The 57,671-nt window shown below is 44.2% G+C and carries 44 protein-coding genes, 2 pseudogenes and 1 riboswitch (2 of these 47 running past the window's edge); of the genes and pseudogenes, 2 read left to right on the forward strand and 44 right to left on the reverse strand.

The genetic code is table 11. The features are described 5' to 3' along the window. The 30 genes from AC3Y23_RS21190 to AC3Y23_RS21335 all read right to left on the reverse strand — a co-directional run. Window positions 1-845 carry the 5' portion of a methyl-accepting chemotaxis protein gene (locus AC3Y23_RS21190; RefSeq protein WP_379202715.1) on the reverse strand. It extends 1,090 nt beyond the left edge of the window, so 845 of the gene's 1,935 nt are visible here — the first part of the coding sequence; it begins with the start codon at window positions 843-845; the stop codon falls past the left edge of the window. A gap of 259 nt (window positions 846-1,104) precedes the next feature. Next, window positions 1,105-1,251 (reverse strand): hypothetical protein, encoded by a 147-nt coding sequence (locus AC3Y23_RS21195; RefSeq protein WP_379202717.1) that lies wholly within the window; start codon window positions 1,249-1,251, stop codon window positions 1,105-1,107. 175 nt (window positions 1,252-1,426) lie between these two features. Next, entirely contained in the window at window positions 1,427-2,167 is a 741-nt protein-coding gene (locus tag AC3Y23_RS21200; RefSeq protein WP_379202719.1) for a 3D domain-containing protein, read from the reverse strand. Window positions 2,168-2,509: 342 nt separating this feature from the next. After that, a complete protein-coding gene (gene thrS / locus AC3Y23_RS21205; RefSeq protein WP_379202721.1) occupies window positions 2,510-4,450 on the reverse strand; it encodes a threonine--tRNA ligase in 1,941 nt (646 codons plus the stop codon). Window positions 4,451-4,949: 499 nt separating this feature from the next. Further along, window positions 4,950-5,120 carry a type II toxin-antitoxin system antitoxin gene (locus AC3Y23_RS21210; protein ID WP_066373934.1) on the reverse strand — a complete coding sequence of 57 codons (171 nt, stop codon included), beginning with the start codon at window positions 5,118-5,120 and terminating at the stop codon, window positions 4,950-4,952. Between the two features lie 12 nt (window positions 5,121-5,132). After that, a complete protein-coding gene (locus AC3Y23_RS21215) occupies window positions 5,133-5,975 on the reverse strand; it encodes an SPFH domain-containing protein (RefSeq protein ID WP_379202724.1) in 843 nt (280 codons plus the stop codon). 285 nt (window positions 5,976-6,260) lie between these two features. Beyond that, complete coding sequence (locus tag AC3Y23_RS21220) at window positions 6,261-6,938, reverse strand: stalk domain-containing protein (protein WP_066373928.1); 678 nt, start codon at window positions 6,936-6,938, stop codon at window positions 6,261-6,263. Between the two features lie 496 nt (window positions 6,939-7,434). Further along, window positions 7,435-8,571, reverse strand: coding sequence for a cyclic dehypoxanthinyl futalosine synthase (gene mqnC / locus AC3Y23_RS21225; protein WP_379202726.1), 1,137 nt, complete (start codon window positions 8,569-8,571; stop codon window positions 7,435-7,437). Between the two features lie 260 nt (window positions 8,572-8,831). Beyond that, on the reverse strand, window positions 8,832-10,010 hold the full coding sequence (locus AC3Y23_RS21230; RefSeq protein ID WP_379202728.1) for a trans-sulfuration enzyme family protein: 1,179 nt from the start codon (window positions 10,008-10,010) through the stop codon (window positions 8,832-8,834). Beyond that, a complete protein-coding gene (locus AC3Y23_RS21235; protein WP_379202730.1) occupies window positions 10,010-11,203 on the reverse strand; it encodes an aminotransferase class I/II-fold pyridoxal phosphate-dependent enzyme in 1,194 nt (397 codons plus the stop codon). Before AC3Y23_RS21235 ends, AC3Y23_RS21230 begins: the two co-directional genes overlap by 1 nt. Before the next feature lie 48 nt (window positions 11,204-11,251). Then, window positions 11,252-12,169 carry a homoserine O-acetyltransferase MetA gene (gene metA, locus AC3Y23_RS21240; RefSeq protein ID WP_379202732.1) on the reverse strand — a complete coding sequence of 306 codons (918 nt, stop codon included), beginning with the start codon at window positions 12,167-12,169 and terminating at the stop codon, window positions 11,252-11,254. A gap of 113 nt (window positions 12,170-12,282) precedes the next feature. Then, window positions 12,283-12,413: riboswitch (SAM riboswitch) on the reverse strand. Window positions 12,414-13,015: 602 nt separating this feature from the next. After that, on the reverse strand, window positions 13,016-13,876 hold the full coding sequence (locus AC3Y23_RS21245) for a peptidoglycan recognition protein family protein (protein ID WP_379202734.1): 861 nt from the start codon (window positions 13,874-13,876) through the stop codon (window positions 13,016-13,018). Between the two features lie 94 nt (window positions 13,877-13,970). Then, window positions 13,971-14,456, reverse strand: coding sequence for a phage holin family protein (locus tag AC3Y23_RS21250; RefSeq protein WP_379202736.1), 486 nt, complete (start codon window positions 14,454-14,456; stop codon window positions 13,971-13,973). A gap of 51 nt (window positions 14,457-14,507) precedes the next feature. Next, on the reverse strand, window positions 14,508-14,669 hold the full coding sequence (locus tag AC3Y23_RS21255) for a hypothetical protein (RefSeq protein ID WP_379202738.1): 162 nt from the start codon (window positions 14,667-14,669) through the stop codon (window positions 14,508-14,510). 91 nt (window positions 14,670-14,760) lie between these two features. Continuing rightward, window positions 14,761-16,047 carry a hypothetical protein gene (locus AC3Y23_RS21260; protein ID WP_379202740.1) on the reverse strand — a complete coding sequence of 429 codons (1,287 nt, stop codon included), beginning with the start codon at window positions 16,045-16,047 and terminating at the stop codon, window positions 14,761-14,763. A 386-nt stretch (window positions 16,048-16,433) separates the two neighbouring features. After that, window positions 16,434-16,562: a CD1375 family protein gene (locus AC3Y23_RS21265; RefSeq protein WP_379202742.1), complete on the reverse strand. Its 129-nt coding sequence runs from the start codon at window positions 16,560-16,562 to the stop codon at window positions 16,434-16,436. A gap of 56 nt (window positions 16,563-16,618) precedes the next feature. Next, complete coding sequence (locus AC3Y23_RS21270) at window positions 16,619-17,077, reverse strand: hypothetical protein (RefSeq protein ID WP_379202744.1); 459 nt, start codon at window positions 17,075-17,077, stop codon at window positions 16,619-16,621. A 22-nt stretch (window positions 17,078-17,099) separates the two neighbouring features. Next, window positions 17,100-18,788: a hypothetical protein gene (locus AC3Y23_RS21275; RefSeq protein ID WP_379202746.1), complete on the reverse strand. Its 1,689-nt coding sequence runs from the start codon at window positions 18,786-18,788 to the stop codon at window positions 17,100-17,102. 194 nt (window positions 18,789-18,982) lie between these two features. Then, window positions 18,983-20,221 (reverse strand): hypothetical protein, encoded by a 1,239-nt coding sequence (locus tag AC3Y23_RS21280; RefSeq protein WP_379202748.1) that lies wholly within the window; start codon window positions 20,219-20,221, stop codon window positions 18,983-18,985. Between the two features lie 22 nt (window positions 20,222-20,243). Continuing rightward, window positions 20,244-22,109 carry a hypothetical protein gene (locus AC3Y23_RS21285; protein WP_379202750.1) on the reverse strand — a complete coding sequence of 622 codons (1,866 nt, stop codon included), beginning with the start codon at window positions 22,107-22,109 and terminating at the stop codon, window positions 20,244-20,246. A gap of 542 nt (window positions 22,110-22,651) precedes the next feature. Next, a complete protein-coding gene (locus AC3Y23_RS21290; protein WP_379202752.1) occupies window positions 22,652-25,399 on the reverse strand; it encodes a phage tail spike protein in 2,748 nt (915 codons plus the stop codon). Window positions 25,400-25,410: 11 nt separating this feature from the next. Then, window positions 25,411-26,184 (reverse strand): phage tail domain-containing protein, encoded by a 774-nt coding sequence (locus tag AC3Y23_RS21295; RefSeq protein WP_379202754.1) that lies wholly within the window; start codon window positions 26,182-26,184, stop codon window positions 25,411-25,413. Between the two features lie 53 nt (window positions 26,185-26,237). After that, window positions 26,238-32,246, reverse strand: coding sequence for a phage tail tape measure protein (locus AC3Y23_RS21300; protein WP_379202756.1), 6,009 nt, complete (start codon window positions 32,244-32,246; stop codon window positions 26,238-26,240). Beyond that, window positions 32,243-32,449, reverse strand: a complete 207-nt coding sequence (locus AC3Y23_RS21305) for a hypothetical protein (protein ID WP_379202758.1) — start codon at window positions 32,447-32,449, stop codon at window positions 32,243-32,245. The genes AC3Y23_RS21300 and AC3Y23_RS21305 overlap by 4 nt, the downstream gene beginning before the upstream one ends. A gap of 15 nt (window positions 32,450-32,464) precedes the next feature. Beyond that, window positions 32,465-32,944 carry a hypothetical protein gene (locus tag AC3Y23_RS21310; RefSeq protein ID WP_379202760.1) on the reverse strand — a complete coding sequence of 160 codons (480 nt, stop codon included), beginning with the start codon at window positions 32,942-32,944 and terminating at the stop codon, window positions 32,465-32,467. Window positions 32,945-33,100: 156 nt separating this feature from the next. Then, the gene (locus tag AC3Y23_RS21315; protein WP_379202762.1) at window positions 33,101-33,898 is read right to left on the reverse strand and encodes a hypothetical protein; all 798 of its coding nucleotides are present in this window, start codon (window positions 33,896-33,898) and stop codon (window positions 33,101-33,103) included. A gap of 17 nt (window positions 33,899-33,915) precedes the next feature. Beyond that, the gene (locus AC3Y23_RS21320) at window positions 33,916-34,641 is read right to left on the reverse strand and encodes a hypothetical protein (protein WP_379202764.1); all 726 of its coding nucleotides are present in this window, start codon (window positions 34,639-34,641) and stop codon (window positions 33,916-33,918) included. Next, window positions 34,638-35,111 carry a hypothetical protein gene (locus AC3Y23_RS21325; protein ID WP_379202766.1) on the reverse strand — a complete coding sequence of 158 codons (474 nt, stop codon included), beginning with the start codon at window positions 35,109-35,111 and terminating at the stop codon, window positions 34,638-34,640. The genes AC3Y23_RS21320 and AC3Y23_RS21325 overlap by 4 nt, the downstream gene beginning before the upstream one ends. Window positions 35,112-36,026: 915 nt before the next feature. After that, entirely contained in the window at window positions 36,027-38,618 is a 2,592-nt protein-coding gene (locus AC3Y23_RS21330; RefSeq protein ID WP_379202768.1) for an RNA dependent RNA polymerase, read from the reverse strand. A gap of 590 nt (window positions 38,619-39,208) precedes the next feature. Further along, window positions 39,209-39,751 carry a hypothetical protein gene (locus tag AC3Y23_RS21335; RefSeq protein WP_379202770.1) on the reverse strand — a complete coding sequence of 181 codons (543 nt, stop codon included), beginning with the start codon at window positions 39,749-39,751 and terminating at the stop codon, window positions 39,209-39,211. A 303-nt stretch (window positions 39,752-40,054) separates the two neighbouring features. Here AC3Y23_RS21335 and AC3Y23_RS21340 point away from each other — a divergent pair. Further along, a pseudogene (locus AC3Y23_RS21340) lies at window positions 40,055-40,150 on the forward strand (hypothetical protein); the annotation flags it as partial. 1,033 nt (window positions 40,151-41,183) lie between these two features. Beyond that, window positions 41,184-42,119 (forward strand): magnesium/cobalt transporter CorA, encoded by a 936-nt coding sequence (corA, locus tag AC3Y23_RS21345; protein WP_379202820.1) that lies wholly within the window; start codon window positions 41,184-41,186, stop codon window positions 42,117-42,119. A gap of 83 nt (window positions 42,120-42,202) precedes the next feature. Here corA and AC3Y23_RS21350 read toward each other — a convergent pair whose 3' ends face one another. The 14 genes and pseudogenes from AC3Y23_RS21350 to cbiQ all read right to left on the reverse strand — a co-directional run. Beyond that, complete coding sequence (locus AC3Y23_RS21350) at window positions 42,203-43,228, reverse strand: HRDC domain-containing protein (protein WP_379202772.1); 1,026 nt, start codon at window positions 43,226-43,228, stop codon at window positions 42,203-42,205. 252 nt (window positions 43,229-43,480) lie between these two features. Further along, a complete protein-coding gene (locus AC3Y23_RS21355; RefSeq protein WP_379202774.1) occupies window positions 43,481-44,365 on the reverse strand; it encodes an ROK family protein in 885 nt (294 codons plus the stop codon). 200 nt (window positions 44,366-44,565) lie between these two features. After that, the gene (locus tag AC3Y23_RS21360) at window positions 44,566-46,269 is read right to left on the reverse strand and encodes a cobyrinic acid a,c-diamide synthase CobB (protein WP_379202822.1); all 1,704 of its coding nucleotides are present in this window, start codon (window positions 46,267-46,269) and stop codon (window positions 44,566-44,568) included. A gap of 199 nt (window positions 46,270-46,468) precedes the next feature. Then, window positions 46,469-47,611, reverse strand: a complete 1,143-nt coding sequence (locus AC3Y23_RS21365) for a cobalt-precorrin 5A hydrolase (RefSeq protein ID WP_379202776.1) — start codon at window positions 47,609-47,611, stop codon at window positions 46,469-46,471. Next, window positions 47,559-48,356, reverse strand: a complete 798-nt coding sequence (gene cobM / locus AC3Y23_RS21370) for a precorrin-4 C(11)-methyltransferase (RefSeq protein ID WP_379202778.1) — start codon at window positions 48,354-48,356, stop codon at window positions 47,559-47,561. Before cobM ends, AC3Y23_RS21365 begins: the two co-directional genes overlap by 53 nt. Next, window positions 48,353-49,060 (reverse strand): precorrin-2 C(20)-methyltransferase, encoded by a 708-nt coding sequence (gene cobI / locus AC3Y23_RS21375; RefSeq protein WP_379202824.1) that lies wholly within the window; start codon window positions 49,058-49,060, stop codon window positions 48,353-48,355. The genes cobM and cobI overlap by 4 nt, the downstream gene beginning before the upstream one ends. A 284-nt stretch (window positions 49,061-49,344) precedes the next feature. Then, entirely contained in the window at window positions 49,345-50,592 is a 1,248-nt protein-coding gene (gene cbiE, locus AC3Y23_RS21380) for a precorrin-6y C5,15-methyltransferase (decarboxylating) subunit CbiE (protein ID WP_379202780.1), read from the reverse strand. Continuing rightward, the gene (locus tag AC3Y23_RS21385) at window positions 50,585-51,682 is read right to left on the reverse strand and encodes a cobalt-precorrin-5B (C(1))-methyltransferase (protein WP_379202826.1); all 1,098 of its coding nucleotides are present in this window, start codon (window positions 51,680-51,682) and stop codon (window positions 50,585-50,587) included. Before AC3Y23_RS21385 ends, cbiE begins: the two co-directional genes overlap by 8 nt. A gap of 165 nt (window positions 51,683-51,847) precedes the next feature. Further along, window positions 51,848-52,513, reverse strand: a complete 666-nt coding sequence (locus tag AC3Y23_RS21390) for a precorrin-8X methylmutase (protein WP_379202782.1) — start codon at window positions 52,511-52,513, stop codon at window positions 51,848-51,850. A gap of 10 nt (window positions 52,514-52,523) precedes the next feature. Continuing rightward, the gene (cobK, locus tag AC3Y23_RS21395) at window positions 52,524-53,309 is read right to left on the reverse strand and encodes a precorrin-6A reductase (protein ID WP_379202784.1); all 786 of its coding nucleotides are present in this window, start codon (window positions 53,307-53,309) and stop codon (window positions 52,524-52,526) included. Next, a complete protein-coding gene (locus tag AC3Y23_RS21400; RefSeq protein WP_483874852.1) occupies window positions 53,309-55,246 on the reverse strand; it encodes a sirohydrochlorin chelatase in 1,938 nt (645 codons plus the stop codon). The genes cobK and AC3Y23_RS21400 overlap by 1 nt, the downstream gene beginning before the upstream one ends. Before the next feature lie 137 nt (window positions 55,247-55,383). Further along, window positions 55,384-56,215 (reverse strand): annotated as a pseudogene (gene cobJ, locus AC3Y23_RS21405) (precorrin-3B C(17)-methyltransferase); the annotation flags it as partial. A gap of 16 nt (window positions 56,216-56,231) precedes the next feature. After that, window positions 56,232-57,110 carry an energy-coupling factor ABC transporter ATP-binding protein gene (locus AC3Y23_RS21410; RefSeq protein ID WP_379202786.1) on the reverse strand — a complete coding sequence of 293 codons (879 nt, stop codon included), beginning with the start codon at window positions 57,108-57,110 and terminating at the stop codon, window positions 56,232-56,234. 44 nt (window positions 57,111-57,154) lie between these two features. Then, window positions 57,155-57,671: the 3' portion of a cobalt ECF transporter T component CbiQ gene (gene cbiQ / locus AC3Y23_RS21415; RefSeq protein WP_379202788.1), read on the reverse strand. 275 nt of this gene lie beyond the right edge of the window; only the last 517 of its 792 coding nucleotides appear in the window; the start codon falls outside the window, past its right edge; the stop codon is at window positions 57,155-57,157.

Below are 57,671 nucleotides of genomic sequence, written 5' to 3' on the forward strand. Positions count from 1 at the left end.
ACAATAAACAAGCTGGCAGTGATCGTAACAATTAGAATGATGGCAATCGTAATATTCACTGTATTTTTTATAGCCTCAGCACCCTCATTCATCTCGCTGACGTAGAGCGTCCCTCCTATTTTCCAGCCAGTTAGATCATTGGTCGTAAAGAACATTTCCTTCTCACGGTCATCCAGCAAATACTCAAAGTTTCCGCTCTTGCCAGCAAACATCTGCTCCGTATAGCTGCTTCCACCCGGTTCCGCCGGTTTAAGGTTAGGATGCACCACTATCTTCTTGTTACTGTCCAGCACAATAACATACCCTTGCTTGCCAATTGTAACGCTAGACTCCGTTCGGATCGCGTCAAGATTCAGGGATACACCTAACACGCCCGCTCCATTTGCAATCGCTTTCGACATAATGATCTCAGGGCTGCCCTTGGCATCCATCACAACAGGAGTAATGCTGATTTGACCCGGCGCTGCCAAGGCAGACCTGTACCAATCCTGTTCACGGGGGTCATTGTTCGAACGTTCTGTACCGCTACCCTGGATGGTTACACCTTCTGCAGTACCTATGTAGGCATTATTGATATCGGGGTTCAGTCCTAGATATTGTTCCAGCATGGGGATCAATTTCTGAGCATCCGGACCTTGCAGTGTAGAACTTGCCAGTGTGTTGGTGAGAAAATCTACATCACTTTTTTTGGACTCGATGCTGTAGCTGATAATTGAATTAACCGTCTCCACGCTTTGCTGGGCACTGCTTAGCATTTGCTGACGCATATGGTTTCGAGAGCTTTGCGCAGCCATCACACCAATGATCAGCGAGGGCACAATTACTACTACAATTAAAGAGACCACTAATTTTACTCTTACAGTTAATCTAAAATGCCTCTTCTTCATACAGACAAAACCCTCTCATCACATATTTTATGTACTCTATTGTATTTATCAGCAGAACATGGAAGAAAATATTCGTTTTATCAATATTAGCATTAAATTTGGTTAAAATATACTTTTTAGGTTGAAAATTATCATCTCATAATAAAAAGACTGCCCCCATCAGCTTGATGCTGATGAGAACAGCCTGATTCTTCAGCAGAGGTCTGCTGTAAGATGATTATTGTTGCGGTTTTTGAACCGGCTTCGCAACAGAAGTGTTGCTTTTGCTGTTTGCGCCATCATTTTCAACCGCAAACTCAGCATTGTATTTTTCATTCGGTGTTTTATAGTTTTCTTGAACTTTTGATTTCTTGGAGTTAGCCACGGAATTCACCTCCCTTTTTTTCCTCATGTCATGGTTGCACCAGGCCAGTGAGGTTGGTCCGGAAGAGGCAATGAATCATTGCCCCAGTCCGTATTATGGGAAGTGGCAGCATAGATTATGCATGACCAAGTGAATTATATTTCAATCCGTGTAACAGATGCTGCAGTTCTCACTGTTAGATGACTTCTTCCAAGAGATTTGGTGGAACGGAATTGTAGGTTTGGATCGCGTGGCTGAGATTCTTCAGCATGGCTTCTGTACATTTACCGTTACCCCGCTTGATCACGTGCACCACCACTGTTTTTTTGCCCCATTCCTTATAGACCTGCTTGGTAGTGGCAAAATAAAGATCAATCTTCCGTCCTTTAATCGCAGAACCTGTATCTGCTACCACCGCATAGCCATAGTCAGGAACATAAAGGATGCTGCCCAGCGGCAGTACTTTAGGGTCCGCTGCTATCGTTGAGATCGTATTCTTGTCCCGACGAACCTTGACACCAGAATACGTAATGCCGTATTCCGGATGCTTGGATGTTTTCCCGGTCGATTCATACCCTGCGGTATAGCCCGTTGCTGTGACCTTCATTGACGTGAGAATCTGTTCCCTTGCTGGTGCTGCTACCGGTACAGACGCCGGTGTTTTCGCCGGAGCCTGGCTTCCCTTCTTCTGCGTTACAGGCGGTGTTGAAGCTTTAGGAACTTGTACTGCATTCGACTGCACAGCTGATGCCGAGACTGGTGGTGTGTAGACTTCATTCGCATATATTGTCGCACGGGCGGTCTGGATTTCAGGACTCAGACCCTTTGCTTGCACCGTCTCTTGTTGTGATTCCGGGTATATTCCGGCTACACCCAGTAGAAGCGCTGCAGTAACGATTAAACACCAAAACCTCTGAAACATGCCCATTTTGTTCATAAGATAAACCTCCCCCTATTAGCGAAGGTTTCCCTATTCTCAAAATTTTATACGTGGAGAACAGTAAAACTGTCCCCCACAGGCATATAATCAGAGGTTTTATATAAGACGAACTTAATATCCTAACGTAAAGCTCGGTCGTCACTACGGTGAATGTTTGGACTTCCGGTCGCTGTTGTATCCAGATTTCTTCTTTATCAGCCGCTTTTAACGGTTGAAATCTGGATACAAAGGCGAGCGCTACGCTCCTACAGTTCCAAACCTTCCCCTTCGTTCCTTCTTGCTTTTGTTAATTTCTTATGTCCGTTTATACATTTGGTAGCATAAATCAGCTTGTTGATCTTAAGAGATCACACGATCAGCGATTTCCTGGGACAGCAGCTCAATGACTTCCTGAACCGGCTTGGCTCCAAGGTCGCCTTCACCACGCTTACGGACCGAGACGGTACCCGCATTCATCTCGTTCTCACCCACGATGAACATGTAAGGCAGCTTCTCCAGCTGTGCTTCACGAATCTTGTAGCCTAGCTTCTCGTTACGCAGGTCAGCAACCGCTGTGATTCCACGGCGACGAAGCTTATCAGTCACTTCGTTGGCATAGTCATCGAAAGCAGTGGAAACCGGAATAACCTTAACCTGCTCAGGCGATAGCCAGAGCGGCAGGGAACCCGCGAAATTCTCCAGCAAGAAGGCAACAAAACGCTCCATTGTACCCAGAATACCACGGTGCAATACAACCGGACGGTGCTTCTGACCATCATCACCAACATACTCCAGTTCAAAGCGTTCTGGCAGCAGGAAGTCAATTTGGACTGTGGACAATGTCTCTTCCTTACCAAGCACTGTCTTGATCTGCACGTCAAGTTTCGGACCATAGAAGGCCGCTTCGCCTTCAGCCTCGTAGAATGGGAGGCCCGCTTCCTCTACAACTTCACGCAGCATACGCTGAGCGGTTTCCCACATTTCATCATTGGCAAAATATTTCTCAGTGTCCTTCGGATCACGATAGGACAACCGGAAACGGTAATCGTTGATACCGAAATCTTTGTATACCTGCTGGATCAGCTCGATAACACGGATGAACTCACCTTTGATTTGATCCAGACGACAGAAAATATGCGAGTCATTCAGGGTCATTGAACGCACACGGTGAAGACCGGTCAGGGCACCAGACATCTCGTAACGGTGCTGAATGCCAAGCTCGGCAATACGGATCGGCAGATCACGGTAGCTGTGCATAGAGCTCTTATAGATCATCATATGGTGTGGACAGTTCATCGGACGAAGCACAAACTCCTCGTTGTCGATAGCCATTTTCGGGAACATGTCTTCCTGATAGTGTTCCCAGTGGCCCGAGGTCTTGTACAATTCTACGTTACCCAGTACCGGAGTGTATACATGCTGGTAGCCCAAGCTTGCTTCCAGATCGACAATATAACGTTCCAGAATGCTGCGCAGCTTGGCACCCTTAGGCAGCCAGATTGGCAGACCTTGACCAACGAGTTGATTGAACGTGAAAATCTCCAGTTCTTTTCCGAGCTTGCGGTGATCGCGTTTCTTCGCTTCCTCAAGCAAGCGCAGGTGTTCATCCAGTTGAGCTTTCTTGATCCAGGCTGTACCGTATACACGTTGCAGCATCTTGTTCTTGGCATCTCCACGCCAGTAAGCACCGGCTACGCTCATCAGCTTGAAGACTTTGATCTTGGACGTGGACGGTACGTGCGGACCACGGCACAGGTCGAAGAACTCGCCCTGTTCATAGATTGTAATAATACTGTCCTCAGGCAGCGCCTGAATCAGTTCCAGCTTGTAAGGGTCACCCAGTTCTCCGAAAATATCGAGCGCTTCCTTGCGGCTGACCTCTTTGCGTACGATAGGCAGATTCTCGTTAATAATCCGCTCCATTTCCTTCTCAATCTTGAGCAGATCCTCAGGATTAAGCGGATGCTCCAAATCCATATCATAATAGAAGCCATCTTCAATCACTGGACCAACGCCCAGCTTGACTTCCTTAGCTCCGAACAAGCGTTTTGCCGCTTGCGCCATCAAATGCGCGGTACTGTGGCGCATCACTTCAAGACCTTCTGGCGAATCCAAAGTCACGATCTCTACCAGCGCCCCTTCCTGAAGCGGGGTCGACAAGTCGACGACGATTCCGTTCAATTTACCTGCAGCGGCGTTCTTACGAAGTCCGCTACTAATGGAAGCCGCCACATCATCGATGGTGCTACCTTCCGCATATTCCCGGACTGAGCCGTCCGGTAACTTAATGCTTACTGCCATTATATTTCCTCCTCAAAAATCATTAGACCCGTAGGTCGTTTATTTGTACGGAACGAGATGTTCCATGCAACAAAAAACACCCGTCCCGCAAAGGGACGAGTGATTGCACCCGTGGTTCCACCCAAATTCGATTCCTTCTCCTATCGCCAATGAAGTGGCTTTCGAGCACAGAATCCTTAGTTAGCATGGAATAACGGCCATGAACCGGCGATTCTTACTGTCCCAAGTCTTGTCCACTAGATAGTTCCCGGGAGTTCATAACCGCAGCTACAAAGGGGTAAATCAAAAGCCGGATACCGGAGGAACTTGCAGCCATTGTTTCCTCTCTCTGAACGGTCCGAAGCGATTGTCCATTTCTTTGTCAAAGCTGTTCGCGTGAATTTACCAGTAAATTATAAATCGGACCTCCCCCGGCAGTCAAGCCAGAAGAAGTCCGATCCTTGTTATACATTGAAAATAACTATTGATGCTGCCAGTCGCCACACTTCCCGAAGCAGAATCATTCTTCGCGGCGTTTCTTCTGGGGCAAGCGACCAGCACGCTTCAACGACTCACGCAGCAGATACTCGATGTGTCCGTTAACGCTGCGGAACTCCTCCCCTGCCCAGCGCTCCAGCGCTTCATGCAGCTCTGGATCAATCCGCAGCGGAAAGCTTTTCTTGGCCGCCATAATTATACCGCCTTAGTACAACGAGCCAGCGTTAATGACCGGGCTAGCTCCACGCTCGGACACAATCGCCACCATCAGATTATTGATCATCGCCGCTTTGCGTTCTTCATCCAGTTCTACCACGCCGCTCTCTTTAAGCTGCTTAATCGCCATATCTACCATGCCCACAGCACCTTCTACAATGATCTGCCGTGCTGACAGAATGGCTGATGCCTGTTGACGCTGAAGCATCGTGCTGGCAATTTCAGTCGAATAAGCCAAATGCGTTAGCCTTGCCTCAATGACCTCGACACCAGAGATGGACAAGCGCTCCTGTAGTTCACTTGCCAGCTCCTTGGCAATTTCATCGGCATTCGCCCGCAAGGACATTCCGGCTTCATTGAAGTTGTCATAAGGATATTTACTCGCCACATGACGCAGCGCTGTCTCACTCTGTATCTCCACGAACTCCATATATTTATCTACATCGAAGAGTGCCTTCGCAGAGTTGATTACTTTAAATACAATAACTGCCGCAATTTCAATCGGGTTCCCCTCGACATCATTCACCTTCAACTTGGCGCTATTAAAGTTACGAACCCGTAGTGAGACCGTCTTACGGCCACTGAACGGAATAACCGCCCATAGCCCGCTTGTAGATATCGTTCCAACATATTGCCCGAAAAATGTCACCACAACCGATTTGTTCGGTTGAACTACTGTAATACTGGTCAGCAGTACGCCTGCTGCTACGAACAAGATGACAGGCACAATAACATATTCCTGAGCGGCGCCGTATATTCCACCAGCCAAACAAAGAACTAGCAATGCAATAACCCAGAAACCGCTAACAGGGCGAAGAATTTTTTCCGTCATATGGACCCCTCCAACTAGATATTCATTTGATATTTAAATGATATCACTTTTGGATATGGATGTAAATTATTATTTCAGCAGCCGTTCGCTAACCGCCATGCCAGTCTACAACTTTATTTTTCTTCTGACACTCCGACGACACATCCCCTGTAAGCCCGTCCACATATAACGGACGATGGATTTAAATCTCCTCATTGCAAAAGAACGAGAAAAAATCAAATGTAATCTCACGTGAAAATAAGCCCACTACGCCTATACGGGCATTGTGGGCTTCTCTGCTTAATCTTACTTGTAAATTGAAGTATCTAGCGGAATAATGAACCCGCCGTCAACAGCTTGTGTCACATTTATTGCGATGTTCTTTACTCCAGAGATATCTACCTCAATCGTCTGGAGATCACTATTAGGCGAAATCTTCTCTACTTTTTTAAGAAGCACATTCTTGTCATTATCCATAATTTCAAGAGACTCCACTTCCTTGCCGACCGCAGCGAATTGCAGAACAAGTTTCTGATATTTGCCGTTAGGGCTGAGCGCGGTATATTTAATATTGGAATTAGGTGCGCTGTACAGCACTTCCTTATAATTCTTGCCGCCGTATTTGGTCAGTGCAGGGTCCTTGGTATGCAGACTGGTGTTAAAATCCTCCTGCTTCACGGGAACGCCTGCCTGCTGTTCGCCAATAATCACCTCTTTGGCTGTCCCGTCATAATTCACTGGAACATCCAGCAGCTCAGAAACAGATCGTACCGGAAGATACGTAGTTCCTTTATAAGTAATGGGAAGCACCGCTTTGCCATTGCCATCTTTGAGAGGGGTAATCTCCCCGTTCACTCTGATCTTTAAATCTCCGTTTAACAACGCTTTAATTTCTTGGAGATGCGAGCTCGCGAAAGCACCTGTGCCCATGCCCACTAAAAGTATCATGGTACCGCATAAAGTCGTAACAACCTTCTTCTTCATTTCTGTTTTCCTCCTCTTGGGATATCATCAAATCCAGGAACACCAGAAACAACGGTTATTGAGAGATAATCTTTCTGAAAGATGACGCTACATGTAGGATAGTCTCTGCGTTTTTGGAGTTGAAGATTTTACCACATTATATCACAAAGCCCAATGCTTCATTTCTATTTCTTCCTTCTTCCAAGCTACGACTGTTCACTCTTGTATAGAAAGGTAGAAAATGAATTCAGGGTTTTCAAATCCAAGCTGAAGGAAACAAAATAGGGGCTTCTTCTGTGTATTATCATAACACGAAAAAAGTCACTCCAGGCAGTAGTCCATGAGTGCCTACTTCATATGCAATTATATATGGCCGGAACTTTCTTTCACGATGGTTACCTTCCGAGTCTAATACTTTATTTTCTTCTGACAAAAAGACCGTAGACACATTCGATTTTCCCGAATGAATCTACGGTCTATATTTAGCCTCAAAACTCTAGACTAGCAGCCTCTCTGCCTAGTTCTGCATCACAAAATCATTGTCAATCTTCGCATTGGCATCATCGAACACCCGCAGAATGTCGTAACGCGTGTTACGCTGTGCCGGGATTTTACCAGCTTCACGGATTAGTTGTGTAATGGACTCGATGTTGACTTTGTAGGTTGCGCCCGCGGAGGACACGACGTTCTCTTCAATCATCGTGCTACCGAAATCGTTGCAGCCATATTGCAGTGACAGCTTGCCGACTTCCGGCCCCATAGTTACCCAGGAAGATTGGAAGTTCTTGATGTTGTCCAGCACCAGACGGCTGATCGCTACGGTCTTCAAATACTCTTCCGGCGTTTGTCTGTCCAGCTTCAGATTGGTATTATCCGGCTGGAAGGTCCAGGAGATAAAGGCCAGGAAGCCTTCGGAGTCATACTTATTGGCAATGCACTCATCTTGAGCTTCGCGCACGCGGAGCAGGTGCAGTGCCCGCTCTTCCAAGGTCTCGCCAAGGCCAATAACCATAGTCGCGGTCGTGTTCATACCGACTTTATGCGCGGTCTGCATAACGTCCATCCAGTCGCGCCAAGAGCCTTTCAGACGACTGATTCTGCGGCGTGTACGGTCATCGAGAATTTCTGCACCACCGCCTGGAAGTGAATCCAGCCCGGCCGCATGAATCTCGCGGATGACCTCTTCCAGTGACAATCCGGAAACTTCCTTCATCTTCATGATTTCAGCAGGTGAGAAGGAGTGCATCGTAATTTCGGGGAAGCGTTGCTTGATCCCACGCAGCAAATCTGTGTAGTAATTGAAAGGCAGATTGGGGTTCACGCCCCCCTGCATTAGAATTTCAGTTCCGTTAACGGCAATCGTTTCGGAAATCTTTTGGAAAATAAGTTCATCCGGCAGTACGTACCCCTCGTCAGAGCCCGGTCTGCGGTAAAAGGCGCAAAAACGGCAGTACACATCACATACATTGGTATAGTTAACATTGCGGCCAATGACGAAGGTCGCCATCGGGTCCGGATGCCAACGTTTCATAATAATGTCGGCAGCAGCGCCCATTTTCTCAATTTCGTTACTCTCGAACAATCTTACGGTATCCTCCAGCCCAAGCCGGTCTCCCCGCAGCGCTTTATCCAAGATCAGGTCTATCGCACTCATCGTTCGCAGCCTCCTTTAAAACCCATATCTTTATGGTATTTTCATAAAATTTATAAGACAATTGAATATGTTCGTTCCTTCATCGTAACACAATCCGGACCGCTTGAGAAATTTTTTTCACAAAGTATAACGACCTTAACCATCTTTTGGAAAAGGCCTGCCTCCATGTAAAAAAAGATACCATCCCCGCTCATAGAACCGTTTCTGAATTCAAAAAGGACAGCTTCGTCCGAAAACGAAACTGTCCTTGCGAAGCTTAATTATTCGTCCGCAAGCGCCTGCTCCAGATCGACAATGAGATCCTCGATAGACTCAAGGCCGACCGAGAAGCGCAGCAGTCCATCCGTAATTCCGCGGGCCGCCCGAACCTCTGCCGGCATAGCCGCATGGGACATCATAGCCGGGTACGACAGGATACTCTCTACAGCGCCGAGGCTGACCGCAACAAGCGGCAGCGTCACCTTGTTCAACACACGCTTGGCCCGTTCACCGGAGCCAACATCGAACGAGACAACCGCGCCGTAGCCGCTGGATTGCGATTCATGGATCTCGCGTCCCGGATGATTTGCCAGTCCTGGGTAGAACACAGCCGTAATATCGCTGCGGGCGTCAAGCCAGGCTGCAAGTTTGGCTGCGCTGATCTCGCTGTGCGCCATCCGCGCCTCCAGCGTTTTCATTCCACGCATCAACAGCCAGCTTTCCTGCGGAGCCAGCACGGTGCCCAGACCGTTTTGCAGCATTTTAAGCTGCTTGCCGATTTCTGCGGTACGAGCTACAGCAAGTCCTGCCAGCACATCGCTATGACCGCCGAGGAACTTCGTCGCGCTGTGCAAAACGATATCTACACCTTGCTCGATTGGACGCTGATAATACGGCGTCATGAACGTATTATCCAGAATAGTCAGAAGCTCATGGCTCTTGGCCCATTCGCATACAGCGGCTACATCCGTGATTTTTAGCGTCGGATTCGACGGAGTTTCCATATATACGGCTTTCGTATTCGGCTGAAGGGCAGCTTTGATCTGCTCAAGATCCGTCATATCCACAAAGGTGCTTTCAATGTTCAGACGATTCAGGATGAGCGTCAATAGCCGGTATGTACCGCCATAGACATCCTCAGTCACGATCACATGATCGCCAGAGGACAGCATCAGGAACGTACTGGAGATCGCAGCCATGCCGGAGGCATAGGCGAAACCGCGCTCTCCGCCTTCCAACAGGGCAATATAATCTTCAAGCGCCTGACGGGTCGGATTGCCTGACCGGCTATAGTCATGCAGCGGCGGATTATTAATATCCTCATGATGGAAAGTCGAAGCCTGATAGATCGGCACACTGGAAGCGCCAGTAGCTTTGTCGATCTCGCTGCCAAAGTGCAGCAGACGGGTAGCGAATTTGAGGTTATTCTTCTTATCCTTGTTCACGTTGTTATCACTCATTATGCCTGGCCCCCTTGTGCATCTGCTGCTTCAATCTCAATACGTGCCTGTTCCAGTGCATTACCCAGATCTGCGATCAGGTCATCGATATGTTCAATACCAACCGAGAAGCGCAGCAACCGGTCATCAACACCCACCGCATCGCGGATTTCAACCGGAATATCGGCATGGGTCTGTATCGCCGGGTAAGTCATCAACGATTCTACACCACCAAGGCTTTCCGCGAAGGCGATTAGATGGATATGACGAAGTATCGGCTCCACATATCTCGCATCCTTCACTTTGAAGGAGAAAATACCAGTGTTCCCGGACGACTGGCGGTTCTGGATCTCAAAGCCCGGATGCTCCGGCAGACCCGGATGGAAAACTTCAGCGATGGCAGAATGTCCTTTGAGATAATGGGCCAGTTCCAGTGCGTTGCTCTCGTGGCGCTCCATGCGCAGTGCCAGCGTCTTCATCCCTCTCATCAACTGGTAGCTATCGGTTGGTCCCAGTACTGAACCGATGGAGTTGTGGAGAATCGCCATTTCAGCAGACAGTTCCGCACCTTTAGTCACAATCAGACCTGCCAGCACGTCGTTATGACCGCCCAAGTATTTGGTGGCACTGTGGATAATGATATCGGCTCCCAGTTCCAGCGGACGCTGGAAGAACGGAGTTAGCAGCGTATTGTCTACAATAGTAAGGAGTTCATGCGACTTGGCCCATGTACAGACAGCCTCGACATCTGTAATCATCATCAACGGATTGGTTGGTGTCTCAATAAGTACCGCCTTGGTCTCCGGACGACGAACGGCTTCCAGTGCCTCCAAATCATTGGTATCCACATAAGAAGTCGTCACGCCAAATTTGGACATGATCCGCTCCAACAAGCGATAAGTTCCGCCGTAGAGATCCAGCGATACGATCAGATGATCTCCTTGTCGGAAAAGGCTGAAGATCGTTTGCAAAGCGGCCATACCGGAACTACAGGCAAATGCTGCATCTCCGGATTCCAATTGCGCTGCTGCCGTTTCCAGTACAGAACGGGTCGGGCTTTTGGTGCGGCTATAGTCAAAGCCTGTACTTTGCCCCAGCTTCGGATGACGAAACGCCGTTGCATTATAGATAGGGAAGTTTACCGCTCCAGTGGCCGGGTCCTCCTGCGATCCTATTTGGGCAAGTCTGCTTTCAATCCTCAGTTTGTCGTCCATTCCATATAACCTCCTAAGTAAGTGTACTGCTGCATTCTCATCTATAACTTAAATGATGGGTCCAATATCATAGGGTGTTTCTTGGTATACATAGTAATTGAGCCAATTAGAGAACAATAAGTTAGCATGGGCGCGCCAAGTTGATGGCGGAGTACGCTTTGGATCATCTTTTGGAAAATAGTTCTTCGGCAGTGCCATTTCCATACCCTTGGCGACATCACGATCATACTCCCACTTCAGGGAAAGCGGATCGTACTCAGAGTGGCCGGTGACAAAGATTTGTCGGCCATCCTTTGTAGCCACCAGATAGATGCCCGCTTCCTCTGATTCGGCCAGGATTTGCAGATCCGGATTACGCTCGATATCTTCGCGGGACACATCCGTGTGCCGGGAGTGCGGAACATAGAACAGTTCATCGAACCCGCGCAGCAGCTTTACATTATTATGGTTCAGTGTGTGAGGGAATACGCCAAAACATTTCTCAGACAATGCTTCCTTACGCACACCGAAGTGATGGTACAAACCGGCTTGTGCAGCCCAACAGATATGCATAGTGGAGGTAACATTATCTTTACTCCATTCAAAAATCTCTTTCAGCTCTTCCCAGTATGTTACATCTTCAAAATCCATCTGCTCCACAGGAGCGCCAGTCACGATAAGTCCGTCAAATCGACGGTGGCTAATCTTATCGAAGGTCGTATAGAAGCTGTTCAGATGCTCAGCCGACGTGTTCTTCGAAGTATGGGAACGGGGACGCAGCAGCACAATGTCCACCTGAAGCGGTGAGTTACCGATCAAACGGAGCAACTGAGTTTCCGTAGTTTCTTTGGTAGGCATTAAATTTAGAATGGCAAGGCGCAAGGGACGTATATCCTGATGAAACGCCTCGCTCTCGTCCATGATGAAAATATTTTCTCCCGACAATATCTCTTTCGCCGGCAGACTGTCTGGAATCTTAATTGGCATTTCTCGTCTTCACTCCTTGATAATAGAATGCCGCTTGGCGGCTGTTAACATTGGGTAAACAAAAAAGACCTCACTCTGAACGAGAAAGGTCATATTTATTCACATATGCGCCTCTCTCATCTGCCAGAAATCTTCACCGGGCATCTGCCCGCTTCAAAGTTTCCTGCAAGAATTAGCACCGTGCGTTTTCACGCCGGTTGCCGGGTTTCATCGGGCTAGTCCCTCCACCTGCTCTTGATAAGAAATTGCTTGTTAATTGATCTCATTAAATGTTAATAAACCTTGTAATATCACCTTATAAGATCAATTATTCGTATTCAGTTTTAATTTTTCATCCCCAATTTAGTTGTGACACCATCAGAGATAAAAAAAGCATATTCTCAATGGATTATCATCAAGTAATATGCTATGTATTATACATCATTTATTCATTTTGACAAGATAAAAAATTAGTTCGGCTTTAGCGATTCTTAAATTTTTATCTAAGCTAGAAATAATTTAAACGTGCCTGACTATATCAGCTTATATATGTTTGTTTCGCCTAATTGCAGAATGGGTTGAAAATCATATGTATTTTTACTTTTATTAACCTCTATGTCCTCTTTATTACCATCAATATTCCGTTCTGCTTCCCAACGATCTAATCACATTATCCGCTGCCCTCACTTGTAATTTCATTGTCATAATTAAATTTAATTAACATCAATTTGAAGGTAGCGAATCCCCTCTCCACAAATAAAAAAATAACCCCATTATGACATACAATAAATCAATATTGTAGTTATAATGGGGTTATTTTATGAATTCAATTCTATTTTTAAAAATATATTCATTTTCCTTTTTTATTCAATTTTGAATTTGAATTGGTGGACTATAATACAATTTTTTATTTACATTGTCCCATGCCACTTTAAATCCATTCTCTTTCAATACACTAGATGGAACATAACTAATACCATCCTTAAGTAGCCCATTCACAATGCTATTATCTTTTGTAGATATTGCTTTAATTGCATCCACTTTTTTATCATCCTTTATTGATTGTGTAGGTTGAGGATTGACTACTGGCTCTAATTTAATATTTAGCTTTACTAGTTCTGCTTTAATAGAAGGAATAAAACCCTTATTAGCTGCCGCAATTGTATTACCGTCACCAAAAAATGCTGTTCCAGGACATGTCTTACTCGATTTTCCTGGAGTGTAGTCGCTAAGCCGTTCGCCTGTGGCTGTAAACCAAGCATGATACACGATGTTGTCAGTGTTGATAGAAATTTTAAACTTATCAGCCAGACATGCATAAACATGAACAATTGCATCACGTTGTGCAGTAGTCATAATGTCTGCACCTTTATCAAAATAGCCAATGCTCTCGATACAGATCATACCTGTGTTGGCGCCTTTAATTCCAGCTGGTGTAATATTTAAGTCGCGGTCTAGACTTAATGCGATTTTACCATCTTCAAAAATAGTTAGATGTTGACCGGCAGCAGACCATCCATTATCTTTTATATGTGATGTTCTCATTCCCTCAAGACATACAAAATGGTCTTGTTGAGCTACACCATTAATCATTTTTCTAGTAGTATAATTTGGGGATGCAGTGTGATGTACTTGAAGTTTCTTTATGCTACGAGTTACCACTTGTTTATCTACCCAGTCTTTAAACTCCGATTTCTCCATTAGGAGAAAATTCCCTTGTTGTTTCATTTGTGATATCTTCCTTTCTAGTAAATCAATGCTACACTGTCTAGGAGACGATATTGTTGATGCTTAAGCAGAGTATTACACTGAATTGTCTCTTTTATTGTTTTAAATCCTCATTTTCGCCGACAGTTTCACTTTTAGATCGCAACACAGAAATTACACTTCTCATTTGTTTAGGCATTGGTAGATCGAGTCGCCCATAATTTTCGGCCAAACTAAACAATTCATTTCCAATGTAAAAGGAAGTAGCACCTACCATAAAACCCAGTGTCCCTGTAAGTTCTAGCATAAGATCTACACGATAAAGGATAGCAATCACACTAAACATCATGAATTTCTTGAAAATCCCCCAAAATCCTCGATTAGAATTGATACCCTTGGTTGGATCATCAGGGAACTTATATCCTTCATATGCTGCTGCAGCAATACCTAACATGTAATCCAAAACACATAAGAAGGCAAGGAGAGCAAGTGCATCACTCCACCCGCCAAAAAAGTACGTAACTACCGATGCAGATGCACCGATAATAATTTTATACAGATTTTCCATTTCATTATCCCCATAAATCAAAATAACCCCCACCGCTTAGATGAGGGCAAAATAAAAACGCCTTTTGGGGCGCTTATGTAATCTCTATTTCTTTTCCAATAGATTCTCAACATCTTTACGGCTAATCTCTGGAACCTGTTCCATCGCCACGAACAAGGAGTTTACCAACCATACCAATTGCAGCCATTCTTTTCTCTCACTTCTTGGTACGTAGTATTCCTCGTTTTGGACTATTCGTTTACTCATTCAATATACAGAAGAACGGTGGAAATATCCACAGTAAAAATACGTCTTATACATCACTGCAATTTATGCAATTTTGCTGGTGATTCTCAACTTATGTGATTATAAAATCACCCTTCACGAAAACCATAGAATCCCCTCTCACTTCTGCAATTAGAGTCCCTGGTTGTTTTCCTGACCAGTTAATTAACTTCCATCTCCAGTCATATCCCTGAATGAATAATCCCTCTTGCTCTGCTTTTATTGCATAGATATCGTTATTCCCTTGATCAAGTGGGACTTCATTCCATCGACCCGAACCGTCCTGCCATCTAATAATGAAGTCTTCGGTTTGACCGTTTATTCTACCAGTGAATCCAAAGTCCATTGCGTTTATCGAGCTGACAACTTCGTCGTCTCGGTATAAGTCATCCACTCGCCATACTCTCGGCCTTGTTAGAGGAGCAACATACGTACCTCTAACCCCGGCAATGATTACACCATCTTTGATATTGCTTGCCAACAAAGTTGGTATGCTAACTTCGAACATTGTGTTTAGGTCAACGACTCCCTTAGTATTTCCACCAATGCTGCTAGGTCTCACTCGAATGAACTTTTCTTGTGAGTTCGTATTTACTCCGGGTAAAGTCAATCCCGAACCATCCGCTAAGGCTCCTACATTAAGAGTCGGAGATTCAGCACTTTGGAAGGTCTTACCGATTAAAACATCCTCAGCTTTAGCGGTTCCTTCATTCTCACCCCCTTCACCCTGTAATATAAAAGACGTTCCACTATAAATAACTGTGTACACTCCAAGAGCAGAGAGTTTTCCAGCGGAACCATTTGGCTTCAAAATGGACTTCGCACCTAAACCATTTGGGTTAATCGTTGGGTTGCTACCGCTTGCTGTGTGCGCTACAAAACTGAAACGTAATCCAGCAACTAAAGCTGTTGGTGCAGGAGATAAGGCAAGAGTATATGCAGTTGGAGTTCCAGTAGTAGTACCAAAACCAGTATTGTTAGCTAAAGCTACTTTATCAGCAGAACTCATTAAACCGTTTGCTCCAGTTGTCGCAACAGCAGTCGACGCTTTAGAATTCCAAGTTGTTTTTTCTGCATCAGTAACAAAACGGTTGGATGTATCTTGAGAAATTATAGATGCTGGATGGGTTGCTGGATGGGTATAGTTGTTTGCACCAGCGGCAATGCCATCGAGTTTTGATTTATCCGAAGCTAACATTAGCCCATTTTTAGATGTTGTAACTCCACCTTCAATTTGTTTGAATTTATCCTCAACACTACCTCCGCTTGTGAGGACAACGTTGTTTCCTTTTGTTACAGGATAAATGTTATCCCAATCCAATCCATTATGTTTTTTTATCAATACATTTTTCTCAGCCATTAATTAACATCCCTTTCGAATTCACTTTTGCTATTATACTTCTTGAAACCACACATCAGCGTCTGTTGGTGAAACCGTCCGAACATGACTTAAAGGAGTAGCATCTGTGATACCATATCGAGCCAAAGTAACTGGTGTACTAGTTAAGCACCTCCACCACCGACTAGTAGCGATGTACCAGATGCATTGTCGAGGTAGATCTCACCAGTGTCAACAGTTATATACTTAGCTGCTACTGTATCAACTTTTGAAGCTAATTGAGTAGCAATGATTTAGTTTTTGGAAATAATTCATCCCAATCAGATCCGTTATTCAATAGCCCCCGGAGATCCGAGGGCAACATAAAAGTCAGACCTTTTTGTGGTGCTAAACAACCGGAGTTGCTTTCAGCGGCTTGCCGTTAGTACCATACCGATTTTTCCTAATTCTTCTTTCACAGCAGCTTTCAAGCTAGCCGGAACTTGCTCGTAGGTTTTATATTCCTTAATAATCAAAGATACGTATACTGTAACCATTATCGCACCCCCTTTCAGGGCATAAAAAAAGAACCTCCATAGGAATGTGGCTCCGTTTACGCTTTTATCTCTAACAGTTGCTCATACACGTCAACGAGCGCGAGCTGTAGGCTCGTGGTCTCCGTCCGAGATGATAGCAACTCCTCGTATGCTTCCGCAAGCGCAACCTGAGTCATTGCTAGATCTAGTGACAAATCAGCCACTTGTACGCTTAGCGGTTTTTCATATACTGGCTCCTGCGGCTGCTCTGTCTCGTTAGGATCAGGATAGCTGAACTCAATCTCCAATGTCTTTAAATTGAATCGGTATCCGTTACTCCTTGCAAAGTCCTCGCGGTACTCACCATATTCTAGCTCTAGCACTCCTACCGTTTCCGGGGTTCTCTCTGCTAGTGCCCTGTAAGCTGCAAAATCCTGTTCTTGTGTTGTCTCTACAACATCACCGGATCTCTCTCCGGTGTCTTGAATGATGTTACCTGTTGCCAACTCATAATATAATCTGCGTCCTATTTGCATTGCCCTTCTCCCTTCTCTCTTCTTATCCCCAAGCTTCCCACGTATACGTTCCTGCACCAAATTGACTGTAATAACTAGTGGCTGAAAATCCGTTATCATGAAGATAATGTTCAGCTGCATACCCACCACCCATAGCCGTTCCATTACCTGAAAATGGATATTCGCGTCCACAAGCAAAATAAAAAATAAAATAGTGACTCAAAGGAGGTTCCATATACAAGACAAAACCGAACGGACGGAACCCAATACCATAAACACCGAGATCTTTTTGTGAAACATACGTTGTTCCCTTTGCGTAGTATTTAGGCTGTAAGCTCCCACCTACACCCAATATGTTATAACCAGCTCGGATATTTTCAGTTCTAAGATGTGGTGTTGCTGCAACAACCCAACTCTCCCCACTGTAGTACCCCCGTGGAGGCTGAAAGAAGGTTGTATCTCCCGGCCACACTGTATATTGTTGCGCTGGCATGTGATGGTTTTCCGCACTTCTATTCGGGATCCCTCCGACTACTCCGAAAATAGAAGCGCCCCCTAAGATGTTGTTTGGATGTATTGATGGCTGCAATCCCTGTAATTGGGCTGTAGATACTTTTATTTCTCCCGCACCCATGCCTCCCTTCCGATAGCCTTTCCTTGGGTATACAGCCAAGCCACCATCAGGCCATATCCCAATACCTTCGGGAGAATCTGCCGCAGAGGTTATCTCTGGCATTGTTCCAGCGACGTTAACTCCATTAACATAGGCTGATCTCCCCGTTAGCATATCGGAGGCTGTGGCTGTCGCGTCTGCTGTCGCTGTCCCTTTCATGCCCAATACAGTTTTACCACTCATGATGTTAGCAGCTTGAAAGTTAGCATCAGCGTGAGTGATTAACGCACCCGCGATCTGTCCACCTCTAGTCTGGTATGCACCTAGAGGGATCATAGCAGAAAGCTGTCCAGCTGTTGCCGACACCGTTAGTGCCGCCGTGCTTCCTGCCATGTTCTTCATGGTTCCTTTAGTTCCGGCAATTGTTGTATCTTCTAGCACCTTATCAGCTGGGACAGTTACCGCCTCAACAGCAATCGCTGTATCATATATCCCGGCTGGCTTGACAACCGCTGTGGCCCCCGGAGTAACCGTACCTCCCGTTTGAACCGGGAGTGTACCTGTGATATCTCCCGCATCAGTAGCCGCTGTTCTCCCCGCGCGAATATCCCCGGCTACTGCATTACCGGAGCCACCCGCGCTATCTGCCAAAAAATCCGTACCCACACGTCGGAAAGTATAAGGCTTGCCAACAAGTAATTTACCCGCTGCATAAGCTACGCCTTTTTGATCTTTAAGAGGCACTGCTGCAAGGCCGTTAACACTTAGGGTAGGGTTAGCTCCATTGGCTACGTGCGGAACAATAGTAATACCGAATCCATCCGGTATTGAAGTTGGCGCTGGAGTTAGAGCCGCGTTATAAGCTATAGCTGTACCACTAGTGGCTGCATATCCCGGCTGCCGGATATAGTCAGCTTTTACTGCTGTAACCGCTGCGTTCGCTTTTTCCTGTGCGCCAGCCGGAGTCTCTTTAGCGTTCCAAGTTGATTTTTCTGTGTCAGTGACAAATCTATTTGAAGCATCCTGTGTGATGATAGATGCTGGATGTGTTGCCGGATGGACATAGTTGTTTGCTCCAGCGGCAATCCCATCAAGTTTAGATTTATCTGAAGCTAGCATTAACCCATTTTTAGATGTTGTAACTACACCTTCAATTTGTTTGATTTTATCCTCAACACTACCTCCGCTTGTGAGGACAACGTTGTTTCCCTTCGTTACAGGATAAATGTTATCCCAATCCAATCCATTATGTTTTTTTATCAATATATTTTTTTCTGTCATTAATTAATACCCCTTTGAATTCACTATTCCCATTATACTTCTTGAAACCACACATCAGCGTCTGTTGGTGAAACCGTACCAACCGTTACTTTCGATTTACCGCCCCAAATACTCTTCTCTGCATCAGTAGTAAATCGTTTAGTTGAACTTTCGACTACATCAGTTGCGTTATGAGTATGCGCAGATGGAGCAAATGTAGTTGGCTTACCCGTTACTTCAGAATAATCAACATTACCCCAAGCTGCACTTCCTGCCGTAGCACCAGATTTCAGGACTTTTGCATTGCTTGATGTCCCTGTCGCTGGTACATGCAAGTTACCGTCACCAGATGGATGAACATAGTTGTTTGCACTTGTGGCTATACCATCAAGTTTCGTCTTGTCTGCGGCAGACATAAATCCTGCTGTTGTAGTTGTTACAGTAGCATGTGTTGCTCCTCCCGTACCAACGTGACTTAAAGGAGTAGCATCTGTGATACCATATCCAGCCAAAGTAACTGGTGTACCAGTTAAGCTAGACCAATTTACAGTACCACCACCACCGACTAGCAGCCACGTACCAGATGCATTGTCGAGGTAGATCTTACCAGTGTCAACAGCTATATACATAGCTTTACTTCCCGTAGCAGTTGGTTTAGATGCATCATTACCACTGGTTGTCTTCGTAGGTATAAACCCTAAAGCTGCATTTACATCAGTTGTACTTAATTCAGCACGAATTGTAGCCGAACTTTTATTCTCTACATTGCCAAGTCCCACATCAGCTTTTGTTGTTCCGTGAGGGTTCGTTCCAATAGGATGAATATAAACATCCACATCGGCACCATTTATTTTTATTTTACCATTAGTACTTGATTGAACTTTCGTTGCCCCATCAGTGATACCATCTAATTTTGTTTTTAGAGTATTTGTAAAATCATTAGCCGATAAATCTTTCCCTGCTACTTTATCAACTTTTGATGCTAATTGAGTAGCAATAGTAGCTGCAAAATTGGGGTCTTTGCCCAATGCAATTGCGATTTCTTCTAATGTATCCAGGACAGCTGGAGCAGCACCCACTAGTTTTTTAATAGCACTATCAATATCAGCTTGTGTAACTTTTGCGTTCCACGATAGTCTTTCTGCAGCTGTAATATGAGAAATGGTATCCATCACATGATCTTCGATAGTTTTCCCACTGTTCAATGTAACTAATGTCGATTTCGTTTTTGGAAATAATTCATCCCAATCAGATCCGTTATTGTATTTCATTTGTATATTTTTTTGTGTCATTCAATAGCCCCCAAGATACTTATTATTTTTGTTCATCTTCTTCAAAATATATTTCTGCTTCACCCTTTTTCGTAGAAGCATTGGCAATAATTAATCCGATATATTGTAAAGCACTATCAGACAAGTCTTCCAACCAAAAAAAAGGATTAGCTACATTAGGCTCATCCTTCGACAATATGAACTGATCTTCTGTTAATGTCCCAAAACCATTTCCATCTTGTCCTTTTTTAGCGAGAAGTCTCCAAAATCCAGTGTTAGTAGGTATCTTATTCAACGCTTGGACAGTACACATATAACTCGATCCACCATAAGCCACAATGTTATTTGGATAATATGTTATTGTTGTACTATAGTCCCCCATGAATGTAGTTCTACTTGCTACACTGTTTGCATTAGTAATAGCAGCATTTACGTTAGTAGTTGCAGCATCTGCGTTGGTCGCAGCTATATTAGCTTTATCTCTTGCTGCATTTGCACTTCCAGTAGCAATATTTGCATTGTCTCTTGCGGTATCCGCATTAGTAGCCGCTAGATTTGCCTTATCTCTTGCTGTGTTCGCATTAGTAGCTGCTGTATTAGCATTAGTTGCTGCGTTAGTTGCGTTAGTTGTTGCTGTGTTAGCATTTGAAATAGACTCAGACACATCCACAATCAGATTCCAATTTGCAGCTGTTGTAATTGGAATATTTAATGTCCCATCTTTAACACACATAAATAGCTTTTGGTTGGAAGAATCAACAACAAAATCACCATATTGATACGTAGTGGCAATTGAGTAGATTCCTTTCCAGTTAAATGCTACAATTTTTCTCCAGTAAGTTGTGTTGGTTGGAACAGTTCCCGCGGTAGTATTTAATACACACATATATGTAGAACCGCTATAGTAAACTAGATTTCTAACAAAATAAGCTGTAGATGCACTATAATCTCCCTTATGAACTAAAGAATCCCCTGCACTCTTAGCATAATCCCCCTGTTGTGTAGCATATAGCGCTTTTGTATCTGCATTAGTAGCCGCTAGATTTGCCTTATCTCTTGCTGTATTGGCATTAGTAGCTGCTGTATCTGCATTGGTTTTAGCAGTGTTTGCATTAGTAGCTGCCAAATTAGCAGCATCTCTTGCCGTGTTCGCACCACGAGTAGCGGTATCTGCATTAGTCTTAGCCTCGTTAGCCGCGTCTCTTGCTGCATTAGCTTGCGCTGTTGCTGTATTGGCTGTATTTGCTGCTAATATAGCACCTGCCGCAGCATTATCGGCATTTGCCTTCGCAATATTAGCAGCAGTAGCAGCAGTATTTGCAAGATCAGCTTTTGTGTTAGCATTAGTAGCAGCGTTGTTAGCCGCATCTCTTGCTGCGTTTGCTTGGGCTGTAGCAGTATTTGCTGCTGTAGCTGCATTGTTCGCCAAGTTTGCCTTATCATTGGCATTAGTTGCAGCAGCATTAGCTTTATCCGTAGCAATTTTAGATTCAGCAATTTTTCCATCAATTTCAATTATTTTTTCATTACTTTTATCTACAAAATCTTTTAGTGTTTGCTTTACATTTCCATCTTGCTCTACAGTCCATACTCTTGCAGAACTAACATAATGATTTCCTCTGCCTTTATAAATCGCAGTTAACGACTTACCTTCAGCGGAAGAATGGAAATATACTAAACCTTCGTTATAATCAACACGATATTCATTAACGGCTAGATTGTTGTTCTCAGAAGTAGGTACTTCAAAATAACCAGATATTCTAACTTTGTTTAAAGCAACTGGGATTTCATTAAGCTGCAACACTCCATTGAAGACTTTCTTAGACTCTGTTATATCTATATATGGGTCAGAACTTGTTCCCACGCGATATTTTGTTATGGTGCTATTTTGATAATCGAATGCCGACATTTATTCACTCCTTATTTTAATTTTTTTCATACAATGGTGAGAACGGAGTGGGGGAACAAAAAAACCATTTATACAAATGGCCTAATTTCACATGGTAAGCATGGATATGAAAAAACACGCCAATGAAAACGTGGTTTATTTTTATATCCAAGAATTCCATTCAGTTCTCTCGTCATCATCTAGTATTCTTCCAATAAACCTCTAATAACAAACCCATGGCTTGTAGGCCTGAGTGCTGGAACTACTGGCAGAGTTGAACGTCTTACGTATCAAAACATCGTCAGTAGTGACAGTGTCTTCATTTTCCTCACCCCCTTCACCCTTTAAGATAAAAGCCGTTCCATTGTAGACTAAGGTGCATACCGAATCCTTTTCACGGTAAAAACACAAAATTAAACGCTCAACCAATCACTTATCACAATTTAAACTATTTACCTCGAGGTGAAATTGGTCGAGCATTGAATATGGATCTTAGCTTATCTACTAAACCTAAATTCTACTCAGTCCTAGTCCCAGTAGGAACTTGGGAACTGTAGTGTTTTCTAGAAGCCAACAAAAGTCTTCAGGTATAGTCCCGCATTAATTCTTCCTAATTGTGTAGATGTTAACTCAATCGTATGCCACCCTTTAGTGGTGATCCATTGGGTTACATCCACACTATTTTCCGACCCGTAGTATGCACCGCTCCGATGAACCCCATCAATAAAGATATTTACACCTGATGCGAAGCTACTCTCATAAATGCCGTAATTAATGTCATGGCTATGAGCTGGAATACTTATTGTATGAGTATGATCAATAAAATGAGAGTGACTTAAAACATCGTGACTGTGAGGAGGGATGGTTGTCTGATGGCTGTGGCTACCATCTGAAGATATTGGGGGCGCATAATTTAAATTAGCTGAGTTTCCATGATTATGACTACCTGCGGAGCCACCATGATTATGACTGCCTTCACTACTTGTATAATATGTACCTCCCCCAGAAGGCTGAGCCATCCCAGATACAGAAAATCCGCTAACTATCATTCCCCCAGCAACCAAATGCCCATTCTGAACGATAGCTCCATTTCCATCTATAGAGTACCCATTACCATTCTGAGTTGTAGTAATGGAACCTCCTCCAGCAGAAGCACCCTTACTATACGCTCTAAATCTCTCCAGACTAAAGTTAAGTACGACCTTTCTAATGCTAATCATTCCATCATCAATATAGAATTTAAGTTTTAATCCATGTGTACTATCAACATTATCTGCTAATTGTATGGAGTCTGTTTGTACAATACCATCCTCATTAAGTACAATATCCCCTTGTCTACTAACAATCTTCAAACCATACATACCAGGATTATACCCACCCAACTGCACCCGAATGTTTCCTGCTGGATCTTTAATCGTTAATAGATTCCCTTCTACAGTAAATGTGCCAGCGTCATCACTTATAGACAACTTATTCCCCATAATCAGACGACCTGCAATACGCTCAGCAACAATTCGATCTGGTAGAATGGCCGTACTCCAAGTATTTCCGTTATCCTGAGATAATGCTATTTGCCCATGTTGCATAACCAACAGTTTTTGGGGGTCGTTTGGATCTCTAATAATGATACCTTTACGTGATATTTCTACTGATTCGTTTACTCCCGCCACAATATCATGCTTTACTGCATCCCATGTTTCATTCAGTAACTTTGTAGTTTCATCTGCGGTTGCTTTGGCTCGATCCCAGCTCTTACTTTTGATATCGACAGTGTTTGAGCTACTTATAGACTTATAATAGTTCTTCATGAATCTTTGTTCGTCGGTCAATAAATCTCTCGCATTTGAAACAGTGACATCAATTGTGCTGTTCTCATAATCAAAATCAATCTGAGACACATTTGCCTGAATGCCAATACCCAGACGTTCATGTTTAACCGTCACAATGTCCGCAATATTAAGTTTCTCCCAGTTATGACTCTCCGTCATAATCTCATAAAAATTAACTAAAGATACTTTTGCAACAATCTTTGGTTCTCTAATTTTATCAAATTCAATTTTCCCATCTGCTAGTAGCGTTTTAGCATCAGAATAGTTATCATCGCTAAATTCCTTTTCAATAATGAAAGGATTCAATTCGGTGAGCTGTTTGTCTGTAAGGTTATTTTCCATTTTCAATGAATTTGACAAAATATCCATACTAGATTGAATAGAGATAATCTGAGCTTTAGTAGCACTAATTTCATTATCCTTATTTTTAATTTGTGTCTCCATATTTGTTTTATTAATTTTAATTTGCGTTGTGTCACCACCTGTGGCGTTGGCTGTTGCTAAATTATCATCAATAATATAAAGCTGCGTCTTTAATTGACTAAGTTCAGTTTCTTTGGTATCAAGAATAGCGCGACTACTTGTCATCTGATTTAGGAGACCTGTGTACTCATTCTGTTTCGCAGCATAAAGAGTACTATAATTGATTAATGCTTCACATAAATCATCACTCATATAGTCACTATGCTTAATAAGCTTACCCGAATTATCTTTTTGATATGGATAAATAAAATAGGAAAAATCCTGGATGAAGTTTGTTCCCAAAGGGTTTACCGATTGAATAGAGATTCCCTCTTTACCAAATAGCTTAAGCCTAGTGCAAAATTCATCAAAGTTTAATTCATGATTTAGACTCTGCATCAACATTCCAAATTTAGTTGTGAATCCTTTGTTTTTTCCGTAGTTATTTGGATTATAGAAATGTATTTTTTGATTAATGGTGTCCCAAACAATTAAAGCGTTAAATTTGTCGGCGGCTTGTTGAATGCCTTCAAGAACATTACCTGTAAAACTAATGGCTCTATATTTCAAATCAAACGAAGCATCTACATAACCAATTTTCCATACGGTTTGCTTTAGCAGATCAGAAAGTATTTGACTTAAAGTATAGGATTCCACATTATAATTTTTTATCAATTTGGAAGCTAGACTATAGCCATAACTGAGGCATTCAACAGTTACGCTGTCATCTTCATTGGACGCTTTCGGAATTTTATCAATCACATAATATTCTTTATAATTTCCTTTTTCAAATCTTATAAGATAATGTTCTTTCAAAAGATCAATATGTTTATTTTTAACTAAACCATCTAACTCAGTTAACATTAGCGGTATTTTAAAGCTCAATTCATTTAATGATCCATTGTAGATTTTTTGAGTAATGTTATTATGTACTTCGGGAAGTCTTGCAATAGTCTTCTTATCTGGTCTGCACAAAAAGAGTTTTGGTTTAATAATCTCTGTATTTATTTGTTCGATCAAATCTTCAGCCCCTAATTTACAAACTGGTATCTCCATTGAATCTTACATTTTCCATATATCCTTAAATAGTTATATCCAGTCACAAACGAAGGGAACGCTCCATAAGTGTCGTCAAAATGATAATTTAACGAAATATCTGAAACTATATCTTCTTTCTCACAGTCAATGTCAATAGTTTCATTATTAACTAGATTGACAACTCGGAATGTCTTCCCTCTGTTTGACTCATTAACAATACTAATTTCTCCATCGCCTATTTTCTGGATCTTAATCTGAGGTTTACAAATCAATCCACCTTTATTCTCCACCACAAATTCCATACCATTTGCATTATTTGATGAGCAGTCTAACCATTCAGGTTGATATACCGGAGAATAGGTATAAGGACTAATACTTCTCATTTCGATAGTCACATATCCTTCTTTAAGAGAGTTGTGCAAGAGTCTCGGCTCCCCAGTATATAAAAGGTAATACACTTTATTCCAATCATTCGACAAAACCATAGGTTTATAATACGTTTGCTTTCCAAGCCACCGATAGACTTCTTCTAATTTCCCTTCATCAAAGTTATCAACAAATGCAAATGTTAGATTAACTTTAAATGGGGTTTTCTTTTGTTCAATAAAATATGGAGTATCATTTCCTCTAATCGTCGTTTCATTAATTGTTTGTTCAGGCAGAAAATTCTCTTCCAACATTCCTGTTTCCATATTGACATTAACGATACCCATATCCAAACTTTCAATTCCATCGTATATAAAATATAAGCTATCCCTTATTGGCAATTCTTCACCACCTAAAAATATAAAAAGGTGAGATATGAAATCTCACCTTTCATTTATTTAATTCCTCGTTTTAAATTTTGCTGAACGATGTCAAAGAATTTCTTCGCACCTGTCTCATCGCCAACCATTTTTTCAATCGTCACATTAACATTTATTCCTCCCGAAGAAACAACAGCGCTTGGCGCGGGAGAAAATGGTCTAATTATTGAAGACAGTAAATTGCTTAGATTAACTTTAGATCCTGCAAAAATATCTCTAACAACATTGACAGTATCCAATAATCTGGATGTGTCAGACTCATTCAAGACAAGTTCCTTTTCGTGAGCCAAAAGAAATTTACCTTCTGTGGGCATACTTGCAGGGGTCATCCCACCTGTTTCGGCAGAGAACACCTTTTTCTTTAATTGATCAGAAGTACCATCCTGAAATCCATATCTGTCACGATATTCTTGATTTTTATCATTTAATTCTTGTAATTCCTTTTGCTTTGCACTGTATTCAGATGAATTCTTCCCAAGCCCTTTCATTTCTCCAAGTAATTTTTCTGCTTTTACTTTGTTTTCCAGATACTCAGCCCAGGCAGCATTCCGATTTCTCATTGATTCTAAAGGTGTGTTGGTCTCAGGTTGTACAACTACATTGCCTGTTTCACCAGAAGAACTTGGTTTATTGTCTATTGGAAAACTTTCCGAGTACTTACTGTCTAGATCGATAGAGTATTTTAAGTTTGCTTTCATCTTCTCAGCATAGCCTGCAGAGTTTTGTTCTAATTCTTTAAAGAATTGATCGTAAGCAAGTTTAATCTTATCCAATTCACCCTGAATCAGGATCGTATCTTCGCTCATGAGATTCTGCTTCATTTTGAAAAAATTCTCTTCATCATTCAATAAACCGTCATAATACTCATCATTCTGTTTTTTTAAATATTCCAAATTCTTAATAATGTTTGTATTCTTATCGTTTTCAATTTCTTTTTCGGTATCTACAGTTTTCCTCTTGTCTTCCAACTGCTTTTGTAGATTGTCTTTACGAAGAGTTCTTTCGCGTTCAAGTTTAAAACGTTCAATTTCTTCTGTTTGAGTTGCAATTTGTTCTTGTAATTCTTTAGTATTAGCCCGACCCTCTATAGAGTCATCTTTGGAAAGCTCGTCTAACCTAGTTTGCAGTTTAGCACGAGATGCTATTTTCTTATTTAACTCTTCGTTAAAATCATCCGTAGTGTCTTGAGTGTCCATCAACTTGATTTGAGCATTGATAACTTCCTCAAATCTAGACATTTCCTTATCTAAATTCTCAATCCGTGTTTTATGTCTAGCATCTTCAGCTTCTTTTTCTTTGTCAAAAGCAGCATTTCTAAGCTTTTGCTGCTCTTGAAGCACCCTCTTGTACTTTTCAATTACATTATCTGCATATTTTTCTCTGATAGACTTCAGCTTGTCTTCTTGGTCTATTCCCTGCTTAACCATGTCTTCTGCTTTTTTACGATATTCTTCTCGATCAGTAGGGAGTAGTTCTTGGTTATTTGCTTGAGAAGAATAATATTCAAATAACTTTTTGATTTCTTCTTTGGATTGCTTAATAATAGCAATCTGATTTTTCATCTCTGCATTATACTCAGCAGTTCCTTCTCTCATCGCGTTCAACTTTGTAGATGAAATATCATATTGATAATTCAAGTTGTCGAGTCGATCCTCAAGTGGTTTAGCTTTAGACTTTATCAGCTCTGCATTTAAATTTTTGACATCTCCCGTATAATCTTTAAGATTTAAATCATCAAGAATTGCTTTAAGATTCTTTTTAGTTGCCGCGTCTAAGTTTTCACTTTTCATCAGATTTTCAATAGAAACTATTAGATCATCATTTTCTTTCTTTTGTTTCTTCTTGAGTTCAATCTGATAATTCAGTTCTTTATTATACTCGGGTGTCCCTTCAGCATATTGAGCCATTTTTTTTTGAGATTGTTGAATTAGTTTGTCCATCTCATCAATATGTTCTTTGGTTGCATCAATATCAATATTAAGATTATCAACAAGTGTCTTGTACTTTTCGGATTGAATGTCTGAGCGTTCAGTCTGAAGTTGTTTAATTAACTTTTGCCAATCATCTGATTTAACTCCATAGCGTTTAATTTCTTTGTCTAAATCTAATGCTTCTTGATTTTTAATTTTTTGAATACCACTTTGGATATTAACCTGATATTTATTTTCTTTTTTAAATTCTTCACTAGTAGGATCCAGCTTTTCTTGCCTTTTTTTAGAAGCAGTGATTAAACGTTCTAGTTCTTCGACTGCGATGTCAGCGTTGTACTGTATGGATCTTAATAAATCCTCTACGCTATCAAAACCCTCATTCTTAAGTCGCTCAATATCTTTCTCTTTTTGTTCAGCAGATTTCTTATATTCTTCTGGTGTTAGGGCTTCTATTTTACCATTATTATCAGTTGTTTTTCCGTTAGAATTACTTGAAGAAGTGGGGGTTGATGTGGATTGCACATCATCACTCAGAACACGTTTGCCCGAAGTGAAGCTTTTAGACCAATAAGGATTATTAATATCCTGTTCGCTCAATCCAGTTTTTTGGCCAACATGTTCAAATTTACCATTACCTTTATAAATACCAACATGTCCATTAGCTTTATTAGGATTGGTATCAAAGAAAACCAAGTCACCAGGCTGTAAATCTTCTATTTTATTTATCGTTTTTCCTTTTTTAAATTGAGCAGATGTATCTCTGCCTAAGTCAATCCCCATAAATTGCTTGAACATTTGTTGCACAAATAGAGAACAGTCCGAAATAGCATCTTTAACAAACTCTCCATACGTTCCACCAGACTTATCTTGACTATATTTAAATTTACCTTCTAGTCCAGAAAAAGCAGAAAACATTTTATTTAATGAAGCGTTAGATGTACTGGTTCCAGCTTGATTCCCTGTTGAGGCTGATGAATTAGAAGTAGTATCCGAATTATTGACGGTTCTCGTAACCTTTTTTGCAACTAACTCTGACGGATCAGCATTCTCTACTAATTTTAATTCTTCTTGTTTTAGTCTTATGCTCTCTCGAATTGAATCTTGGTATTCTTTGGAGCTTTTTTGCATCCTTTTGCGACGACTTTCTTCTATATCTTGCTGTTTTTGGAGTTCTTTTAGTTTCTCTTGAACTTGGGTTAGAACTTCAACAGTTTCAGTGTAAGAATCATTAAGCTTATCATTAGAATCCTTAAGTTTATCATTAGAGCTTTTAAGTTTATCATTAGCATCTGTCGTTTTCCCCGCTGATGTTAGCATTGCGTAGTATAAATTTTTTAATTTATCATTCTGCGCTTTAGCTTTTTCAATCATTTGCAAAGTATTTTGAGCTGCTATGATACCCGCCTTATCATGCTGTTTTTCAGCTAAATAGCTTCTAGTTTCGTCCGTGGCCTCAGGATCTCGCATAACAGTACGAATATCTCTATCTACTTCTTCTCTTTTACTTGCGAGGGCTTCCATTGCTTGCGCTACGTTTTTAATTCCTTCGATCTGTATACCATAATTTTTAAGATCCTTAATTGTTTCCTTTTCAAGTCCTGCAACTTGACTTTCTTTTGCTTTGAGAATATCTTTAAAACTTTGTATATGACCATCTCTGAGTTTTATTACAGCCGCTTCATTGACCTTTAAAACTCCATTTTCATTTGATACTGCCTCGCTAAAGCCATCCACTTTTTGCATAAGATTCGCAATTTCATCGGCTGTTAAACTTTTTCCTTGCTTGAGTTTTTGGATGGCAGCATTAAGTGGACTCACATTATCTACTGCCTGTGTAAAACCATTTGACAAATCGGCCATTGCTTGTTCAACATCTTTAGAGCGATCGACGATTGGCTCTAATACACTAGCTTGTTGCTTCAAAGCTTCTTTCGCGTCAAGTATGGATGCAATAAATAGATTAATTCGATTATCTGTTAACCCGAGTTCAGTACCTAATACTTTTATTTCATCTTTTGTTCGCTCAATAACCGATTCATCAGTGCTAATCTGGAGACCATTTAGTTTAGTAGCTAAGCTAGCGATGACAGTAGCCTTATCATTTATCTCTTTGGGGGACAATCCTTCGAGACTCAGATTTGATGTAATCTTATCAATTTGTTTTGTGAGACCATCATCCATCTTGACTTTATTGAGAGAAAGCATATTCTGAACTATTGAGCCCAAATCTGCTCTTAGAGCGTTAGAAGCGGTTGCCACCTTCTGCTGTAATGTCAACATCTTTGTTTCCATCTGATTCAACTGAGACTCGTTAAATAGATTAAACGTTGTGCCCATTACATTACCGCCGAGTGCCATCTTACCTTGCAAATCTGATATTTGTTTTTCGTATTTCTCAACTTCATCTATCTTTTCCTTAAACGTACTTTCGGCATCAAGGACTTTTTGATTTTGATTAAGCTTCGCTAATTCTTCTGCGTATATTAACTCTTCTTTGATGGCGTCAGCATTTTTTAGATGTTTATTCCCTTTATCATCAATAGATTCTACAAGGTTAGGCATAAGTGTCGCTAATTCTTCAACAATTTGGCGATAATTATTTTCTTGCTCAACATCTGCAAATACCATACCATTTTGTGTGAGTTGGTTTAACCTTTCATACTCGCCAACCAGTGCGTTTATCTTAGCAGACTGGGTAGACCAAGAGTTCGCAATGTGTTGTTGCTGCTCAGCGAAAGCTTTCTGCTCTTCTTTGGCTTGTTGATGGGCAGCAATTAATTTGGAGATTGCCACCGTTGCTAATGTAATTACGGCAACGAAGCCCACGCTAAGTACCGTTTGCAGACCTAAAGTTGCCAATTTTGCAGAAGTGGCAGATCTAGTGTACAATTCAGAAAATATTGTTAATGATCTCATCTCTAAACCGGCAGTAGCCAGACTTTCGAATAATTTGTCAACTTTAGTAGCAAGAGTAGCCCGTTTAAAAAATAAAAAAGCAGTAGTTGCTACGCCAACACTTGTTTGCAATCCACCAAAGGTATTGGCCACTTGATTAAGAGTATTAACTAAACCTGTCATTAGATCAATTACGTTGCGAATATCTTCAGATTTAAACATACTGCTCCACAATCCCTCAAGTGCAGCCTTCATTGTGTTTATATGAGCTTCTGTTCCTTGCTGATATAGTCCGAACTTCTCTGTTGATATACCAGCACTATCTAGTGAACCTTTGTAAAGATCGACGGATTGACCATAATTCTGCATCAAACTTGCGAATTGTGCACTTTGATTGGAACCTGCTAATGTGGTTGCAATATAAGCCTGTTGCTTTGAGCTAATAGAATCCCATCTAAGGCCAATTTCATCAAGTATTGTACCAAAATTCCGAACATTCCCCCCTTCGTTTTCGAATGCAACCCCAATTTCTGCTAACGCCTTTGCTACATCGTTTATTGTTGTGCCGTCTGTCGAATTAAGGCCAGTTTCTTTGAAAGATTGCATTCGTTCGAGGATATTCTTGATCGAGTTACCAACAGCATCTGCAGATTCTTGTGTGTTTGACGATAATGTAGCTACCCATGAGGATACCTTTTCAAATTCAATGCCGACTGCTCGTGCTGTCCCCCCAACACTCTGCATGGCCTTCCCAATGTCATCTGCTCCTGCAGCTGTAGCATCGCCTAGATAACTAAATACGTCCGCTGCCCGATCAAGATCTACATTCATTGAACTGACAGTATCATTAAGAGTCTGTGCGCTTGTACTAAATTCAAGATTATTGATTGCAGCAAATTTCGCTGCCGATTCCAATCGGCTAAACATCTGCTCTTCATTGAAGCCTTGATTTGCTAATTCGACTGCTCCTTTTGCAATTTCACTGGTTGTGATGCCCATCACCATACCTAGATTGCTAAATTTAGAGGCGTACTGTTGGATTTCACTTTGCCCTTTCATATAAACTGTAGACAATTTTGTAAGGGACTTATTTAGCTCATTAACATATGTAATTCCTTCTTTTAATTGCTTAGCAATAAAATCTTCCTTAATATCCACACCAACAAAATTAAGTAAACTCTTAATTGGGATACTCAATATCTCTCCTCCCTTCTATCACTCACTGCACTTTTTAATTCATTATTCAGTAAATTAATTAGCGTCTGATTGATATTTATCTTATTTATTTTTTTCAAAGAAGGATATTCACTTAATGCTATTATCACTTCATTTATAGCTTTCGAACTGGCGTTTAAGTCTAAGCTCTCCTGTATTTTTAATGCTAATCGCCCATCTGCCATTACATTCACATCCTCTTATGAAAGCTCCTCATTCTTCGCATCGTCCAATGTTGCTCGGATTGCCATTTCACCTATAAGCTCTCCAGCACGCTTGCTGACCTTCTCAAGCTTCTCATGCACTTTCTTGACTTGTGCCGGATCAAATTGTTCCATAACTGCATCCATTATGCCGGTGTTATATAGAACATATGTGATATCTATAAGTTTCTGGATCTCAACTACCTTCTTTGAAATCGTCGGAACATCAGAAAATTCTCTAAGAATAAGCAAATTCAAAACAGCTATCGTTCCGCGAATTATTTCATCAGTCAACTCGGAACTTTTACTTACTTCCTCTAAAATAGAGATATAATCCAATACCAATTTATCCACTACTGCATCTTTAAAAGTGACACTAATGTTGACTTCGTCATTATCTTCAAGGATGTAAATCTTCCGCTTCTTATCAAGTTCTTTGTTGATTTTATTAATTTTCGCAGTCGTAAGTTTAGCCATTTTTTATATCTCCTTTTTTAACTTCATATTTTAAAAGTGTCTCTAAGACACTGGTTACAGTCCTCTTTCCACATAAATCAAGAAAGCTCTAGCTAATGTCTTAAAAAAAGGGAAAGATAGCTCACTGGCTACCTCTCCCTTAAAGCTTCCTATTTATTAAATCAATGTCGAATCATTGTAAATAACCATTGTGTACATTTCTCTACTCTTTGCAGGTTCCAAAATTTCAAGTGGAATATCAAATACCGAAGGATCACCCTCAGCACTAGTATCAATCTTCCAGTTATCTTCCATTTTAGCTTTATTAATAACAATCTGTGCAGCATAATCTTCCTCATTCACAGTATCACGTACGAGGCAATCCAAGACGACCTTGTATGAACCGGCAAATTTATCAGAAGATACGGTAATGGTTTTAGCTGTAGCATCCGTAGCAACCTTATAGTACGCTACAATTTCAGTTCCGTCTGCTAGATCTCCTGTGAAGAATGTAAGTACTTTTTCAGCCAATGTATATTTACTTGCTACCAAGGTAGCTGTAGTATGTACAAGCTCTTCACCATGGGTTCCATCCGGATTCAGTTTATATACACTGATCAGTCCAGCCGTAGCTTGTACCGGTGTATGGGCAAGAGTTGCTTTATTACCGGAAACCACAAGCTCTTCTCTCTGAATGACTTTTGTTGCAGCATTTTTGATATCATTACCTGTCATCATTGCAATAACTTCATTTGTAAATACGCAATCTTGTAGAGTCACTTTTCCTCCACGAGTACTCGAAAAAGCAACAATTTTAGAATTCCCACGTCCGCCGACAGCGTATTTTGTTTCTCCGGTATTCTCAATACCCGCAGTTTTCAAGTTTTGAAGTTGAACTTTTGCTTTCCCGGTTTTCAAATCATAAAATGTAGCAAGTGCAACCTCTTTAATAGCCCAAATGTTAGGTGTTGTCATGTATAAATTCCTCCAAATTAATTATCAATTTTGTTAGCCCAATGGATATCAGGCAATTTAATATTTTTACTTTCTATGGTTCCGGCATAAATACCAGAAATTGTGTGTTCATAGTTATCAATGTTGTTTGTGGAAAAGAATCCATTGTAGATTTGATAAATGGATAAGTCGAAGACTTCTCGTATAGAAATCCCATTAGACTTCCAGCCTAGCCCTGTTGCCATACTCATCAAATCGATCTTCTCTTTTTTAGGAGGCTGTTTTGTTCTATTCCTAAAAATCATATCAATCATTTCTTGAGCCTTCGAGTTTGCGGCTTTAAATTCAGGTTTATTCTCATTTTTAATATGATGGGCAAGTTTCAATATATATTGAATATCATCAAAATTATTTCTGTTGATAAACCCAGTTGAGAATTTAATAGAAACATCTGTTTCACCTTCATGTAATGTTGGCTCTTCTAAGAAGAACAAATGTAGTCCGTCGAATGCCAACTCTCTGAACTCTAAACTATGGTAGCAATTAGAAAAGAACACATCGAAATTAGTGATGCGATCGTCGTCAAACTCCTTGTTAAATATATCTTTATTAATCAATAGAACGGATAAATACTGGTAATATTTAGATAAATCCCTTTCAGCTACAGTCCTAAAGGACGGAAGAACTAGGTCGGGGGCTCCCTCTATACTTATTGGAACATTTGCAATAAGTTTAAGCTCGATATCTTCTTTATTTAAAGTCAATTAAATTCACATACCTTATAAACAACATCCATTCCCATATACTTCTCATTCACATAATACTCATCCATTTTATTGAATTCCAGTTTACCAAAACCAAGCCCCCGAATATTATTCAGGGTTTTATCGATCTCAGATATCATCAAATTATATCTAAGACCATGATCTGTTCTTATTTTATCCACATGGCAAAAAGCATGAATGTAGATTAAACCTGACTTGAATAATGGGTTGCTTGTTTTACGGTAATCTTTGAACTCAATCGTAACAAAAGCATTTTGGGTATCTTCAATGGACGGGACTTTAGGATAAGGATACAGTTTTTCATAAAATAATTCGGATGTGTCCTCAATGTCTGGCATATCCAGAAAATTATCATTAGAATACTTTAAAGCTTTACAAAGATTCTGAGAGGTTGCTAGTTTTTGCATTATCGTCTCTTTATCTTTACTTAGATTCTCAAATTTGTTCAACAGCTCACACCCTAAATTGCAGATTGAAGTTGTATAGCCAATGCTCTTCAAGGATATTCAATTCACAATTTGTCCTTTTCGATAATAATTCTCCTCTTTTGTCCAAGAAAATCAGACTCATTCAATTTCTTCAAATCAAGCTGGTATACTTGTATTGCTTTCTAACCCCCAATATAATCACCTCCTTTCAGGTAGTTTAAATTTTTACTTTGCCCTATTTTTAATTGATCAGAATAGGAGAAGCCAATACCTTTTTAATTGGCAATGCTGCTCAAAAAATTATTTTTCCATCATTTTAATGTTGTTGTCATTAAGTTTTCGTTTTTGGTTCCTGGCACTTTTTTCAATCTTCTCGTCTTCGGAAGCTAGAACTTCCATCGCTTCATCCCAATACTCAGATGTGCTATAAGATAGATATTTATTTAGTATCTGTTTCGAATCATTTGTACAACAGTTTGCATTCTCTCCCTTAAACACCATTATCCTTTTTTGAATAAAGACTTATATATCAAGGATATTTTCGTTTTTCCACCTGAAAGACTATATCTTAAATCCATAAAAAACCTTGATACATAAGGGATACAAAGATTCCAAAGAACGTTACTCAATATATAATTCTTATTTTTATTTATATAGTTCTAACTCTTTCTTTTTTCTTTCTCGTTTATTTCTTTCCGCACAAGCTTTGCAATATCTTGTGCGGTTACTTGTTTCTACCTCAAATTTAGAAGAAAGACGATTTCTTTTGATTTGTACAACAGTTTGCATCCTCTCCCTTAAACACCATTATCCTTTTTTGAACAAAGCCTTATGTACCAAGGTTTTTTTCGTTTTTCCGCCTGTAATAACATATCTCAAACTCTTAAAACCCCTTGATACATAAGGAAAACAGAAACACCAAAGAACGTTACTATATTATATATAATTATTTTTACTTCTATAATTCCGAACTCTTTCTTTCGTTCTTTCTCGTTTATTTCTTTCTGCACAAGCTTTGCAATATCTCATGCGGTTACCTGTTATTACAACTCTTTCTCCGCAACTTTCACATTGCATTGTGCCATCCCTAAGATTACTATTGATATTCTTTATGATCATGTCACCAAAACTCGACCATAAAGTAGCCTTATACTTACTCTTTTTCTGATCATAAAGATAATCCACCAAAATATCTACTATATATGATAAGTCATCAGTAATTTTCAAATGCTCGTCACGGATTACTTTATATGGATAAAGATTGTCGCCCGTCATATCATCTTCAATTGGCTTAAACTCTATAAATCGCTTGTTTTTATCATTTTTAATATATGTTTCAATTATTTTCTCTTTTAACTCTGAATGATCTTCATGCGACTTTCCACTCATTAATACTCTATAATCAAAATGACCTACATTGGCTGCTTTAAAATTCAAGCGTTTCTTAGGAATAATTCTTCCAATTCTGTTTACAACAGAATTATTTATCTTCTCTACCTCATCATCATCTTTGTCCTTAGCATAAATAAAAAAGAATGGCACTTTCTTACTTGTATACTTCTTAATGTTCTCAGAAACTTCTTTAGGTCTTTTAGGTTTATACAGTGTCTTGGCAAAGTCGATAGTGAAGTTATTTTCCATGCAAAGCTTCTTGATCACATCTAACTCGAACTCTTCACTGTTCCAGACCTTAGAAATGTTATTGCTTATTGTTCCAATATTCCCACCCATATAAGCTGAATTTAAACCATTATAGATAGACTCAGTAGTTAGTATCTCAGGATCTGCTTTTTTCATTTCATAATAAAGAGGAACAATTCCCTTCATATTTCTTGCCGCAACTTCGACCAGCGTTTCGTCCTGGCATACTAGAGCTTTATCACCATCACAGTCGAATTGAAGGAGTTTGCTAATAGGATCATGACAGCTTGTATAAAGACTCTTCGTTACAAACCATCTCTTCTTTTCTTCATTCACTGTATTTCTTCTTAAAGCATGCTCACGATAGAGATGGGGGCTTCTAAGACAGTCAAGCAATACGTTGTCTTTATACAAAGAACAATAAACTTCGTTATTGTTAAGCAATCCTATAGGGTTCTCTGATTTCAGAATCAATTTCTCACAGAAGGCATATAAATCGGGTGATATAAAGGTATATTTACCGTCAATCCTTAGTTTTCCAGACTTGGCGTTTTTGATCATTTTTCTCCTTGTTTCTTTTAGAACTTCTTTACTATACTCATCTTTTAGTAACTCAGGATAAATTTCTAGTGCCTGTTGGAAGTAATTCTTCTTCGTGTTAAATTCCGTAACGCCAAGTATCTCCAGCATAGTTTTTTTATCTGACCCAGCTTTCTCAATCATCGAGATTGATGGGATACACAATTTTAATAGCTCCTCATCTGATGTATCAACAAGACTCTGAAGCATTTGATAGTTTATCTTTGCTTTTTTTATTCTCTCTTCCTCTTCGTTACATTTTCCGGCTTGACAGTTATGTTGTATGAATAGATCTTGATACTCTTTCCATGAAGCAAAAAACTTCCACATCTTAAATTGACTTTTAGTGAATATTACTTCAATCTTATCCTTCAAAATATCATGTGTAATTCCATAAATATCTTCGACAATACCATACTTAGAATACTTTGCTACTTTATTATGTTCCCTTATGAATTTGTCGAAAGGAAATGGCATCAGTAAGCCTTTGATCCATGGGCCTCGGACCATAAAAGGTTTTTTACTTTTGCGCGGAAGAATCATGCCACAACCATCGGTATGCTCGATTGGAATGTCCATAATTTTTCGCTCAACCTCATATGTCAAATCGCTTATAAAATCAACCTCAGAATTGACTAAACTGTTGAAATCCTCTACAACAATACATTTTTTAATGTCGAAGTCTTTCCATTGTTCTGTGGCACTATTACAGAGTGCAAGATATGCCAAATACTTATTCACATTGATGCCACCATGCTCATTGATTCTATCTACGCTAAGACCACACATCAAAGTATTGCAATACCTCTGGAAAATTGTTTCCTTAATGAATACAGTTTTCTTTGTTCTGATTTGACCAGCACTCGCTGTAAAACATATGTATTTTTCACCGTGAAGCATGAATCCGTCTTTTATCAGATCCTCTAAAATACTAAAAAAATATGCTTGAACAATAATAATATCAGTTGTGATGGTATTCGGATTAATCTTCAACACTCTTGTTAATACAGAATCGAAAACAGAGACTATATTTTTATCAGCAATGTAACTCTCACGAAGGTTTCTGATTGATTCATTAAAATTAAATTCATATTTGATACGTTCCTTTAGCTGATTGTTTCTTTTGTTGTAATGCTTTATTTTTAGTGTAAGTTCGGTATATATTTCTAAATATAGATCATTTTTTTTGTCCAGCTTTTTTCTCTTTTCGACTAGAAGGTTCTTTTTTAGTTGTCCACGATTCATTAAATCCTGGATGCGTTTTTCCTTATCATTATAAAAAGCACTAGTGTCTACACTGTAGATCATAACTTGTTTATCTAGACTAATGAGAATATACCTCCCGAAGTTAATATGCTAAATCTCTTGCAAAAAGAAATACAACTGATGTACTTTCCTTCAACCCCCTCCTAAACAATAAAATATAATAATAAACTTATTTTCTTTTTAATAAAATAAACACATTCATTTCGGCCTATCTATGTATAGCTAATCTATAAAGTACCTCCTTATGTTATATTACACAATACAACCATCATTTTTTTGTATATACTTATTTTCACTTTATTATTTCACAATTCATTTTGACTCAGCGGCAGGATCAAATCACAGCGAAATCTCTATAGAAGATTTTGTTCTGCGAAAAGAAACCATGATTACACCTGTGTTTTTGCCGAAATGTTCTCCCGGTTTAAATCGATTGTATACTTCAGTCACGAAAATCCTTAAAGTATTTCCCTAATCTTGGTTAGAAAAAACACCTCCTTTCTATTAGTAGAACTATTTTTTCTCCACAATCTCTTGTCAGACACTCTGTTAAATCCACCTTGTAAATACGTAATTTGGTCTGTATCTTTATAACTTTAATCTCATTACTTTTTTATAGTTGTTATAAGAACTTAATAATATTCAATCATACCCAAGCTGTTGATACTAAAGGTACCCTCGGCAGCACTGGATAATATAGCAGTGTATATTGTTTGTCCGTTATGATTGCCACAGGACATATTAAGCAGCTTTGCCCCTTCATTGTAATTAACGTTCAAGTATTCCTCCACACGTTTGCTGAACGCTTCTGGGGCGCCGTAAGCACGATACATGCAGTCACTGAGAATCATCTCACCAGTGATATCCTCTTCATACTCTTCGTGCCAAATGAAGCGTCCTTGAGGTGTGTTAATAATCGTACCCTGTAGATGATAATCGCTATATGTTGCAAGAGAGTTGATATCCTCCCAAGTAGCAATCCGATAAGCATGTCCAGATGCAGTTGCATCCTGTAGAGTTGTGAATATATATTCTGTAATAATAGGATTTTCATCTGTAATAACAGCAGCATAATACAGTGTGATTTCGGATGGTGATGACGAATTGTAGCTCATAAAAACTTTTGTTGAATCAATCTGATTAATCGACTTAGCTGCTATGGATGATAATGTCATGTTGTTCCCTCCTATGTAGCCTTTTGGCTCTACCAATATAGTTATTTATTCCTATTTAAACCATTTATTTTTTCCTTATTTACATTTAATTCAAATATTCACTAAATTGAAACAATGTCGAACTGCGATGTAATTATTGTCGAATTCTAGCTCTTTTTGATGAATTTTCTACGTGTCACGTAATTATCGTTGTTAAGCGAATATGTGTGATATTGATATCATAATAGTGAGATTCTTATAGCCGAATATCATAGGTGTATGTTGCGGTTTTATTTCCTGAAAATTCTCTAGGATGATGTCTCTGTTACAAGAACTTCTAGATCAAGTCAAATAGGTGGTGCTTTGGCAGGTGGCATTCTTGCTGGCGGTGTTAGAGCTGTCATAGGTCCACTACATTAAATGCCAAAGAGTTTGTTTTCCTTATTATACGATCTTTTACAAAGGACGAAGATTTTTTCAAGTCTGAAAATTGGATGATTTAGAGCTTTTTTTGGCATTTAACTTTCATGGGTAAAATAGAAACATAAACCAGTTAACTAAATTGGTACCTGACACAATGACATCTTAAACGATCAAATTCTATATCAAACTAAAGAGACGCATAAGTGAAAATTCACTAAGCGTCTTTTTGTTTTTTAACTCTGCGCAAATATTTATTTTCAATATGTTAAGGATATATAGAGTGCGCACATCAATTTTTTTACAAGTGAGGAAGAAAAGAAACAACTGGGGGAACAATAAATTTACAACGGTTTATTATATTTTACTAAGTATTAGGCATGTCCTTCGAATTGGTTTTCATGGATTGAGGACATACAGCAGTACCATTAATGCTTAACTTTAGAGTACCATAGTTGATCTTTTAGAGCATTCAAGCGTATAAATATCATCTGGTACTTATTCATATTTATTGAAAGTTTATATTCTGTGACTTTCAACTGGTTCAACAGTATGATGTACTGGAAAGCCCTTGCCCTTGCTACACAAGGATATTTCAAACTTATATAGATCAAAATAAACTTGCTTTTTATTGATAAAATTTAGCTGTTTTCAGTTGGATTTTCTTAAAATCCACGTTAAATCATGAACCCACTTCTCGTCAAATCCATACAATGCTGAAGAGCCTTGAAAATGACAAGAATTTTCCTTGAAAGAGGCATACCCCGGCGTTATACTAGACAAGGGTTTTAAACTGGACGACAAGATGAGGTGAGAGGATTATGGAGGGCGACCCGAGTTCGCAGCTCAGTGTACAAAACGAACAACCACACAGGATTAACATCAGCTTGCCGGCGGCGGGAGCAGTTCTTCTTCATGCCCTCGAAACGTCATTTGCCGCTTCACCCTGACATGACCCCGGCCAAGCTGATTTTTTCTCTGTGCTTTCATTAGCATGTCCCTGAAGAAGACAGGGATCGAAGGAGTGAATCAGATGAAAATCCGGCTGGTAAACGCAGGGGTTTTTACACCTATTGATGATATTAATGAAACATTGTCTCCCCCTGCTGAGGGATTCTATTGGATCGATGCCGATGTGGAGGACCTGGAACTCATTCAGCCCATGTTCAATCTGCATGATCTCGCCGTTGAGGATTGTCTCAGCGAAGAGGACCAACGTCCAAAAATTGAAATTTACGAAAATCACTACTTTATTGTAGTGAATAGCATCCGGTTCGATGATGAGGAGATTTTCCTCCGCGCACTTAACGTCTTCCTGGGAAGACATTTTATCATCACCGTGACGAAGCAGAAGATCAATGAGCTGCGTGTCCTGAAACCAATGCTGTGGGAGCAGGAAGTAAGCGAGCCTGATAAGTTCCTGTATCTGCTCATTGACCTTGTAGTGGATAACTATTTTTCCGTCGGCGATCGGATTGAAGTCCGGATTGAGAAGCTGGAGGAAGATATCCTCATGCATACGAAGAAATCACATCTTAGTGAAATCATCGGTCTGCGCAGTGAAATTTTGTGGCTCAAGAAAATGCTCGGTCCGCAAAAAGAAGTCATCAATACGCTGAACAAAAAGGATCTCCGGCTGATCGATGACCAGCTTCAGAAGTATTTCAGCGACATTTATGAGAATGCCGTCAAAATTTCTGAGACCTTTGAGACGTACCGCGATCTGATGGGCAACTTACGAGAAGCTTATCAGTCTAGTATCGCGAACCGTGCCAATGAAATCATGAGAGTTTTTACCGCCATTACAACGATATTCATGCCTCTGACAGTCATAACCGGTATCTACGGTATGAACTTTGACCATATGCCCGAGCTGCACAGCAGATATGGCTACTACACCGTAATTGGTCTGATGCTGACCCTCGGCTGCGGAATGCTTTATATTTTCCGTAAAAAAGACTGGCTATGAAGGATTAATAACGAAAGCACAAGACGAAGGAGTTCACACCCTATGGGTATGGTTCCTTCGTCTTTTTGGTATGTAACGTGATGCTAAAAGCTCGTTGCTGAATCAAGGCTTCCGCTCTGCTCCCGCCGGAACCGGATGCGGATCAGCCGCAGGCGTTCATAATGTACTTCCAGGCCGCCCGCAGCAGCTGGAGGTGCATCGCCATAGACCTTGTACAATACTGGCTTCAGGAACAGGTCACCATACTCTTCATAGGCCTTCCAGACTGCCTGTTGCTCTTCATACGCCATGCTTTCAAGCTCAAGCTCAATCAGTTTCTCTACAGAGTATCCGTCTTTCTCCAGTTCCTCCAGCGCTTCCAGGAGTTCTCTACGGCTGACTCCCGTCTCGTTCTTCAATTGCTCCAGTCCAAGGCCACCAGCAATGCCCTGTAGCAGAGTCCGATTCAGGCGCAGTCGCTCGAGCTGCTTTTTATACTTAAGCTCCTTCTGCTTATACAGCCAGGAAGAGAACTCTTCATCCCCGATCTCCTCATAGACCCAATCCAGCGGAAAATTGCGCTCTCTTGGTGCAACAGACGTTATTGCCAGCCAGTCTGCCCCATACTGGGCTGCCTTGGCTTCGCCGATTCCAGGAATTTGCAGCAGTTCTTCTGTCGTCTTCGGCAAGAAGGTACTGAGCAGGCGCAACAAACGGTTGCTCGCCAGCATATAAGGAGCCTTGCGTTCACTGGATGCCCGGCCCCGGCGCCAGGCGCACAGTTCATCATAGATGCTCTCTTGGCTATAATGCTCACTGTAGTACTGCAGCTTCAACTGATCCCTGCCCCTCCGGGGCAGTACCTCCTCTTCGTGCAAGCCTCCGTCAATCAATGGTCGGTAGCCGGCCCCCATCTTCACTGCCAGTTCATGTCGGTACACACAGAGCATCTCATTCCATGATCCTCCCTCATACCAGAGGGTATCCGTGCTCTCCAAGGCAGCATTTACCGAAAAATCACGCCAGCCCAGGCTCCACACACCCTCTTCTTCTCCGATCCACAGCTGGGCGAACTCCTCTTCTTCTCTGCCAGCCATCCTCGATAAGCGGTTCATGAATATTATCTGCATAACAATCCCTTCCTTTCCCGTCTTACAGCAAGCATATTAGGGCTATAGGAGTAGCTCTTTGACTGAACGCTTTATTCTTCCACAACCGGATATCGTGCCATTCTTCCGCTATGGAAACATATAAGTACTATCCCAAACCACGCCAAAAAGCACCTCTTTCGCGTTCAACGCGAAAGAGGTGCTTCCTCATGACGATGCTATACTGTTAAATCCTACAATACCATATATTACCGTACAGTCAATCCCTATTTATTACTGCTCTCTGTCCAAAGCCAGCTTGGCAAGGGCAATCGCTCCAGCCAGACCAGCATTATCTCCGAGCTGAGGCGGTACGACATAGCTGCCGATACCTTCATTCAGGAACGGATGCTGCACATAGCCATTCAGCAGTTCCTGCAGCTTCTTGTGGATCAACGGGAACAGTTGGCTTTGTTTCATAACCCCTCCGCCCATAACAATCTTCTGCGGAGATAGGATCAACACGTAATTCATCAGGGCATGCGCCAAATAGTGCGCCTCCATCTCCCATGCAGGATGATCAGCAGGCAACTCACCCGCAGGCTGACCCCAACGGCTGCCGATGGCTGGGCCGGCTGCCAGGCCTTCCAGACAATCACCATGGTACGGGCAGAAGCCCTCGTATTTGTCCTCAGGATGACGACGGACCAGAATATGGCCCATCTCCGGATGCGAGAGTCCATGAATCAGTTTACCGCCCACCACTGCGCCAGCACCGATACCTGTACCAACGGTAATATAGAGACAGCTGTCCAGACCACGAGCTGCACCCCAAGTATATTCACCAAGTGCTGCACCATTAACATCCGTGTCAAAAGCGATCGGCACATTGAAGTGCTCCGCTACAGTGCCCACAAGGTTATATTGTCCCCAGTGCGGCTTCGGTGTTGTGGTTATATATCCATAAGTAGGACTGCCGAGCACCGGATCAATCGGTCCGAACGAACCGATGCCGATGGCCTCTACGCCTTTATCCTTGAAATAATTCAGTACCTGTCCCATTGTCTCTTCCGGTGTTAATGTCGGAAAGCTGACCCGGTCAATAATATTACCATCCTCTGTTCCGATCCCACAGACAAACTTTGTTCCCCCTGCTTCTACCGCTCCCAGTAATCTCACTGCAAGTAATCCCCCTTCTCCATAAACAGCAGACCGTATGGACTGCCTGTTATTAAAGCGCTCTCTATTTCACATTATACTTGGACAACAAGGATATAACAAGCGGTTGACACAAGCTCAAGAAAACTCCTCTTCGGAGTCTTTTAATACAGTAATAGACTGCGTGAACGACTATTCCGGGCTTGGGCGGTCAAATGGATTCAACCGTTCCGCCCTTCCTGGATTTGAGCGCCTTTTCTGTTCTGATAAGCCCTACAGGCCGCTACCCAGCGGATAGCCGCAGGTTTGTAAGAGGCCAGATGGATATGCGCATAAGCGGCCATGATATTCCCGGAGACATAGCCTTCCAGATGATTGCCACCTCTCCCGCTGCTCTCATAGGCATATTGGCGCGGTGCCTCATCATAACTCATGGTTGAATAATGAAATTCATGCCCCCGCAACTTTTCCCCCTTCTCCAGCAGCAGACAATCCGAGAGCGCAGTGGCCTCCCGATAGCCCAGCGCAGCGCGGTGTTCCTGCATCTTAGCATACGCCGGAATAATGCCGGCCATGGCATGGTCAGCTCCGGCCCTATCGGTCAAGGAACGGGCCAGCACCATATATCCGCCGCATTCGGCATATAGCGGCATATCATTGGCCGCAGCATCTCTGAGCCCTTGCATAAAGGCCCTGTTCGCGGAAATAACTGCAGCGAATTCCTCGGGAAAGCCCCCACCAAGGTAGATGCCATCGGCTTCTTCCGGCACCCCGTCACCACGTAGCGGACTGAACTCTACAAGCCGCGCTCCAGCTTGGGTCAACAATTCCAAATTGTCGGCATAATAGAAATTGAACGCAGCATCGCGTGCAACAGCTATGACTGGAGCAATTGAGAGACTGTCCAGTTGCGTGTGGCTGACCGGATTGAACTGCTGCTTGTGGTGTCTCAGGTGGTCTGATTGTGTATGATCATCCGGGCGATCCTGCACTGGTCTAATAACGGCGGAGATTGCAGATAACTGCGGCGGGGCGGGACCTGTCGCCGACTGGTTCGTTGCGATGGCGAGATGGGACGGCAGTGGTGGCGCGGCGGGACCTGTCGTCGAGTGGTTCGTTGCGACGGCGAGATGGGACGGCAGTGGTGGCGCGGCGGTATCTGTCGTCTGGTCCGTTGCGACGACTGGATTAGCCAGCAATGGCGCGGCGGCGGCAATCTCTAGTAGCCGCGCAAGGTCAATCCCCGCCGCCACCAGATCGGCGGCGGTGTCGAACAAGGGCTCCAGCTCGCCGCGCTCCATCGCTGGCAGCAAGCCCAAATGCCGCTCCGGGATATCCAGAGCGGCATCTCGCCCCAGCCAGCCTATGACAGGAATATTGCAGGCCGCCTCAACGGCCGCCTTCACTGTCCTGTAATGGCTGGGGCTACCGCAGCGGTTAAGCATCACCGCTGCGATCTGAACTTCCGGCTCCAGCTGCCGGAAGCCAAGTACCACCGCCGCAGCACTGCGTCCCATGCTGCGGGCGTCCACAACCAGCAGCACAGGACTGGCTGTCAGGAGAGCAATCTCTGCTGTGGAGCCGGAAAGCCCCAGCGGCTCCTTGCCGTCATATAGCCCCATCACACCCTCAATGATCGATATATCCGCATCCTGAGAGGCATGCAGGAAGCTGGCGAGCATATAATTATGCGGAGTCATCCAGGAATCAAGATTGCGGGCGGGACGACCAGTCACAGCCGCATGATAGGCCGAATCAATATAATCTGGCCCGCATTTAAACCCCTGCACCTTCAGTCCACGCCGGACCAGGGCCCGCAGAAGGCCAAGCGTCACCGTGGTTTTGCCGCAGCTACTGCCGGTGCCGGCGATAACCAGACGGCTGCACTGCCTGTTCCCACTGGCTTCACTACCAGAAGAATACATAGATTCCCTCTCTCTCATCTCCGACGAATACATACCCTCCCGGGTCATATCTGACAGATCCATATCATTTCCTCTCATTGAATCTGAAGAGTACATACCTTCGCCCTCTGTGATTTCAGTCAAACCCTCTGTCTCATCAAGCATGCTCATATCCCCCCTTTCCTGTCCGACAATGAATTCAAATGCTTCCCAAGCTGTACTATGTATTAAAAGCCACCCGGGTCACCGATATCGTGACGTTACCGCTCTTTTTCTTGGGCAGCAGCCAGTCTGCAGCGCCAGAGGACAGCAAAGCAGCCGGTTCACATACACCGTACGCTCCCGTAGCTCGGAAAACTGTCTCCGACGGCTGATCCAGCGCTACTTTATTCAGTTGTTCTGCGGGATAGGTAATTAGCTTCCAGCCATACTTGGCCCCCAATTCCAGCAGTCCAGCCTCATTTCCTTTGATATCAATTGTTGCCAGATTTCGCACGCTCACCGGAGACAGACTTAACTCCTCCAGCGTAGTCATTACTACCGTCTCCAGCTCAGCCATGGAGGTGCCGCGATTGCAGCCGATGCCAAGCACAAGACTCCGTGGCCGATACACCACTGAACAGGCTTGCAGAGTTTCCTTTTCTTTGGCCTTAAGCTGTCTGTCTGTTACAATAACGGCAGCTGAGAACGATATCCCCTGCTCTATTACCTCCGAGATACTTCCAAAAATCCTGAGATTCTCCGGCAGCTTTAATCCAATAGGCAGCCAATCCGGCTCACCGCACTCCTGCACAAAAACAACCGGCTCACCGTTAACGATGGCTGCGCTCACTTTTTTCATTGAATCGAAACTGTCCGCTCGCCAGCCGAAGTCACGGCCCAACAAATCCACTGCAAATGTGCCCTGCACATCTGAAGCTGTAGTGATAACTGGACGGCTGTTCAGCAACCCGGCAATCCGCTGAGTCAGCGCATTCCCTCCGCCCAGGTGGCCGGACAGGACACTAATCACATGCTCACCACGCTCGTCCATGGCCACAACGGCAGGGTCAGTCTTTTTATCCTGCAATAATGGGGCAATAAGCCGAACTACCGCGCCAAGTGAAAAGAACAGAATCAGTCCCTGATAACGGTAGAACAGCTCTGACAACAGATCCTTAAGCGGCTCAGAGAACGAATAGACATCCGCCGCCCCCTCCTGGCCTTCCGTATACTTGGCGCTACAGAATACATCTGTATCCTCCATCATCACGCCCAGCTCCAGTGCCAGTTTGATACCGTTTCGTGTTATAGCTACCGCTGCATACTTCTTAGACATCAGTGGATATTCCTTCCCGGCATCCATGTGTAAAGCTCTTATCATACAGCTTGGAACGGTGGCTGTCCGCTTCCGTCAGCGCGGGGTCTAATGCCCAGCCTGCAAGGATCATGGCATGCATAGTAATGCCTGCATCTCGCAAGTCATCCGCCAATTTCACCACCGTTGTACGCAGGATTTGCTGGTCGGGCCAGGTCGCCCGCTTGACCACCGCCACCGGCGTCTCAGGACTCCAGCCAGCGGCGAGGAACTCTGCCGTGACCTGCTCTGCCAGTGCGGCGCTCAGGAACAGCGCTACTGTACAGTGATGCGCGGCGAGCAGCGACAACCGCTCCCGCTCAGGAACCGGTGTGCGCCCTTCCGCACGCGTCAAAATCACTGTCTGCGTAAGCTCTGGCACCGTCAGCTCCGCACCTACTGCTGCTGCGGAAGCAAAGACAGAGCTGACTCCCGGTACGATCTCGTAACCTACGCCACATTGCCGAAGCAGGGTCATCTGCTCCAGGATAGCCCCGTACATGGCCGGATCGCCCGTATGGACGCGAGCTACGCTTTTACCTGACTGTACTGCCGCCACCATAATCTCTACCTGCTGCTCCAGATCCATGCCAGAGCTTGGCAGCATCTCTGCATCGTCTTTTGCATTACGAATCAGCTCCTCGCTAACCAGAGAATCCGCATAGAGCACAAGATCGGCAGAGCGAAGAATGCGCTGACCCTTCACAGTAATCAGTTCGGGATCGCCAGGACCTGCGCCCACGATATATACTTTTGCCTCCAGTACCGTCATTTGCTCACCACCATGAGACTCAGATATTCCAGTTCATGTCCGCGTAGCTCGCGCGCATCCTTCCACAACGTTTCATAAGGAGAAGTCACCTTGGTAACAACAGATGCCTTGCTGTGAAGTCCGAGCTCATCAAGCACATCAAGTACGGTATCGAGCACCTTTGCTACTTTCAGGAACACCACCGTGTCATGGTGCAGCAGCGCCTCCTTGATTGCCTCCCTGTCGCCTGTAGCCGGAATGATGCCCACCCGCTGATCGCCTTCCGCGAGCGGCTGCTCCAATGCAGCGGCCGCACCCAGTACAGAAGAAATGCCGGGTACTGAAACTATAGGAACTCCCGGATGAAGCTCCTGCATCAGCCGGGCCAAATGAATGAAGGTGCTGTACAGATTGGGATCGCCTTCGGTGACAAAAGCAATGTCTTTGCCCAGCCTCAGCTCATTCCAGCACAACTCCACAGTCCATCGCCAGCCATTCTCCAGCTGAACAGGATCCTTGGTCATAGGAAATACCAAACCAAGCATATCCTTGTCCTCGCCGCTGACGTAAGTATCTACGATTTCCTGTGCATAGGATTTGCCGCCATGTTTGGCCGCAGGATAGGCGATCACCGGACATTCCTTGAGTAAGCGACAAGCTTTCACTGTAATCAACTCGGGATCTCCTGGCCCGACACCTACACCATAAAGCGTACCGATGACCATCTGTTCAGCGCCTTCCTCAGGAACAAACTGCTCTTCATTTCCCCACAAAAGATCATCCTCTTCCTGTCCTGCGGCTCTCCCCATCTGCTCAATAGTTGCCTGCTTCACAACATCTTCTTCAATATCAAGCTGTCTCATAGCCTTTCCCCTCCTTAATTCATAGTTTTCCGTTAAAAAGAACGACTTCTATGTCCCCGCGAAGAGCTACACCCTTACTCGCAGGAACTAGGAATCTGTGCATCATTTTCATAGCCGAATCTTACTTGCATTTGTATATAAAAAGATTACTGCCGCCGTACACCCCTGCACCTGCCGCTGACCACATAGACGGGATTCAACCCTTCAAAACGGGTCATATCCAGAATCGGCTTCCCGCGCGAAGCCTGGAGCATCGTTACTCTTACCTCCAGACCGGCCAGTGCCAGCGCCTGCATACTGCCGTGCAGCGTCTCGACCGTAATCGCCCCGACGACGATGACTCCTTCCGGCCTCAGCCGTGCAGCGCTTAGCGCGATAATGGCCGCCAGTTCCCCGCCGCTGCCACCGATAAATACGGCATCCGGGTCCGGCAAATGCTTCAGCCCCTGTGGTGCCTTGCTATGAATAATTTCGAAATCCGCGCGGAACCTGCGCCGATTTTCTTCTATGTTAGACAGATTTTCTGCCTCTTTTTCCAGTGCATAGACTCGGCCCTGGCGGGCTATTCGCGCACACTCCACTGCCACTGCTCCTGAGCCGGACCCGATATCCCAGACAATAGCCTGCTCACCCAGATTCAACTCGGACAAGACCAAGGCGCGCACCTCGCGCTTCGTAATCAGTCCCTTGTCCGGTCTCCGCTGCGCGAAATCCTCGTCCGCATAAGCAAAGCCTCGCCGGGCTGCGACAACATTCCCGGGCTTATGCCGCAATATAACTACATTAAGGGAAGCAAAATGACCACGATCCAGTCCCTTCAGTTCTTCCAGCTCCCAGAACCCGCATCTTTCCTCCCGGCTGCCCAGCCGTTCACAGACGAAAGCTTCATATTCCATCATACTGAACTCCAACAAATAACTGGCGATCACCGCTGGATGATTGACCGCATCGGTCAGGATCGCGACCTTGGCCTTGCCGTCAATCCGCTGTGCCAGACCGTGAATTGGCCGTCCGTGCAGGCTCACCAGCTCCGCATCCTGCCAGCTGTCCCCAAGCCGGGCAAAAGCCAGCTGCACACTGCTGTAATGCGGAATAACCTCGACATTCTCCGCCCCGAATTTGTGCACAAGAGCGGTCGCAATGCCAAAAAATAACGGGTCTCCCGATGCCAACACGACTGTCTTCCGGTTCTTCCACAGCTTCTCCAGCTTATCGGTAAAGGCCTGCAGTCCGCCCTTGAGCACAATTTTGTCCCCAGTATACTGTCCAAAAAAAGACAATTGCCGCTCCCCGCCGAGCAGCACATCGCTTTCCAGCACTTTTTTCAGACTCTCCGGGGCCAGTCCTCCGGCGCCATCTTCTCCAATGCCGATGATATAAATTACGTTATCCACGGATTTCCGCCCTTCCCAGCACTCTGCCCTTCATCGTGATCAGCACCATCTCCACTACCGCTCCTCCGCCCATATGGCTTAGACAATGTCTACAGGCATGGAGACACAGTTGTTCAAAAAAAACCAAGTTCCCAGCTTCTATCATCAGGTCCACGACCTGTGATGCGGTATTGGCAGCCTCTACTTGTGCAGTCAATTGCCTATCCGCACCAGCCTCCTGTGCAATCCGTGACAAAAAAGAGAAATCAACAGGCGCATTCTTGGAGTGAATCAGCATGGCTCCTTGCGCTACCTTGGAATACTTGCCAGCCATCCCGACGAGTGTTATCTTGACGATGCCGTAAGCTTTGGCATGTTCAAGAGAGAAGCCAACATATTCACCCATTTGGATAAAAGCTTCCTCCGGAAGATCTGGAAACATTGCCATAGCATACTTCTCGCTGCTGCCTCCGGTCGTCAGGACGATCTCACGGTTTCCAGCGGCTGCAGCAACAGAGATTGCCTGCTTTACACTCGCCTTGTAGGCCTCTGTTGAGAAGGGCGTAACCACACCCCGCGTGCCGAGAATGGAAATGCCGCCAACGATACCTAACCGGGGATTGAGTGTCTTCTGTGCAATAGCTTCACCTTCTGGTACGCTAATGACTACCCGCACACCTCTCGCCGCCCCATGTTCTTCCAGTACGCCAGCAACGGCTTCCCGGATCATTGCTCTCGGCACCGGATTAATAGCCGCTTCACCGACAGGCATCGGCAGTCCCGGCTTCGTTACCCGACCCACGCCTTGACCGCCGTCAATTTCAATCCCTTGGTCTTCCCGCCAGCTTACAGCAGCCTCAATCCAGGCCCGGTGGGTCGCATCAGGATCATCTCCAGCGTCCTTTACCGTAGCGCAGACAGCCAAAGATGTACCATGCCTTTGCCAGCCGGTTAGTTGAAAGGTATGACGGAAGCCTGCCGGAAGATCGATATCTACAGTCTCGGAAGCATCGCCGGTGATTAGCAGCAGGGCTGCCCCTTTGGCGGCGGCGGCTGCGCAGGCGCCGGTTGTGTAGCCGCGGCGCAGCGGCGGGGTCTCATGACCACGCATCTCTGAATTTCCGCTGGCCTCGCCGCCGTTCCCCGGGCGACTCTTGGAATTCATCAGATTCTGAGACTTCTCCAGCATAACGTTTCCTCCACGACTGATTATTGATGAGCCACCGGCACAAGATTTCTTGGACGCGGCTTAGCAGCTTAATTGTGAGATTCTGCGTCAAAGCTTCCGCTCTGCGGCATGCTTTACGGCTAGCAGCGTCAACGCGTTAACTGCGGCGACTACGACGGTGCTGCCCCCTTTTCGCCCAATATTCGTGATATAAGGGATGTTCAGCTTGCGCAGTTCATCCTTCGACTCGGCGGCGGAGACGAATCCCACCGGCATTCCAATAACAAGGCTTGGCCGGGCTGCACCTTCTTTGACCAGACGGATCAGTTCAAGCAGGGCAGTGGGAGCATTGCCGATCACATAGATGCCTTCCGGGGCCTCCAAGCAAGCTTTACGGACAGCAATAATCGCTCGGGTAGTCTCCAGCCGTTTCGCTTCCTCCACCACCTCTGGATCGGAAATATGCACTCGCACTTCCCCACCATATCTCCCGATTCGTTCCTTGGCGATTCCAGCTCTCACCATCTCCACATCGGCTATCACCGGCTGGCCCTGCAAAATTGCTGCTATGCCGGACTGCAACGCCTCGGGATGAAATACCAGACTGCGGCCTAGCTCGAAATCCGCCGATGCATGGATGATCCGCTGCACTACAGGATACTGCTCCGGGCTAAAATCATGCGCTCCCAGCTCTTCGGTAATCATCCGGAAGCTGAGACTTTCGATCTCCTGCGGCTGCACGGTCAGCGGCTTGAACTTAGTTCCAAAATCCATTTCGGATCCCTCATTTCTCTGATTTACTCTCCTGAAGCCATCGGCCGAGCGCTGTGGACATATCTTCAAAAGAATCGTATACCTCATTAGTTAACGGCTCTGGCCGGGTAATTAAGATAACAGACAGCCCCATTTCCAGGGCTGAGTACACCTTTTCATCCACAGATCCCTCTGCTCCGCTTTCCTTCGTAACCATCACCGTTGTGCCGTATTGGCGGTACAAAGCCTCATTTAATTCACGTGAAAAAGGACCCTGCATTGCAATAATATTCCGCTGCTCTATCCCCAAAGCGAGACATTTCTCCATGTTCTCCAGGCATGGAAGCAGGCGCACCGTCAGCGTAATCTCAGGATCACCCAGCAATGCTTCGGCAAAGATCTCCAGCGTCTTCCCGCCGGTAGTCAGCATCACGGAGCCTTTCAGCTCCCGCGCTTTGACGGCAGCTTCCGCATAGGAAGAGACAGACAGCAGCCTCGGATGACTTGCATAAGTAAGGCTTCTCCGCTCATAGCGGAGATAGGGTAAGCCAAGGGAAGCTGCCGCTGCCGCTGCATTGGCATGAGCCTCAAGCGCAAACGGATGACTTGCGTCCACGACAGCACGGAATCTACCCTCCCGCAACAAAGCAGTCATGCAGCCTTGGTCCAACCTGCCAACACGCGTATTCAGACCGGCTTCGCGCAGCGAATCTGCCGCGCTTGGCGTCACGACCGATGTCAGCAGCGGCAGGCCATTCCGCGTGAGCATCAAGGCCAGCTCCCGAGCGTCGCTCGTGCCGCACAAAATAAATATCATCAGCGTGATCCCGTTCCCGAACCGGAGACCGGCTGGCCGATGCGATCAAGCTGTCCGGACACCTCTTGCTCTTCCTTCGGGCACTCCTGGTGGTCACCGGCACAATTGCAATGTTCGGGACCATGATCTCTTTCTCGATCGTCGGAGTGCATCTGACAGTAACGATGATGGACAGAACCGTGATTGAAGTCATAATGCCCCTGGCACTGACTGTGACCGTTAGTATGATCATGCTCATCATGGTGGTGCTCATGTCCATGGCTATGATTATGTCCGCATCCATTCTCATGATGATGGTCATGTCCATGGTTGTGACCATGTCCACCTCCATTCTCATGATGATGATCATGTCCATGGCTGTGATCATGTCCGCATCCATTCTCATGGTGATGGTCATGTCCATGGTGGTGGTGGTGCACCCCTGCTTCGGTACGGTACTTACAGTTGTCGCAATTGGCATGGCTGCGGCCATTCAGAGTCTCATCGATTCGCTCTTCCAGCATCTCCACCAGCAGCGGGTGAGCACCCAGATAACTGCCGATTTCCACTTCGATGTCAGGATGTTCAGCGGCAAAGGCTGCCACCCTTTCATTGAACTGCCTGATTAATACGCCGGTAAACAGTAGATACGGCAGCACGATGATTTTACGCGCGCCTAGCAGCAGACAGCGTTCCAGCCCCGCTGCAAGGGAAGGCTTGGCAATGGCAATAAAGCAGCTCTCAACACTTTTATAGGAGGTTTGTTCCCAGAGTAAACGGCTTAACTTGCAAAAATCGCTGTTGGCATCAGGGTCACTCCCACCGCGGCCCATGAGCAGAACTACCGTCTCCTCGTCGGGAATGTTCACCTTTTTCTCAACTGAAACCTCTTTCTGTGGATTCGGCTGTTTTGAAGGAATCACTGGCACAGCTTCGGAGATCCGGTCCAACAGAATCTCCACCGCCCTATCCTGCACACCGATTGGGCGTCCATAGATGAAATCAACACCAGGGTACCGAGCCTTGGCCTGATCGATCGCCTGAGGAATATCCAGCTTGGAATGTCCAGCCGCGAACAAAATAATCGGCACCACATATATCGCAGTTGCCCCACCCTGCACGCAGTTCTCAATACCTTTGGCTATGGAAGGACCGGCCAATTCAATGAAGCAGGTCTCGAACTTCAGCTCTGGTCTGCGTCTTGCCAGCAAATTCGCGAACGCCCTTAATTCATCGTTGCCTTCCGCCACTCTGCTGCCATGCCCTACCAGCAATACTGTTCTCACAGCCGTCTCGACTTTCGTGACCTTCGCCTCATGATCTGAACCTAAACATATTCCTGCAAGCCCCACCCTCGCAAAAAAGGTATGGAAACGCTCGTTCTCCGTCGCCAGCTCACGGTATCTCCCTACAACCGCCATAACGGCTTCAATGACTTCATCCTCGTTCATCCCCTGGCCGGCAAGAGTACCCGCTTGGGGACTGCGTCCGGATTTCTTGCCCCCGAGATACAGCTCAAAGCTGCCCTTGGAGTAGACCACCCCGATGTCATCTAGCACTGCAGAATTGCAGGTCATCCCGCAACCGTTGACCTGGATTCTAAGTTCCCTTGGCACCGGCTGTCCGGCCAGAAGATAATTCAATCTTATGGCCGCACCCAGGCCGCCTGCTCTCCGGCCCTCGCAGAAGCCGCAGGTCTCCACATGCACGAAGCTCCCCTGCTGCATGACACGCATTCCTGCCCCGAGAAGCTTGCGGGCAAGCTCTTGTGGTCGGCACGCTATGCTGCGGAGCAGGAAATGCCCTTCTCGTGTATGGGTAACCTGGCCCGCTGGTCCCGCCACTTCTGCAAGCAGCGCCAACTGAGCCCCCGTCAATGTCCGGCTGCCCACTGGAGGCAAGACTTCCAGCTCCGCTGTGAAGATCCTTGCCTCAGCCTCTCCACCCTCTGCAGCCATTATCGCTGCTGACTGCTTCAAGGCCGGGAACACTTGGGGTGTGCCCTCTACTTGTACTGCCTTTGCGCAGGTTGCTCCTCCTGCTGCAGGGTGACAAGCAACGGCTTCGCCCCGCTGCCCGGTGACTCCCTCTGACGCGGTCAATGACCACGGCTCCGCCGAGGTCCGCAGCCGCTCGTGAGGCTTCAGCGCCTGTGTCTCCGCGCCAAGGCTGTACTTGCGCTCATATCCGCGCGGGGTAATCATGATCCCCTCGAAAACCGTCGTCGCCGAGTTGCCGATAATGACAGTAGACAGCATGCCAATCTCATGCTCCAACATGTCCTCGAGTGTGGTTACGACGGTCTGCTGTCGATCACGATAGGCGCTTTTGACAATGCCGACCGGCGTTCCAGGCTCGCGATAACGCAGTAGAATGTTCCGGGCCTCCTCGATCTGCCGGGTCCGCCTCCCGCTGCGCGGATTATAGAACGCGATAACAAAATCCGCTGCCGCTGCCGCCTCCACTCTGGTCGCAATGCTCTCCCATGGTGTAAGATGGTCGCTGAGACTAATCGTGCAAGCGTCATGCATAATCGGTGCGCCAAGCAACGATGAGCATGATTGGATGGCGGATATGCCGGGAATCACCTCGACCTGGATCCCCTTTTCCGGGTTCCAGCCCCGTTCAATTAACACCTCATACACCAGTCCGGCCATGCCGTATACACCGGCATCCCCGCTGGATATTACAGCAACAGTCTGTCCTGTCTCTGCTCTGCGTACAGCTTCCTGCGCCCGGCTGATCTCTTCCGTCATGCCTGTGCCGACTATTTCCTGATGCCGCAGCAGTGGCTTGATAAGCTCAACATAGGTGTTGTAGCCGATTACCGCTTCGCTTTCTTCTATTGCCGCCAGTGCCCGACCCGTAATATGTTCCATTGCACCGGGTCCAAAACCGATGATCAGCAGCTTGCCCTGTTTATCCATAATTCTCCTCGTCCCTTTATAATCTCGTTACCGTACTTCCTCGCCTCTCAATACTTGTAAGCAGTGCACTCAGAGCAGCCTTGAACTCATCCGCAGTCCGGGGCGCCTTCTGCCCCGATATCAGCTCCGGCGGCAAGCTCTGCCATACATCAGCCAGCAACGGTAAACCCAGACCGATGGTCTGCATTATCTCCCGGCTGGCAAACAACTCTTCTGGCCTGCCACACGCCCTGCATATTCCCTTATCCAGGACAATAATCCAGTCCGCCCAGTGGTAAGCCAGATTCATGTCATGTGTAGCCATGACCAGTGTAGTTCCCTTTCGGGCATGTATATCATCAAGCGCCTCCAGCAACAGCGTTTCGGACATAGGGTCCAGATAAGCTGTTGGCTCATCTAGCAGGATCAGTTCTGGTTCCATCGCCAGCACACCGGCCAGCGCCGTCCGTTTTTTCTGTCCCAGACTAAGCTGGTGGATAGGCTTATCTCCTAGCTCTGTTAAGTTCAGCCGTTCCAGTACCTCGCGGCAGCGCAGCTTGATCATAGGTTCAGCCATACCGCAACCCCGCAGCCCAAACGATACATCCTCAAGAGGCGTGTTTAAAATCAGCTGCTGCTCCGGGTCTTGGAACACCAGCCCGACGCTGCGGCGCAGGGAAGCCAGGTCTTTGGGGGCATAGGACAGCCTTGCCTCATCCTTCCTCACAACTCCCTGCTGCGGCCGGAGAATACCCACCGCGTGTAGAAATAGCGTGGACTTACCCGATCCGTTATGGCCCAGCACAGCTGTTCTGGAACCTTTAGGAATGGACGCAGTCAGTCCCTGCAATGCAGGCTCCCTCGTGTCCGGGTACCGGAACACCACTTCCTCAAAAGCCAGACTTGAGTTATTCATGATGATTCTCCTTTATCGACCCCAAATGATGGGATCAACGGTATTCACAATCGCCAGGCCAACCAGCTCTGAACGAGTACCAATACAGTCATTCCGATGTAAGCCTCAATAGCATACCGAACCGGAACCGGACGGGTCTCACAGGGCGGTAAAACAATATCGCCAGCAAACCCTCTGGTCAAAATCCCTTGAGATAGACCATGGTATCGCTGAACCGTCTTTGCGAACAAAACGCCAGCCATCCCCGCAGCCTCTCGCAGCTTGGGCATAAATCCCCTTGTGCCACCGCGCAATCGCCGGGCCAGCATCATGCCATGTGCGGTGTCGCTGAGCAAAAATAAAAAACGATACATGATCAGCATCAGTTCTAGTACAATCTGCGGCATCCGCAATCTGCTGAGCACCTGTAGCAGTTCGCCAAACGGCGTGGTAAGAATCAGAAAAAAGAAGCACGACAGACAAGCTGCCACTCTTGCCAGCAGCAGCCCACCTCGCCATAGTCCAGCAGCCGTCATATAGAGCGAGAGTGAAGATCCTGGCAACGGCATTACCACCATTGCC

The organism is Paenibacillus sp. MAHUQ-45, assembly GCF_058133325.1.

Excerpts from the sequence above, each read along its gene's own strand:
- AC3Y23_RS21200 (WP_379202719.1), bottom strand. The coding sequence starts at position 2,167 with ATGAACAAAATGGGCATGTTTCAGAGGTTTTGGTGTTTAATCGTTACT.
- thrS (WP_379202721.1), bottom strand. The coding sequence starts at position 4,450 with ATGGCAGTAAGCATTAAGTTACCGGACGGCTCAGTCCGGGAATATGCG.
- AC3Y23_RS21210 (WP_066373934.1), bottom strand. The coding sequence starts at position 5,120 with ATGGCGGCCAAGAAAAGCTTTCCGCTGCGGATTGATCCAGAGCTGCAT.
- AC3Y23_RS21215 (WP_379202724.1), bottom strand. The coding sequence starts at position 5,975 with ATGACGGAAAAAATTCTTCGCCCTGTTAGCGGTTTCTGGGTTATTGCA.
- AC3Y23_RS21220 (WP_066373928.1), bottom strand. The coding sequence starts at position 6,938 with ATGAAGAAGAAGGTTGTTACGACTTTATGCGGTACCATGATACTTTTA.
- mqnC (WP_379202726.1), bottom strand. The coding sequence starts at position 8,571 with ATGAGTGCGATAGACCTGATCTTGGATAAAGCGCTGCGGGGAGACCGG.
- AC3Y23_RS21230 (WP_379202728.1), bottom strand. The coding sequence starts at position 10,010 with ATGAGTGATAACAACGTGAACAAGGATAAGAAGAATAACCTCAAATTC.
- AC3Y23_RS21235 (WP_379202730.1), bottom strand. The coding sequence starts at position 11,203 with ATGGACGACAAACTGAGGATTGAAAGCAGACTTGCCCAAATAGGATCG.
- metA (WP_379202732.1), bottom strand. The coding sequence starts at position 12,169 with ATGCCAATTAAGATTCCAGACAGTCTGCCGGCGAAAGAGATATTGTCG.
- AC3Y23_RS21245 (WP_379202734.1), bottom strand. The coding sequence starts at position 13,876 with ATGAAACAACAAGGGAATTTTCTCCTAATGGAGAAATCGGAGTTTAAA.
- AC3Y23_RS21255 (WP_379202738.1), bottom strand. The coding sequence starts at position 14,669 with ATGAGTAAACGAATAGTCCAAAACGAGGAATACTACGTACCAAGAAGT.
- AC3Y23_RS21260 (WP_379202740.1), bottom strand. The coding sequence starts at position 16,047 with ATGGCTGAGAAAAATGTATTGATAAAAAAACATAATGGATTGGATTGG.
- AC3Y23_RS21265 (WP_379202742.1), bottom strand. The coding sequence starts at position 16,562 with ATGGTTACAGTATACGTATCTTTGATTATTAAGGAATATAAAACCTAC.
- AC3Y23_RS21270 (WP_379202744.1), bottom strand. The coding sequence starts at position 17,077 with ATGCAAATAGGACGCAGATTATATTATGAGTTGGCAACAGGTAACATC.
- AC3Y23_RS21275 (WP_379202746.1), bottom strand. The coding sequence starts at position 18,788 with ATGCTAGCTTCAGATAAATCTAAACTTGATGGGATTGCCGCTGGAGCA.
- AC3Y23_RS21280 (WP_379202748.1), bottom strand. The coding sequence starts at position 20,221 with ATGACACAAAAAAATATACAAATGAAATACAATAACGGATCTGATTGG.
- AC3Y23_RS21285 (WP_379202750.1), bottom strand. The coding sequence starts at position 22,109 with ATGTCGGCATTCGATTATCAAAATAGCACCATAACAAAATATCGCGTG.
- AC3Y23_RS21305 (WP_379202758.1), bottom strand. The coding sequence starts at position 32,449 with ATGGCAGATGGGCGATTAGCATTAAAAATACAGGAGAGCTTAGACTTA.
- AC3Y23_RS21310 (WP_379202760.1), bottom strand. The coding sequence starts at position 32,944 with ATGGCTAAACTTACGACTGCGAAAATTAATAAAATCAACAAAGAACTT.
- AC3Y23_RS21315 (WP_379202762.1), bottom strand. The coding sequence starts at position 33,898 with ATGACAACACCTAACATTTGGGCTATTAAAGAGGTTGCACTTGCTACA.
- AC3Y23_RS21330 (WP_379202768.1), bottom strand. The coding sequence starts at position 38,618 with ATGATCTACAGTGTAGACACTAGTGCTTTTTATAATGATAAGGAAAAA.
- AC3Y23_RS21335 (WP_379202770.1), bottom strand. The coding sequence starts at position 39,751 with ATGACATTATCATCCATAGCAGCTAAGTCGATTAATCAGATTGATTCA.
- corA (WP_379202820.1), top strand. The coding sequence starts at position 41,184 with ATGAAAATCCGGCTGGTAAACGCAGGGGTTTTTACACCTATTGATGAT.
- AC3Y23_RS21350 (WP_379202772.1), bottom strand. The coding sequence starts at position 43,228 with ATGCAGATAATATTCATGAACCGCTTATCGAGGATGGCTGGCAGAGAA.
- AC3Y23_RS21360 (WP_379202822.1), bottom strand. The coding sequence starts at position 46,269 with ATGTATTCTTCTGGTAGTGAAGCCAGTGGGAACAGGCAGTGCAGCCGT.
- AC3Y23_RS21365 (WP_379202776.1), bottom strand. The coding sequence starts at position 47,611 with ATGATAAGAGCTTTACACATGGATGCCGGGAAGGAATATCCACTGATG.
- cobM (WP_379202778.1), bottom strand. The coding sequence starts at position 48,356 with ATGACGGTACTGGAGGCAAAAGTATATATCGTGGGCGCAGGTCCTGGC.
- cobI (WP_379202824.1), bottom strand. The coding sequence starts at position 49,060 with ATGGTCATCGGTACGCTTTATGGTGTAGGTGTCGGGCCAGGAGATCCC.
- AC3Y23_RS21385 (WP_379202826.1), bottom strand. The coding sequence starts at position 51,682 with ATGCGTGGTCATGAGACCCCGCCGCTGCGCCGCGGCTACACAACCGGC.
- AC3Y23_RS21390 (WP_379202782.1), bottom strand. The coding sequence starts at position 52,513 with ATGGATTTTGGAACTAAGTTCAAGCCGCTGACCGTGCAGCCGCAGGAG.
- cobK (WP_379202784.1), bottom strand. The coding sequence starts at position 53,309 with ATGATATTTATTTTGTGCGGCACGAGCGACGCTCGGGAGCTGGCCTTG.
- AC3Y23_RS21400 (WP_483874852.1), bottom strand. The coding sequence starts at position 55,246 with ATGGCTGCAGAGGGTGGAGAGGCTGAGGCAAGGATCTTCACAGCGGAG.
- AC3Y23_RS21410 (WP_379202786.1), bottom strand. The coding sequence starts at position 57,110 with ATGAATAACTCAAGTCTGGCTTTTGAGGAAGTGGTGTTCCGGTACCCG.